The organism is Thiovibrio sp. Mzg5 (assembly GCF_055379285.1).
In genome coordinates this window covers 1,258,054-1,313,927 of sequence record NZ_AP022872.1, presented here as the reverse complement: position 1 = coordinate 1,313,927, position 55,874 = coordinate 1,258,054, and the positions used below count along the sequence as shown (strand labels likewise).

Sequence of the window (55,874 nt, the reverse complement as noted above, 5' to 3'; positions counted from 1 at the left end):
GAACAGGAGAACTTGGGGGCAGATCAGGGCAAGGCCGAGGCGGAAGACGTCTCTGCTCAGTTGGCAAAGGCCCTGGAAAGAAACCTTGAGTTGGAGGACAAGTTGCTACGCATGGCGGCGGAGCAGGACAATTTCAGGAAAAGAATGCAACGCGAGCGGGAAACAGCGCTCAAGTATGCGGAAGAAACCATCCTGCGGGAGATTCTTCCTTCCCTGGACAACCTTGAGCGCGCCGTGGAGCAGTGCAAGTGTTCCCCTGAGGCTGATGCTGGGACTCTCCTGGCCGGGGTGGAAATGACCTGCAAGGGGCTGATCAATACCCTGGAAAAATTCGGGGTAAAACCCCTGGCTGGCGAGGGGCAACCCTTTGATCCGAATTTTCATGAAGCCGTGGCCATGGAAGCCAGCGCGGACGTGCCGGAAAACCAGATTTTGCAGGAATATCAGAAAGGATACATGTTTAAGGATAGACTTATCCGGGCGGCCAAGGTCGTTGTTTCAAAGGGTAATGTTGAAGAATAATTAAGGATGCTTCATCCCGTTAGGTAAGGAGAATATGAGATGGGAAAAATTATTGGTATTGATTTAGGAACGACAAACTCATGTGTCGCGGTGATGGAAGGCGGCGAGCCCAAGGTTATCGCCAATGTGGAAGGCAACCGGACCACCCCTTCGGTGGTAGCTTTTTCAAACAGTGGAGAGCGGCTGGTGGGCCAGGTTGCCAAACGGCAGGCGGTCACCAATCCGACCCGTACCCTGCATGCGATCAAGCGGCTTATCGGGCGCAAGTTCGGTGATGCGGAAGTGAAAAAGAGCATCGAGATCAGCCCGTTTCAGATCGTCAACGGTAAGGATGGTGACGCGGCGGTTGAGGTTGACGGCAAGGTTATGACCCCTGCCGAGATCTCTGCCATGATCCTTACCAAGATGAAGCAGACCGCGGAGGAATATCTGGGCGAGGAAGTTACCGAGGCGGTCATCACCGTGCCTGCGTATTTCAACGATTCCCAGCGCCAGGCCACCAAGGACGCAGGTCGGATTGCGGGGCTTAACGTGCAGCGGATCATTAACGAGCCCACTGCTGCGGCCCTGGCCTACGGCCTGGACAAGAAGGGCGAGGAAAAAATCGCCGTGTTCGACTTGGGCGGCGGCACCTTTGATATCTCGGTGCTGGAGATCGGCGACGGCGTGTTCGAGGTGAAATCCACCAACGGCGACACCTTCCTCGGCGGCGAAGACTTCGACATGCGCATTGTCAACTGGATTGCCGATGAGTTCAAGCGGGATCAGGGCATTGATCTGCGCACCGACAATATGGCCTTGCAGCGTCTGCGGGAAGAGGCGGAAAAAGCGAAGATGGAACTTTCCACCACCATGGAAACCGACATCAACCTGCCCTTTATCACGGCGGACGCCTCCGGGCCCAAGCATCTGCAGATGAAGCTCTCCCGCGCCAAGCTGGAAAGCCTGGTGGAAGATCTGATCGAACGGACGGTTAAGCCCTGTCAGATTGCCTTGAAGGATGCCGGCATCAATGCGGCGGATATCGACGAGGTGATCCTGGTCGGCGGCATGACCCGGATGCCCAAGGTGCAGGAAAAGGTCAAGGAGATCTTCGGCAAGGATCCCCATAAGGGCGTGAACCCGGACGAGGTTGTGGCCATCGGCGCCGCGGTGCAGGGTGGGGTGCTCAAGGGCGATGTCAAGGACGTGCTGCTCCTCGACGTTACCCCGTTGTCTCTCGGTATCGAGACCCTGGGCGGGGTGATGACCAAGCTCATCGAGAAGAACACCACCATCCCTACCAAGAAGAGCCAGGTTTTCTCCACTGCGGCGGACAGCCAGCCCGCGGTTTCCATCCATGTGCTCCAAGGTGAGCGCGAGATGGCGGCAAATAACAAGACCATCGGCCGCTTCGAGCTGACCGATCTTCCCCCGGCCCCGCGCGGGGTGCCGCAGATCGAGGTTACCTTTGATCTTGACGCCAACGGCATTCTTCACGTTTCCGCCAAGGATATGGGCACCGGCAAGGAGCAATCCATCCGGATCACCGCCTCCAGCGGCCTTTCTGAGGAAGAGATCAAGCGGATGCAGAAGGACGCTGAGGCCCATGCCGATGAAGACCGCAAGCGCAAGGAGTTGGTCGAAACCAAGAATCAGGCCGATTCTATGATCTATGCCACGGAAAAGAGCATGAAGGACTTGGGCGATAAGGTTGACAGCGAGACCAAGAACAAGGTCCAGGTCGAGATCGACAGCCTCAAGAAGCTCATGGAGTCCGACGATGTGGAGGCGATCAAGAAGGGGCTTGAGTCTTTGACCCAGGCTTCCCACAAGTTGGCTGAGATGATGTATGCCCAGGCGACCAAGGACAAGGCTGCGGAAGGCACAGAAGGCGCTGGCCAGACCGGTGGGACAAAGAAGGATGATGACGATGTGGTGGACGCGGATTTTGAAGAAGTGAAATAACCACCGCGTGGTGCAGTGATTTTAGGCCAGGGGACACATGTTCCCTGGCTTTTTTTATGTCCGCTGATCAGTCGCCGCCGCAGCGAAGGCGGGAGAGAGCCTCGCTGAAGTTGAATCTGTCGTCATGCTCGCCAATGTGGCAGCGCAGGCAGGTGTCCATGGTCGGCTGGCCAGCCTTGGCAGCTGCCGGCTGCAAGGTATGGGCGCGGGCCGGACCATGGCAGGATTCGCAGCCGACTTGGCGCAGGTCATGGGCAAGGGCGAGCATTTCCTGTCCGGTCTGGGCGGCGGGGCCGGTGATGTGGCAGGGCAGGCACTGCACATTGAACTGCTGCCCCTTGGCCTCCAAGGTGTCATAGGCTGTGGCATGTTGGGTGCCGCGCCATTTTGCAAACTGCGGGGCATGACAGCTGGTGCAGGCGGTGCTGCCGGCGTAATTTCCCGAAGGTTCTCCCTGCTTCTGGCTGGTACTGTCTGCAATTCTCGCCTTTGCCGCAGCCTTGCCGATCCGGTTCACCTCGCTGGTGGTCGCATCGACAATGGCCCGGATTGCCGGGTTATCCGGAAGTTCCTTGCGCATGGCTTCAAAACGGCTGCTGTAGGAGGAAAATCTTTGGCGGTTTGCCTCCCGCGTCTTCTGCTCACCGGTGAGGCGGCCAATCTCCTCATCCAGCAGTCGCTGTCTGGCAAGCAGGTCGTTATAGGCTTCAAGCACTTGGGGTTGGTCCTTGAAGGTCTGCCCTGGGTCGCCATGCTTGCGGTACCGGTTGATCTGCCATCCCAAACGGTCCATTTCGTTTTTCTTGTCTGTCAGCAGATTTTCGGCGCTGGTTTCTTCCCATCTCTTGCTCTGTTTGTTCCAATGCACCTCCAGGATGCCCACTGATTTGCCTTGGGCTTCCACCTGGGTGATCAGGGTGTTGTTTACCCGCTCCGGGGGGATATTGCCCTGGGTGCTCCCTCCCTGTAAAATCAGATGGATCTCTGGATGGGTCTCTGCAATCTTTCTATTTATTGCCGCAGGAAAGCTGGAAAGAAGAATGACCATCTCGGTCCGGCCACGGAGCTGGACGAGTTCTTTCGGTAAAACCTCCTCCCATGGGGCAATGACTGCGTTGTCTTTTTCGTTAAGGGGAGAGTCTGCACCTTGGCCAGTGAGGCCGATGACCGCGATGCGCATGCCTCCTGCCGTGATCAGGGTGTGCGGTTTGAACCAGGGCTTGCGCTCAGTGCGATTGAGCAGATTGGCGCTCAGCCAGGGGAAGCTTGCTTTTTTCTGGAGGGCGAGAAGGAAGGGAAGGCCTGCCGCGAGATCCTGCCTGGCGACGCCGACCGCGGCAAAGGACATCTTGCTGTATGCCGCGACAATTCCCTGTGCCGTAACGGCGAGCTGTTCGCGTTGATCCGGCGGCAATTTTTCATCCTTAAAAAGCAGGGCTCCGCTGTCGAGGGCAAGCACCGCTGTTTTTTTCCCTCTAATTGCCTCAAGCTGCTGTGCTTTCTTGGGCAGACCGCCCAATTGGTTGCTTTTTCAGCCGCAGGGCTCTGTTTCTCCCCGCACATCATTGGAAAAGAAGATGGTCAGATCGTGCTGTTCCCCTGTCTGCTGGCTGGGGGTGTGCGTCCGTTTTGGTGCGGCCGCTGATGCGGGCCCGGTGATGTTGAGCAGGGCAAGAAAGAAAAGCAGCAGAAAGGTGGCCTGTTTGTTCATCGTGATCGTGTGCTCCTGATCTTGGGTAGTTGCCTGAAAGAGGATCAGGCGGGTTGTTTTTTTCGATCCCGCAGCAGCTGCCGCCATTTGCCAAGGCGGTCCCGGATCACTGCTTCATACCCCCGGTTGGCGGGCTGATAATAGGTTTTTCCTTCAAGTTCGGCCGGTAGGTGATGCTGATCCACCAGGGCATGGGGATCGTCGTGGGCATACTGGTAGCCCTGGCCATAGCCGAGATCCTTCATCAGTGAAGTCGGCGCGTTGCGGAGATGGAGCGGCACCGGCAGGCTGCCTGTGCGTCTGATGTCGTGCATTACCGTGTTATAGGCGGCATAGATGGCATTGCTCTTGGGAGCGGTGGCAAGATAGGTTACGGCTTGGGCCAGGGCCAACTCTCCCTCCGGAGTTCCCAAGGTCTGATACGAGTTTCTGGCATTCAGGGCAACCGTAAGGGCCTGCGGGTCCGCGTTGCCGACATCCTCCGAGGCGAAACGGATCAGGCGGCGAACCACGTACAGGGGTTCCTCCCCGGCGGCGAGCATCCGGCACAGCCAGTAGAGGGCGCCGTCCGGATCGCTGTCCCGCAGGCTTTTGTGCAGGGCCGAGATCAGATTGTAATGCTCCTCGCCGTCCGCGTCATAGCGCAGGCTTTTGCGCTGGATGGCCTCTTCCACCGTGGCCAAGGTTATCTGCCGCGTGCCATCGGCATCCGGTTCGGCCAGATTGGCGGCGATTTCCAGACTGTTCAGCAGACTGCGGGCATCGCCGTCCGCAATCCTGGCCAGGTGGGCGGCAGCCGCAGGCTCCAGGGTAATCTGCCAGGCGCCCAGCCCCTGTTCCTTATCCGTGATGGCCCGTTGGAGAATGGTTTGTAGATCATCCGGGGTCAAGGGGGCAAGGACCAGAACCCTGCAGCGGGAGAGAAGGGGGGCGATAACGTGGAAAGAGGGGTTTTCGGTGGTTGCGCCGATGAGGGTCAACAGGCCGCTTTCCACATGGGGGAGAAAGGCGTCCTGCTGGCTTTTGTTGAAGCGATGGATTTCGTCCACGAAAACGATGGTGGCGGTGTTGCGCTCTTCTTTGGCCGCTTGGGCCTGAGCCACTATTTCCCGGATCTCCTTGACCCCGGAGAGTACGGCGGAAAAAAAGGCAAAATCAGCGCCGGTTGTTTGGGCCAGGATTCGGGCCAGGGTGGTTTTGCCGGTGCCGGGCGGACCCCAAAGCACCAGGGAGGGCAGGTATTTCTGCTGGATGAGCCGCCGGAGAAGCTTGTCCTCGCCCAGCAGCTGTTTTTGCCCGACAAAATCATCTATTGTTTGCGGACGCAAACGTTCTGCCAGGGGGGCGGTGTGTGGGGCAGGTTGTCGGGCCATGACTCGTTATCTGGCTGGTGGAGGAGATGAGGGAATCGATTTCAAAAAAATAGTATGCCAGGAATTTGACGGAATGTCATCAGCTGATCACGCAGCAGGGCAGGGAGCAAGCGCTCCGGATTTTTTACGCCAGCAGGAAGGCAAGGCGGTCTGCCAGACGTTCCGCCGAAAAAATCAGGGATTCCAGATCGAGAAAATTCAGAACCTGGCGATCGAAAAGAACCTTGACCTTGGCGGGAAATCCGTCTTCTGGTTCTTCCTCCCAGTAGACAAGATATTGCGGAATCTTGGGCAGGACCGGGATGATGCACCCCAGCGTGGCCGATGGCGTCGGGTGCGCTACACCTCCTAACCGATTGCAGGCCGAGATGATTGCCTCGGCAGCAAGATGGGCGAAAAGCTCTGCCAATCTATTTTCGCAATAGGTGGCAAGGGTTCTTACCTTGGAGATGGAGTTGGGCAGAGTTTCCAGCCCGATCCAGTCCAGGGTGGGATCCGCGCCGCCCTGGGAGTGAATGTAATTGTAGATCAGGATCTGGTCCCTGGGGTCATCCGGGGTGCGCCCGTCGAGGAGGATTCCCTGCCGGCTTAAAAGCACCTCTTGGGCAAGAAACGGAAACGACAGGGTCTGGTTGTTTGCGCCACAGAGGGTGGCGCCCAGCGGGGCGGCAATACGGGTGAAATCCAGGCCGGAAATCTTATCTTTGAGGTGTTCGATAAGGGCGAGATCGCGTTGCCCGGAAAGTTCCTCCAGGGGCCCTCCCTGTTCTGGCACAACATTGAGGCCGGTGGTTTCAAGATAAGGGCACTTGCCAAAGGCCTCACCACTTTTTGCGACCGCTGCGGAAAAGGCGAGGCAGGTCGGGTAGCCGCATTGACCGCAATTGCTCTTTGGGGTTCGCTGGACAATCTCGTAGGGGTTCATGGGAGCGGGCTACTTATGTTTTTTGTGACAAGCCTTGGTGAGGTCGTTCACTTTTTCGGCCTGCTCCAGGGCGGTGCGCATATCCCCCTTGCGGGCGTAGGCCAAAGCCTCTCGCAGGGCCGTAAGGCAGATAAGCCACTCTTCATGCCAGGCCGGTTCAGAGAAAACAGTATAGTTTTCAAAGGCGGCAACAAGGGCTTTTTCTTCGGCAGGGGTGGGATTCTGCCCCTGCTCCAGCTTTTTGGACACGGTTTTCCAGAGGCTGCTAATCTCTTTTTTTATTTTTTTCCCCTCAGGCGGTCGCCCCTTCAAGCGAAACTCCTTGTCCTGCTGTGCCTCGCGGCTTTTTTCATAGGTCTGCATCCGGTCGGTGGTCAGGGTGGGCTCCTTGTCCGAATCCCGGAGGGGCACCTGAAAAGAAAGGGTGCAATACGCAGTGTCACCGGTGATCTTTTGTTTGGTTTTTATGAACAGGGGGTTCCCAATGGCGACCAGCCGGCTGCCAACCCGGAGTCTCCCCTGGGCAAGATCGTTGGCAAGGGCTCTGAGGTCGGCGGCGATATTTTCAAGGGTGTTCGGGTCGTTGTACTGGGCAGCCATCGTCTCTCGCTTTAATAAAAGATTACCAGGGCAGTGATGTTGTCGCGGCCGCCTTGCTCATTGGCGGCGGTGACCAGGGTTTCGCTGGCTTTTTCCGGGGTGGGGGCATTGAGGAGGATTTGCTCAATCCGGGTGTGGTCAACCATGTTCCATAGGCCATCGGAACAGAGGAGTATCCTGCTTCCCGGCCGTAAAATGTTTTTATGGTATTCCGGACCCTCAGGGAAGTGGAAGCCGATGGCTCTTGTTACCACCTGGCGGGGAATCTGAATCTCATTGTTGTTGGTGTCGATTTTGTTGATGTATGCCACGGTGGTATGATCGGTGGTGAGCTGCTGCAGGCTGCCTTTTTCAGAGAGATAGCAGCGAGCATCTCCGACGTGACAGGTGTGGAGGCGGTTTTCGTCAAGAAGACAGGCGACCATGGTGCAGCCCATGCCCTGCATGGTCTCATCGTCGGCGGCTTTGGCCATTACGGTCTCATTGGCGTGCTGGAAAGCGGCCAGCATACTCTGGTGAATCGCATCGTCGTTGCCTCGGATCTCCCCAATTTTTTCTTCCGAGAGGAATTCGAGCAGGGATTCGATGGCCAAGCGGCTGGCGATCTCGCCTGCATTATGGCCGCCCATGCCATCGGCGACCACGAAAAGGCGCCGGTTTCGCAGAGAGCAAAAGCTGTCTTCGTTATGGTCGCGGACCATTCCGGTGTCCGTGCGCCCATAAAAAGAAATACCTCTGGGCTTGCTTTTGCAGATTTTTCTTAAAAAAGCGAACATCATGCACGATCCGTTGTTTTCCCGACCGGGGAAATTACTCAAAATGAAGTTGGTAGATTACCATCCAGAAAACAATAGCCCCATCTTTTCTTCCGGCAAGAAAGGTGTGGGGTTTTGGCCCGTGGGCCAGGCTGTATATGCCATCGCCTCTGCCGTCGAGAATGGAGAGGCATTCCCCGCTGTTACTGTCCCAGAGCTTGATGATGTCATCTTCACAGCCGGAGATCACGGTCTGGTTGTCCTGAAGAAACAAAGCGGAAGAAATGGTTTCGTCATGGGCCTTGATCGATTTGAGGCAGCGCCCGGTCTTGTGTTCCCATACTTTTAAATGACGGTCGGTGCCGGCAGAGACAAAGCGCTGGCCATCGGAGGAATTTGCCAGGGCGATAACCGGCATGGCATGGGCTTCAATGATTCTCGTGCATTCTTTGCCGTTTGTCTCCCAGAAGCGGACAGAGCCGTCTTGGCTCCCGGTTACCAGATTTAAACCGCTCGTTGTATAGGTAATGGCGCGGATAGCGCCGCCTTCCTTGATTGAGGTGGTCATTTCCGGACCGGTGCCAAGCTTGCGTATTTTCATGATGCCGTCTGCTCCGCCAGAAGCAAGGTAGCGGCCGTTTTCGTTGAAGGCTAAGGCATGGACCGGACCGTTGTGGGCAGTTTCCTTTGATTCCAGAGTGCCGGTCTTTGCGGAAAAAAGACAGATAGTGCCATCCTGGGCGCCTACGGCGATAAAATTGCTCTGGGGGCAGACAGCCAGCGCAGAAATAGCACTCCCGTCTTTTTCTAAGATAATGCCTTGCTGTGAGGAGATACCCAGGTCGTGAAGGATTATTTTCCCCCCGGGGCCAGCAGCAACAAATTTCTTTGTATTCGGGATATGGGCAAGATGTGTTGCCGGCCCTTCATCTCCACTCAGGGTCAGAAAACGTTGGACTCCCAGCACTTTCTTTTTTGTCCCTACCAGCAACAGCCTATGATAGACCATGTTGAAAATTTTGTCTTTTTTGAAGCTGCTGTTTTTCCAGGCCGTCATCAGGATGTCATGGCATGGGCCATAGCGTTTATTATCCAGATGGTCGAGGATGTTGCGCTGCACAGAAGAGTGGAGTTGCCCTTCTCGGAAAATTTCCAGGGAGTTTTTGGGGGTGCACAGACGAAATTCCGGGAACTGCTGTTTTTCAAGTTCGACCTTGTCAGCCACCATGCTGCGTTTGACCGCACCCTCCATCTCGGTGAGCCAGGGCGTCGTGGCGCCACGTTTCTTGGCTGTTTCAATCTGCCGGATAATTTTTGTTGCTTTTGTCCCTGAGCGCCAGTTGAGCAAAATCATATTGTACACTGCTTCGGGAAGCATCTCGTTGACTTCAAGGGTCTTGTTCAGGCAGGCGGCAGCTTCTCTGCTTTCCCCCAGCTCAAAGAGGGAGACGGCTCTGTTGTTAAGGCCGTCCGCCCTGAGATCAATATTGCTGAGTTCCGCGTAAGGGCATGAAGTATTAAAGGCCGCGGTATAAGCCCCATTCAAGGCTTCTCGCATTTCAGCAAAATTTTGGTAACGGTCGTCTGGGTTAAAGGCAACGCTTTTGCGGAGAACATTTTTGAGTGCTGCGGAGAATTTGATATCCGGGGCCGCCGGAGTTGGGGTGGGTATTTTATGTTCGAGCGCATTGTTGGTAAATGGTTTCTTGCCGCAAAGCATGACCCAGAGGCACAGGCCAAAGGAGAAAATGTCAGTCCGCAGATCAACCGTGTGGGCGTTGCGCAGTTGTTCCGGGGAGGCGTAGCCGAGGGTTCCCCGAAAACCGATGGTTGCCTCATGATCTGCTGTATCAACATCGGGAACCAGGCCATCGCCTTTTTCCGTGTCCCCATGGGCAAGGAGGATGCCGAAATCGGTTATTTTCAACAAGGAGTTTTTGGTGATCAGGATATTTTGGGGTTTGATATCGCGATGGATAATGCCACGCTGGTGGGTAAATTCCATGCCGTGACAGAATTGAATGGCAAGGGACAGGGCGGTGCGGAGATTTCTGCAACGACCGGCCTTGATCCAGTCGGAAAGATTTCCGCCATCGACGAATTCAATGAAAAGATGGGGGATTTTATTGATGCCAAGCACATAAAAACAGGAGGCAACATTGGGATGCATACCCATCCGAACCCAGCTGTTGGCTTCCTTGAGTATCCGGTGCATGCCTTCACGGTCCGCAAGGACTTCCGGCCGGGGGGCTTTAATCGCCACCTTTATTTTCCAGCCGAGATGTTCAGAGATGTAGACGTTCCCCATGGATCCAGACATAACCTGTTCGATATGATAACGGTTAAGAATGGTATCTCCAGGGGCCCAGACAGGCACCTGAGGGATTTTAGGCGAGGGGGAAGGCTGTGGGGCTTTGGTGGATGCTTCACCTGGGATGCCGGTGGGGGCACCTTTTTTCCACTTGTTTATTTGGGTAAAGAGTCTGGAGAGCATCCGGGTGATTAATTGAACCTGATTTTTACGCTTTTGATTTGAATCATGTCGCCTTTGCGTAAGAGGCGTTCTTCTTTGATGATGACATCGTTGAGTTTGGTGTTGGCCCACGAGCGCTGGGGCACGATGTAATATCTGTCTTTCTTGCTCACCACATAGCACTGGGTTTTGCCGACAAGCCAGCCGGCAATGATTATGTCGCAGGACGGGTCTTTGCCGAGTTTTACACTGCTCTTCCCATCCAGGGAGAGCACGTTTGGCGTGGCAGAACCTTCAATTACCGTGAGCCTGTAAACTTCAGTTGCGGAAGGGGCCTTGGCCTGAATGGGTTGGGCTGCGGCCTGTTGTCGGGGAGAACTGACAAAAACAGTTGCTTCGTCATCCATATCCATGGCTGTGGCGTAGGATGACGAAGCATTTTGTTGGCTTGCCGCCGCCTGGAGCAAGCGAAATTTTCCGATGAAAATAACGTCTTTTTCCGTGACCGGCACCTTTGAGGTGATTTTTTTCCCGTTTACGGTAGTGCCGTTGGTGCTTTTCATGTCTGCCAGGTAATGGCGGCCATCGCGGAGTTCAATAGAGGAATGGTGTCTGGATATGGCGGTGTTGTCGATGACCACATCCGCATCGGGGCTGCGGCCAATAATGAGCTTGTTGCCTTCATGGGTAGTGAAAGTGGTAATAACCCGGTCATTGAGCATAATGGTCCAATCTGATTTGGTGTAATCCTCAAGATTGATCGTTCCGTCCTGCATCATCATTCTTTTCCGGGGGGCTCCATTTTATTGCCAATCGTTTGCCGGAATCTGCAGGTGCAGAAATATGGCAAAAGAGATGTTTCCTGTGTGTAGCGAAATGTTTTTCAGAAAAACTATTTGTTGCACTATATCAGAAAGTTGCATGGAATTAACTTGCCTGTTATGAACGTATCATATATCAGATAAGGGTGTAATAAAAAAACGTTACGCCTTTAGATTTTTTTTATAAATATTGTATAATTATAGTGGTACGTTAGAGGCAAGAGATGCTGGGGGCTGGGTTGTCCGAATTTTGGGTGGTTGCAAAAAAATATGACTGAGACCTCACCGCCGTCAAGCGGTAAACTTGCTGAAATATTTGCAAAAATGAACATGGGCGAGCTCCCGGCTATGTCCCATAATGTTCAGGAGCTGATTTCCCTCACCCACAGCAGTCGTAGCGCCGCGTACGAACTTTCCAAGGTTATTCTCAAAGATTATTCCCTTACCAACAAAGTTCTCCAAGTGGTCAACTCGGCCTATTACTCCCTTGGGCGCCCGGTGAATTCCATCTCCAAGGCGGTGACTATTCTTGGCTTTGACGCTGTTCGCGACCTTGCCACGGCCATTGCCCTGTTTGAGGATTTTCTTAAAACAGGCGTTGAAAAAGAAGGGATCAGTAAAATACTGACCCGATCTTTTTTAAGCGCCATGCAGGCCCGCGATCTGGCTGTTGAGAAAAACATCAATATCGTGCCGGAGGAGGCCTTTATCTGTGCCCTCCTCCATGATCTTGGTAAGATTATTGTCTGTATCTACCTGCCGGAAGTCTATCGCGAAATCGAACAGAAGGTGGCTGGCGGTATGTCCGAAGATTCCGCCACCCGACAGGTGCTTGAGGATCTGACCTTTGACAGGATAGGAGCCGAGGTCGCCACTTTCTGGAATTTGTCCGATAAAGTCAGCGCGTCCATGGATCCGGACCCTTCGGAGCCCAAAAATAGCTATGACACCCTTGGCTATCTGAAAAGCATCTCGAATTTTTCCAATAAACTTGTCAAATATATTTGCGAAGAAAAGGATATAGACGTTCTTGTCGGTCAGTACGGGGAGTTGCTGTCCATTAATAAGGAAGAAGCCCTGGAGATGGTCAATAAGAGTGTAGAGGCCTCCGAGGATATTTCCGAATCCATTCGGTATGGGCTTTCCAAGTTGAAGATCCGTAGCCGGTTGCGGGGCATTGAAGAGGCCATCAAGGATCCTGCCCTGGCAGCAAAAAAGAAGAAAAAAAGGGTTCAGGAGGCGGAAGCAAGAGGCGATTTGGCGGAAAGAAAAAACGAGGCCGAGGAAGCAGGGGAGGGTATCCAGGAGTTAGACGAGCTGCCCATCAGTCAGGATAAATCCATTAATGATTTTATCCATGATATTACCGAAACGCTCATGGGGCCGTTCAACCTTAATGATTTTTATATCAATCTCTTGGAGGGGCTTTACCGGGGCATTGGTTTTGACCGGGTGCTTCTCGCTGTGATCAGCGTGCAACCAACCCGCCGGGTTTTGGTCGGCCGGTTTGGCTTGGGAGATATTGACCCGGCCGGAATCGCTCGATTTGAGCACGATCTCGCCCCGAGTGGTTACATTATTCCCAAGTCTCTCAAGGCCTGCAAGGATATGGCCATCCCTGCCAACACTCCGGACGCCTTTCCCGAGAGCCTTAAGTTTTTTGTGAAAGACCGGACGGTGTATCTCTTCCCAATCTGCCTCGACGATAAACCCATCGGCCTGATCTATCTCGATCGAAAAAAGGGTAGGCCAAAACTTGATGCTAACCGGATCAAGGCAACCCGCTTATTCCGTGATTTTGCGGTGATGGCGATCCGTAAACTCCGCAGTCGCAAGCAGTAGCATCACGAAGTTCGTCTCCTTCCTCCAGCCCAACAGATCATTTTCCCGGTCTCACATCTTGTCGATTCGGTCGATTTTGCTTCTCAGTTCTTTTAGTTTGGGAAAGAGAGGATCCTTCTCGGGGAGATTTTTAAGCGCTTCCGTTATATGGTAGCGGGCCGAGAGACTTGATCCTTCATAATATTGATACAGGGCGAGATTGTAGTGTCCAAGGGCCTTGTTTCCAAGAGAGGCTCTGATTTTTCCGATTTCCTGATAGAGTTTTGCATAGGTTGGCATACGTTCGGTCAGGTTTTCATAAATGAGAACCGCCTGTGCAAGCTCACCTGTCTGCTGCAAGGCTTTGGCCAGATAGTAGGTGTTGTAAGTCTCGGAGGGATTCAGTCTGTTTATTTCCTGAAATATTTCCAGGGCCTTCTTTGTCTCTCCCGCTTCAAGCTTTATTCTGCCGAGGTCTGTTTTGAGAATGGGCCTGTCTGGAAAACGGTTTATGACTTTTTGGAGAGTCTCTTCTGCTTTTTGGAAATCACGGTTTGCCAGATAGGCTTGGGATAGGCCGAAAAAAACCATGGGATCGTTCTGCAGGGCGCCTGGTTCCTCCGCCTTGTTTTTCAGGATCGGTAGGATCGACTGCGTGTCCCGGGTGAGGGCCTGTACCCGGTATTTGAATCTCTGGTAGGCAAACTCATCCTGAACTTGGATTTTTTTCTGCGGATCCTGTAGGATGAGGTCTTCTATGTAGCCGATTCTGTTTTCCGGCTCTGGGTGGGTGAGCAGATAGGTGGGTACCTGTTTGCGGTGATAGCGGCTGACCCGGCGCATTTTTTTGAGCATATTCACCATGTCCGCCGGGTCGCGCTTTTCTTCTTGCATCCATTTGTAGGACAACCGGTCTGCCTCTTCTTCGTCCTCGCGGCTGAATTTGAGGTTTGCAGTAAGGCCGCCCGCCATGGAGCCAGTAACAACGGCTTGGGAAAGGGCACCCCCGCCGAGGAGCAGGCCTGCCAGCATCAGGGCGGTGGAGGTAGCATTGACTTTGCCCGATTTGCTGATTCTGTCCGCAATATGACGGCTGGCGGCATGGCCGATTTCGTGGGCGAGGACGCTGACCAGTTCTCCTTCGGTGTCGCACAGGTCAATGAGGCCTGAATGGAAGAAAATTAGGCCTGACGGGGCGGCGAAGGCATTGAATTCCTTGTTGTCGATGATGAAAAAATGATAATCAAAGAACTGTGGCCCAGCGAGTTGCAGGGTCTGTTGTCCGAGATTTGTTACATATTCCGTAAGGTCCGGGTCATCAAGAAGGGTGAATTCCTTGCGGATGATGGACAGGAGCTTTTCGCCGACTTCCCGTTCTTCCCCAATGCTGAAAGCCTGGGCTGGGGGCGGGGAAAAACCTGCCAAGGGCAGATTGCCGAGCAAGAAAACAGTGCAGATGATGAATGCGGTGAGGCGTCGGAAGGTGGTGTTGTGATTCATGTGAACTATTGAGATACCTACGATAGGAAACTTGTTTGATTCCATCTCTACGTATTTATATAACTATAATGACGAAGATCCGTTTACGCCACCATTTGTTCCGTTCTGCCGCACCGGCAGGTCAACCATTGCAATCTTCGGATAATCCTGTATAGAGAGCCATATGCTGAAGGAACTCATCATCACCAATCTTGCCCTCATCGAGAAACTGCATGTTTCTTTTGCCGAAGGACTCACGGTTCTTACCGGAGAGACCGGGGCCGGGAAATCCATCATCCTGCAGGCCATTCATCTGCTGGGAGGCGGTAAAGCTGCGGCCACCTGGATCAGAAGCGGGGCGGAGACGGCAACGGTGGAGGCCCTTTTTGAACTCAACCCCCAGCATGGAATCATCCAGGAAAAATTAGCGGAGATGGGATGTGAACCCGAGGCCGAACTGGTGGTCAAGCGGGTGATTTCCTTGAAAGGTTCCAGCCGGTATTTCATGAACGGCAGTCTGGCCACGGCCAAGGCGGTGGGCGAGGTGATGGAAAATCTGCTCAGCGTTGCCAGTCAGCATGATCATCAGCAACTGTTGCAACCCCGCAGCCATCTTGATTGTATTGACGCAGTCGGCGGTCTCTGGCCCCAACGGCTCATTGTTTCCCAGTGTTACGATACCTGGCTGGAGGCCAGGAAATCATATCAGGAGCTTGTGGCCAAGGAGAGGGACAAGGAACAACGTCGTGATTTTCTCACCTTTCAGGCCAGGGAGATCGAGGAGGCTGCCGCCAGCCCAGGGGAAGACGCCGCTCTGGTTCTTGAGCGTGACAGGTTGCGGGCCTCCGATGACCTGATCGGCCTTGGGAAAAAAAGCTGGCATCTTCTGGCGGAGGCGGTCAATACCCCCCTTTCCGCGGTGCGCAAAAACCTGACTCACATGGCTGCTTTTGATCAGAGCCTTGCGGGGCTTGCCGAAGAGGTGGCCGGGAATTGTTTTCAGCTGGAAGACCATGTGCAAACAATCCGCAACTATGTGGAGACCCTTGCCAGTGATCCGGCGCGGCTCGATGTGGTTACGGCGCGTCTTGATCTGTTGCAGCGGCTCAAAAGAAAATATGGCGGTGAGCTTGACGCAGTCCTCGCCTTTGGCCGGGAAGCAAAGCAGGAGCTTGCGGAAATCGAGGCGCTGGATGAGCGGCTGGCCTCCCTGGAGAAAGAAGTGCGTCAGAGCGAAACCGCCCTGGTCGAGGCGGCGGCGCTGCTTTCCAAGGGACGGCAGGCTGCGGCTCAGGAACTGGTCGGTAAGATTCGTGCTTCTCTGGCTGCTCTCTGTTTTGAGCAGGCGATTTTTGAGATCTGTTTCAAGGGGGAACAGAACGAGGAACTGGGGGGTATCTCCCGACTTGGTTGGGATCGGCCGGAATTCATGTTTTCCGCCAATCAGGGTGAGGAGCCCAAGCCCTTGGTCAAGGTTGCCTCGGGCGGTGAACTGTCGCGGTTGATGTTGGCCTTGAAGACCATCCTGGCCCAAAAGGATCAGGTCGATACGGTTATTTTCGATGAGATCGATGCCGGGATCAGCGGCAAGGCGGCAGAGGCGGTGGCCAGGAAGATTCGGGAGTTGGCTGGGCATCACCAGGTATTTTGCATTACCCATCTCCCGCAGATTGCCTCCCTGGCTGACGAGCATTTTCTGGTGCAAAAATCCGTGGTCGATGCCCGCACCAAAACCACGATTATCCCCTTGTCCCTTGAAAAAAGAGAGCATGAACTTGCTCGGATGCTGGATGGAGATTCGGTCAGCGAACAGACCCTGGCCTATGTGCGGACGCTCATGGAGCGGAAGGCGGTTTTATGACCCGTGCTTTGGCCCTTTTTTCCGGGGGCTTGGACAGCATCCTCGCCTGCCGGGTGGTGGCGGCGCAGGGGATTGCGGTACAGGCGGTCAAGTTTGTCACTCCCTTTTTCGGCTATGAACTCCTGGCCAAGGAGCAGGAATATGCCCAGATGGTCAGGGATAGCTACGGCATTGAGGTTGTCCTCCGTGATGTGAGCGATGCCTATTTTACGATGCTGCGCAACCCTCCCCATGGGTACGGCAAGAATTTTAACCCCTGCATCGATTGCAAGATTCTCTTGCTCCGGGCGGCGAAAATGTTGCTGCCGGAATTCTCCGCCTCTTTTCTGATTACCGGCGAGGTGATCGGCCAACGGCCGATGTCCCAGCGTCGCGATACCCTGCGGGTGATTGAACGGGACAGCGGTTGTACTGGCATTCTCTTGCGGCCATTGTGCGCCAAAACACAGGAACCGACTCTTGCGGAGCGTGAAGGTTTGGTGGATCGCGATCTTCTCCTTGATTTTAACGGCAGGGGGCGGCAGCCGCAAATACAGCTGGCCGAACAATTTGGCATTAAAGACTATCCCCGTCCTGCCGGGGGGTGTGTCCTTACCGAAAAGGATCAGGCAAAACGGATTGCTTGGTATTATTCCCGTTATCCCCAGGTTAGGCTTAATGATATCCGGTTGCTCCTCTTTGGCCGTCATTTTCAGCTGCCCCATGGCGGTTGGCTTGTCTTGGGGCGTGATGAAGCTGAGAATGTTCGGCTTGAGGCGCTTCATGATCCGGGTGATTTTCTGGTGCATATGCCCGAGCGGTCTGGGCCAATGGGGGTGTTGCATTCGGGGCACCCGGATGATTTTGTGGCGGCAGCCGGGCTTGTGGTTCGCTTCGGGAAAAAAATGATCGGGGAGTCAGCAGCGGCAACGGTGTTGTTTGCTTCTGGGGGAGAAGAGCGGTGTCTGATAGCGGAGCCTCTTGCCGATCAACTCTTCCAGGAATGGGCTCTGTAAGCGAAAGGTTTTCAGGTCAGGCCATACTTGTGCATTTTGCTGAGCAGGGTTTTGCGGGTGATGTTCAGGCGCCGGGATGCTTCACTTTTGTTGCCCCCCGTTTCCGCCAGGATGTTTTTGATGACGATCTGTTCCGCCTCTTCCAGCGATCCTGGGGGGGCAGCGGCAGAGGGAAGTAGCGTCTCGGTTTTTATGGCGAAACGTCGCACCGGGATGGGCAGGCTCTCTTCATCGAGATAATCGCCGCGCATGAGGATAATGCCCCGTTCGATGGCGTTTTCAAGCTCCCGCACGTTTCCGGGCCAGGGGTAGTTGAGAAGCAGGGCCATGCAACGGGGTGTAATACCTGCAACCTGGCGGTTGTTTTTCTTGGCAAATTTTTCCACAAAGTATTCGGCCAGGGCGGGGATATCTTCTCTGCGGTCCTTGAGTGGGGGAACGTGCAGGGTCACCACGTTGAGTCTGTAGTACAGATCCTCCCGGAAGGTGCCCTGGGCTACCTCTTCTTCCAGTCTACGGTTACTGGCTGCCAGGACGCGCGCGTCAACGGCAAGGGTTTCCTGCCCCCCAACCCGTTGGACCTCGTGTTCCTGCAAGACTCGAAGGAGTTTTGCCTGCATGCCCGGTGAGGTTTCACTTATTTCATCAAGAAAGATGGTGCCGCCATTGGCCTGGACGAATCTTCCCTCCCGCCGCCGGTCGGCTCCGGTAAAAGCGCCCTTTTCATGACCGAACAGTTCCGATTCCAGGAGATTTTCCACCAGGGCCGCACAGTTGACCTTGATGAAAGGACCATTTTTCCGGGCGCTATTGTGGTGCAGGGCCGCAGCGATCAATTCCTTGCCCGTGCCCGATTCTCCGGAAATAAGAACGGTAGCCTCGGTTGGTGCGACGTAGGATACCATTTCCATGAGTTCGCGCATCGGTTCTGAGCTGCCAATGATTCCCCCGGCGTCTATGACCGGTCCTTTATTTTTGCCGGAAGATTTTTTGTTTTCCTGGACTTGCCGGTGATCCAAAGCATGGGCCATGGTGAGTTTGAGCCGGTCAAAATCAAGGGGTTTAGTCAGATAGTCGTGGGCTCCGATCTTGATGGCCTCTACGGCGGCATCCACAGAAGAGTAGGCAGTCATGATGACTACGGGAATGGCTGGATTGTACGCATGAATTTGCCGCAGTGCTTCGATGCCGTCCAGTTTGGTCATGCGGACATCCATAAGAATGGCATCAAAAGGTGTGTTGTGGACAGCCTCGATGGCGGTTGTTCCGTCATCCGCTTCTTCTATCTGCCAGCCCCATTGCTTCAGCATGGTTTTCAGCATGATGCGATGGGTTTTGTCGTCATCGACGACGAGAATGGAAACCGGGCGGTTTTTTTTCATTGCTGCCAGCAAGCCTGAGGTGAAATTTTAGGTATTTTGCCGCGTGGGATACGGGAAGGGCTTGACACTTTTGGGTAAAGTTGATAGATGCAGAGCATCGTTTAAAATACGAAAAATATCGTTATCCTGCAAGGTATAACGCCAACGTAGCTCAGTTGGTAGAGCAACTGATTCGTAATCAGTAGGTCAGCGGTTCGATTCCGCTCGTTGGCTCCAGAAAAATGAATGGCTTATGGATTTATCCGTAAGCCATTTTTTTATTTCGGTAAAAAATACACAAAAAAAAAGCCCCGCCGAAGCGAGGCCTTAAAATATCATTCAACAGGTTTTAGCGTTGAACGACATTGGCTGCAGAGGGTCCCTTGGGGCCGTCGACAACGTCGAAGGTTACCCGGGCGCCTTCCTGCAAGGACTTGAAGCCCTGCGCCTGAATTGCGGAATGATGTACGAATACATCCTTGCCGCCGTCCTGCTCAATAAAACCAAAACCCTTTGAATCATTAAACCATTTAACTGTGCCTTCTGCCATCTTGTACTACTCCTTTGTGCTCGGTTCCACGTAGGAACCACGTTGTTATAAAGCCGAGATATCGTTTGATATCCCGACTGGAGGTTTGGTTGCCCAAACCGGTGTTTTAGAGTTGAACCACATTGGCTGCAGAGGGTCCCTTGGGGCCGTCGACAACGTCGAAGGTTACCCGGGCGCCTTCCTGCAAGGACTTGAAGCCCTGCGCCTGAATTGCGGAATGATGTACGAATACATCCTTGCCGCCGTCCTGCTCAATAAAACCAAAACCCTTTGAATCATTAAACCATTTAACTGTGCCTTCTGCCATCTTGTACTACTCCTTTGTGCTCGGTTCCACGGAGGAACCACGTTGTTATAAAGCCGAAATATCGTTTGATATCCCGACTGGAGGTTTGGTTGCCCAAACCGGGGGTTTTAGAGTTGAACCACATTGGCTGCAGAGGGTCCCTTAGGGCCGTCGACAACGTCGAAGGTTACCCGGGCGCCTTCCTGCAATGATTTGAATCCTTGGGCCTGAATTGCGGAATGATGTACGAATACATCCTTGCCGCCGTCCTGCTCAATAAAACCAAAACCCTTTGAATCATTAAACCATTTAACTGTGCCTTCTGCCATCTTGTACTACTCCTTTGTGCTCGGTTCCACGGAGGAACCACTTTGTTATAAAGCCGAAATATCGTTTGATATCCCGACTGGAGGTTTGGTTGCCCAAACCGATTTACCGTCGTTGTGCGGGAACCGGGATGCCAAAATCAAAGGACGAGGCCCTGGTGCGCTTGCTTCTCCCCGATCCGGCAGGGGCAGGTTTTTTTCTTATCGGCCTTTCGCCGCGAGCCTTGAGTGGTTCTTCAAGGTCGCAAGCCTCAGCGACAAAACCGATGACGTCTCTGCGGATCATTTTTTTGCCCAGGGTGCGCTCGATGGATAGGATCATACTGCCATCTTCGCGGGACGCCAGGGTAAGGGCTTCGCCTGTTTTGGTGGCCCGGCCGGTGCGGCCAGTCCGGTGTGTATAGGCTTCAACCGTGTCCGGTACATCATAATTGATAACATGTGAAATCCCGGAGACATCAATACCGCGCGCGGCAATGTCCGTGGCAACCAGAACCTTGAAGGTCCCATTTTTAAAGCCGTCCAGGGCCTGCTGGCGTTTCTGCTGGGACAGGTTGCCCTGAAGGGAGGTTGCGCTGTGCCCGGATTTTTCCAGGTGCAGGGCCAGGCTTTTTGCCTTGTGTTTTGTCTTGGTGAAGATCAGGGTTGTTTTCGTCTCTTCCTGGGCCATGATGCTTTTCAGCATGGCGGTCTTGTTCTCTTTTGTGACTTGGAAGAGCACATGGGAGATGGCCGTAACGGGCTCGGTGTGATTGATCTGGACGACTGCCGGGTTGTTCAGGATCTCTTCCGCCAGGTGACGGATTTCCGCCGGCATGGTGGCGGAAAAAACGAGGTTCTGACGCTGGGTCGGCAGGTGCTTCATGATCCGCCGGATATCCGGCAAGAAGCCTTTGTCAAACATATGGTCGGCTTCATCGAGAACCAGCACCTCAACGTCCCGGAGGTTTATGGCTTTGTCATTCAGGTGGTCAAGCAGACGTCCAGGGCAGGCAACGATGATTTCCGCCCCCTCTCTGACTTTTTTGATCTGGCCGGGCTTGCCGACTCCGCCATAGATAACAACACTGCGGAGTCTGGTCTGTCCGGCCATGGTGCCGATATTCTCATGGATCTGTTCAGCAAGCTCTCTGGTGGGAGCAACGATAAGCGCACGTACTTTTTTGCGGGGTCCGGCTTGCAGACGTTGCAGGAGCGGGAGCACAAAGGCTGCGGTCTTGCCGGTGCCTGTCTGGGCGAGGCCAAGGATATCGCGGCCAGCGAGAATGGGAGGCATGGCCTCGCGCTGGATGGGGGTTGGCGAAGTATAACCGCAGGCTTCAATGCCGGCAATTATCTGGGGATGAAACTGAAACTCTTCAAAACTCATTAGAACTCCTTTGTTCAATTGGCGATGCGGCGTAATGGGGCAACTGGAGCTGCATCGCGTAAAGCAGCGTCTTTCTCAAGACCACTGAGTATATTTTGTTATTTGTATGCATGCCGGAAGGTGCCAGGGATGACGAGGGAGTGTGCCAAGGGTAAAATCAACAATGTGTCAGTCCTGGATGTTCCACTTTAGCGAATATGTTTTCTGTGTATGTGGTCGGCAGAAACTTTACGAGAGACTGACGAAGCAGGGGGGAAATAACACGGCTGGATGGATATCATGAAGAGGTATTACTTCTATTTAAATTTATTTTCGTTTCAACAACATACTCTGCCTTTTCTTTTTGTGCAATAGGAAAAGTGGTGCGAGTGGAAATATTTTAAAAGCACAAGCCGCGGCGATAAGGGAGGGATAAGGTCGAAATTTTCTTTAAGAGGATATCTGCCATCGTGATGAGGATAAATCGTGGCGGGAGTAGCGGCTAGAGCCTTGTTGCGGCGTTGGGATCAAGGTGGAAATTTTTTGGGGCAGAGGGGTGGCTTGGTAAATCTAGAGAAATAAAGGGGTGGGTGTGGGGGGTGTCTTTGGGTATAATCAGAATCGTTGGATAAAAGGCGATAGCAAAAAAAGAAGAAGGGGATTGGGTGGTCTATGAAAATACGGACTTTTTTTGTCAGAGTGCTCTGCTGCGGCTATATAATGACGAGTTTGGGCTGTGCCGCCGCCGTAGTGGGCGGAGGAGCGGCCGGTGGGTACGCGGTGGGCACGGATGAGCGGTCTGCCGGGACGATGCTTGATGATGCCGCGATTACAGCCAAGGTCAAAACCGAGCTTATCAACGAAAAAAACGTCAAGGCCCGCAATATTGATGTTGATACTGTGGCGGGAGTGGTGGTTCTTTCCGGGTATGTTGATTCGCAGCAGGAGGCGGACAGGGCTGGGTTCCTCGCCAAATCGGTGCCTGGAGTTGTGCGGGTAAAAAATGAGCTCCGGGTTGGCTCCCGCACCATGGGCCAGGGTTTTGATGATAAGGTGCTTGGTGGTAAGATCAAGACGAGACTCATGGAAGAGCCCGGTATCAGATCGCTCAACATCGATGTGGATGTTTACTCAGGCACCGCCAATGTTACCGGTGCTGTTGCAAGTCAGGAACAAAAGAAAAAAGTGCTCAATTTGATTCGTTCCATGGAGGGAGTTAAGGGCGTCGTCGATAATCTGCAGATTCGCTGAATTCCGGGCCGTCCTTGTCCTGCCGTAAGTAATGATAACTTAAGCGTGTGTCGAAGAGGCTCCATTCAATGGCTCTGTCTTGTGGTAATCTTTGTGTTGTTCTGGTCGAGCCAAAAGGGTCGGGAAATATAGGCTCCGTGGCTCGGGTCATGAAAAATTTCGGCTTCGGCGAGCTGCGTCTGGTGCAGCCGCGGGCAAGCCATCTCGGAGCGGAAGCCCGCAATATGGCGGTATCCGCCATCGACCTTCTTGAGCGGGCCAAGGTGTATGAAAACCTGGCTCTTGCTCTGGCCGACAGGAACCTCGCTCTGGGCACGACCCGTCGCTTCGGCAAATATCGGGAGGAACTGCTGCATCCTGCCGAGGCGGCCACAACCATCGCGGCTCTGGCAAAAACCGCCAAGGCGGCAATTGTTTTCGGCCCTGAGGACACAGGGCTTAAGACCGAAGATCTGGATCTTTGTCAATACTGCCTCACCATCCCCACCCATCCCGACCTGCCTTCCATGAATCTGGCCCAGGCCGTGGCGGTCTGCCTGTATGAGGCTTCCTTGAAGTTTTCTGCTCCTGGTGAGGACAAGACGCGGGGGAAGCGTCCGGCCTTGGGGAAGAATCTGGAAGCCATGTTCGTGCAGATGCGGCAGGTGCTTCTCGAGGTGGGTTTTCTTAATCCGCAAAATCCGGAGCACCTAGTCCGCGCTTTTCGGCGGATGCTTGCCCGCCAGGGCTTGACCGAACATGAGGTGCAGATTCTCCGCGGCCTGTGGGATAAAATTTCCTGGCTGCATCGGGGGAAAGGCCCGTCCTGAAAGAGAAGAGCGACACCTGTCCGAACCCTTGCAGTCAGTCCGTTTCGGAAGGGGGGGTGGTGGGACAATAAAAAAAGGGTTTCGCAATGATGCGAAACCCTTATCTTTTTTCGTGGGGTGAGCGATGGGACTTGAACCCACGACCTCCGAGGCCACAACCCGGTGCTACCACCAGCTGAGCTACGCTCACCATATGGGGGATATCCTCCCCGGAACCAACGCCCCCTATATAATCAATCGGTTTCTGTTTCGCAAGGGCAAAGTCGGGGAGGCAAGGGCTTATAGCTCTTTACTGCAGTGCTTGCACATCTTGGCCTGGGATTTGATGATCTCCATACAGTAGGGGCATTCCTTCCGGTGGTTGTTTTCCAGAAGCTGTTTTATGGACAGGTTGGCCTGCATCTCGATATCGCCATGGATGAACTTGTGGTTGCGGATCGGATCGATGCAGTCGAGGTTGTTCAGGTCTATCAGGAGTTCGCAGGCCCGTTTGCGCGCCGCGAGGTCAGCTGAGTTGTCAAGGACGAGACAGAGGGCTGGGGCGAGATTGTTTTCAGCCACGCAGCTATCCAGATCCCCGGTATTTGTTTTTTCCTTCCGGAAGCGCTCGCTTTGTTGCTGGAGGGCCGCAACATCAATTATCGACCCGGTAAAAGCATCGGCGCCGCCCACCATGATGGTCATGCCGGTGTCCTCTCCCGGAAGCAGCATGTAGCGGCAGGAAGCCTTGTGCCCATAGCGTTCCTCGAATTGCTCCCAGCTTTTGGCGAAGATGGAACAGTCATTGTTGAGGCAGATGAACAGAATATCCGATCCCCATCCCAGGCCATCGCCGATGTGGAATGGCGGAGCCTCGCAGCAGGAAAGTCGCTCCTTGCAATAGGGGCAGAAGTGTTCTTCGCTGGCAAGCCTGATGCATCGTTCGATGTCCATGGTGATATCCTCCGTAGGCGCATGGCCTCTGGTGTCAGTGAGGTGTGTTTACCGATTTACTGGCGCTCCTACCTGGGGCGCGATTGCTTTGCTGGTTCAGGAAGCAGGGGACGTGTCGTTGAGGGTGAAGACAAAAAAATACACGCCAAGGAGCAACAGGAACACAGCGAGGGAAACTCGGTATTTCATTAAAAACTTCATCACCGCAGAATAATGCACAATGAGAGGGAGGTCAACCGCGCAAGTGATTTTTCGCGATAACCGAGGATTGGCTGGGGTAGTGCAGGGCAATTCGTGGGTTGCGGTTGAAATGCGCTTGAGTTTATCCGGCTGAACAGAGTACACTTTGAGTCAAGGTGACGGGAACGCAGGAGAAACTCTTTATGTTCGTTCTTTGCGCAACCCTTGTGTTCTCAGGGGGTTACAGGAAAACTGGTTGACTTTTACGGGTATGGCAATTAAAGATGGTCTCGTAAAAAAAAGAAGAGTCAGGTGCCCACTGTTCCACAGGCTGATATTTTCTTGATGAGAAACATGAACGCACAGTACGGATTTTTCATTCGCTGCGTCTTTATTATAAGATTGAGAATTTGGGGTTATTGAAGAAGATTATGGCTAAGAAAGAGATTTCTCGTTATGCGGAGGCCGGGGTTGATATCGATAAGGGTAACGCCTTTATCGATGCCATTAAGCCAATCGTGGCCTCTACCTTTCGCCCCGGCGTACTTACCGGCATTGGCGGGTTTGGCGGGCTATTTGCCCTGGGTGGCGGCAAGTTCCAGGATCCGGTTCTGGTGTCGTCAACCGATGGAGTCGGCACCAAGCTGAAGATCGCCGAGATGTGCAACAAGCATGATACCATTGGCATCGATTTGGTGGCCATGTGCGTGAACGACATCATCGTCTGTGGTGCGCATCCGCTTTTCTTTCTGGATTATTTCGCCACCGGTGGACTTGATCTTGGGGTTGCCACCGACGTGGTCAAGGGGATCGCCAAGGGCTGCGAGATTTCCAAATGCTCCCTGATCGGCGGGGAAACGGCGGAGATGCCTGGCCTGTATCAGGCCGGAGACTATGACATCGCCGGGTTCGTGGTTGGGATCTGTGAGCGCGACAAGTTGATTGACGGCTCTGAGATCAGTGTTGGCGACAAATTGATCGGCCTTGCCTCAAGCGGGGTGCACAGCAACGGCTTTTCCCTGGTGCGTAAGGTCTGTTTCGAGGAGATGGGCCTCAGCGTCAATGACCGGATCGAGGAGTTCGGCTGTACCCTTGGCGAGGAATTGTTGCGCCCGACCAGAATCTACAGTGAAACCCTGCTGAATTTGGTGAAAAACTTCAAGGTGAAAGGGCTGGTTCACATAACCGGCGGCGGCATTATTGATAATATCCCGCGGGTCTTGCCCAATGGCTGCAAGGCGGTAATCAACAAGAAGGGCTGGCAGGTTCTTCCGGTTTTTGATTTTCTCCAGAAAAACGGCAAGATCTCAGCCCATGAGATGTGCCGCACCTTCAACTGCGGGATCGGCATGGTTGTGGTGGTTGATGCAAAACAGGTGGATGACTGTATGCAGCAACTGATTGCCTTGGGTGAGACCCCGTATCTGATCGGGGAGATTGACGCCATGAAGAAAAAGGATACCATGGCCGTTGAGGTTGATTGCGGCTGAGTTATTGTTTGTAAGGTTTTCTGTTCAAGGCTCACGGGTTTTCCGTGGGCCTTTTTTGTTGCCGCTTCAGCTCCCGCAGTCTTTGGTGCCACCTTGGATCTTATAGATGGCATGCTGTAAGGCGGGGAGCACGGCTTCCAGATTTTCCGTGGCCGCTTTTTTGCTGCCCGGAAGGTTGATGATCAGGCTGTTTTTCCTGATGCCGGCGATTCCTCGGGACAGGATGGCATTGGGAGTTTTTTGCAGGCTGGCCTGACGCATGGCCTCGCCGATGCCCGGGATTTCCCGGTCAAGAATTGCCCTGGTCGCCTCGGGGGTCAGATCGCTGGGGGAAACGCCGGTGCCGCCGGTACTCAGGATCAGGTCGATTTTTTTTTCATCCACCCAGGACCGGAGGGTTTCTTGGATTATGGCGAGCTCGTCCGGGACGATTTTATAGGCCACCACGGAAAATCCCTGTTCGCTGAGGATTGCTTGCAGCTGCGGGCCGCTGGTGTCTTCCCGCTCTCCGCGTGAGCCTTTGTCGCTGATGGTCAGTATGCCGCCGGTGTATGATGTCATGCGCTGTCTCCTTCAAACAGATGAGGTCCGTCTGCATATTAGTAGGAAAAATCCAATGAAGTCAAGCAGCTAATCGGAATGTCTGTTGTCTTCTCCCGGGCAACCTGCTATTTTGGTAACTGTCCAGCAGCACCACATCTGCTTTGTCATCGGCCTGCTCATGTGCACTAGCACACTTCGCAGACCTCTTTCGCGCATCTGTGGCACTGCTGAACATTTACCGATGGGGGATGGTCTGCTTTTTGGGGCTCGACCTGAGTAGTTCCCTGTTTGGATCGATAAAAATAGAGCCGTATTCGTTTTTGGGTGACTTTTAATGAAAAAACCCTCGCAGGACACAGGGAAAATAGCCAGATCGGCCGGAACAGTCGGGGTGGCCGTGATGTGCAGCCGTGTCCTGGGGCTGGTCCGAGAGCAGGTTTTTGCCACGTTTTTCGGGGCTGGCTTTGCCTTCGACGCATTTGTGGTGGCTTTTCGTATCCCCAACCTGCTGCGTGATCTCTTTGGCGAAGGGGCCTTGAGCGCCGCCTTTGTCACGGTTTTTTCCGACTATGAAACCAACAAGGGCGAAAAAGCGACTTGGGCCTTGGCGAGCAATGTCCTGGCTTTTGTCGCTATCCTGCTCAGCTGTCTCACTCTGTTGGGTGTGTTGTTTTCCGAGCAGATCGTTGGCTTCATGGTCGAAGCGGAGTTTGAGTCGATTCCCGGAAAAGTCGCGCTCACCACGCTTCTTTCGACGATCATGTTTCCCTTTCTCATCTTTATTTCCCTCTCCTCGGTGGTGATGGGGATTCTGAACACCAGGGGGCGTTTTTTCGTCCCGGCCCTGGCTGCGGGTTTTTTCAACCTGGGTTCGATCATTGGCGGCGTTGGCTTTGCCCTGCTCATGCCCCGGTTTGGCCAGCCGCCCATTGTTGGCATGGCCATCGGCACCCTGATTGGCGGTCTGCTCCAGCTCGCCTGCCAATTGCCTGCCTTGTTTCGGGCTGGATTCGTCTTTGTGCCGCAGCTTGACCTCCGCCATCCCGGCCTACGCCGCATCATGAAACTCATGGCCCCGGCGGTGATCGGCCTTGCGCCGTTACAGATCAATGTGCTGATCAACACCTATTTCGCCTCTTCCCTGGTCGAGGGAAGTCTTTCCTGGCTCAGTTACGCTTTTCGTCTGTTTTGGCTGCCGGTTGGTCTTTTCGGGGTTGCTCTCTCCACCGCGACCCTGCCGGTGATCGCCCGGTATGCAGCGCTCCGGGATATGGACCGGTTGCGGGAAACCTATGCCTCCTCGCTTACCTTGGCCTTTTCCCTGACCATTCCCGCCTCGGTGGGGTTGATCCTGCTGGGGGAACCCATAATCAGAGTTATCTTTCAGCACGGCAGCTTTGACAGCCTGGCCACCGCGAGAACCGCCGAGGCGCTGTCCTGTTATGCCGTGGGGCTTTTTGCCTATTCGTCGGTCAAGATCATGGTCCCGGTATTTTATGCCCTGGACGAGACCCGGTATCCGGTGCTGGGCAGCTTTCTGACCATGGCGGTTAATGTATTCCTGGTCTGGCTTACCATCGGTTTCTTGCAGCACAAGGCCCTTGCCCTGTCCATCTCCTGCGCCATGATCCTGAATTTTCTTTTCCTGAGCACGGTACTGTACAAAAAGCTTGCCGGGTATTCCCTGCGCTATCTTTTTTCCGGGCTGGGCAGGGTTCTCTGCGCTTCGCTGGCCATGGCCCTCTGTTTGTTCGGGGTGCAATATCTTCTCGCCCCTCTTGCTCTGTCCGGTTTTCTGGGCAGCGTGGTTGCGCTTGCCGTGGCTATTGCTACGGGGGGGGTGGTCTACGGAGTGACGCTCTATGCCTTGGGGTTCAAGGAGTTGACCGTGCTGGTGGAGAGGGTTCGCCAGCGTTTTGGCTGGTGAGGATGATTTCTGGCTCTAGGCAAGCTGGCGCAGCAGGCTGAGCTGAGCCAGCAGGGCCGGGACCGCGGTATCGACCCGGAGGATGCGGGGGCCGAGGCTAAAGGGGATAAAGCCTTGCTCCTTGAAGCGTTGCACCTCAAAATCAACCCAGCCCCCCTCCGGGCCGATGGCAAGGACCACCCGTTGGGCCAACAGACCCCCGGCCGCCTGAGCCATGGTTTGCTCTCCTTCCGGATGGGCGAGAAGCCGGATCGGGCAATCGCTGAGCAGTTCGGGCAGGAAGTCTTCCACGAATGGCCGGAAGCGGGTATGGACGGAGATCTCCGGCATCTTGGTGTCAATGGCCTGCTCAAGCCCAAGGCACAGCGGTTCGGTAAAGGCGTTGCTCTGGATGAGGGTGGAGCTGAAAAAACTTTTTTCAACCCGGTTGGCGTTTATCAGGAAGATTCGGTTCACCCCCATGGAAACCGCCTGGGCCAAGACCCGTTTCAGCATGATCGGGCGAGGCACGGCCAAGATCAGATCGGTGGGGGGGAAGGTCGGCGGTTCGGTGGTGAGATGCACCTCAAGTACAATGCTGTTATTGTCCATCTCTTGGATGCAGCCGGTGCCGAGCAGGCCGCCCAGCATGCCGACCCGGACGCTGTCCCCGATGGTGGCGCGAAGGATTTTGCGGATGTGGTCGGCGCGGCGTCCGGTCAGGGTGACGTGGTGATCGGTCAGTTCCTGCGGATGGAGTAAAATCAGGTTCATAATGGATATGGTTCCAGCTTTTTTTTACAATCTGTTTTTGACGGTGGGGGTGATTGTATTCGCTCCGATTCTTTTCGTCAAAGTTATACTGACGCCCAAGTACCGCAGCCGTTCCGCTCAGCGGCTGGGGTTCGCCCTTGGGGAAAGCTCCGGTGGTTTCAGTGCGGATAGGCCCCGCATCTGGGTGCATGCCCTGTCCGTGGGCGAGGTGGCTTCCGCCCGGAATCTGGTGCAGGAGTTGCGGCGGAACTATCCCCAGGGGATCATTATTTTTTCTTCGGCCACCAGGGCCGGGGAGTCTTTTGCCCGTTCTGTCCTGGGGGAAGATGTCGATTACTTCGTCCCCTTTCCCTTTGATCTGCTCTGGAGCGTAAAACGGCTGGTTTCCTGGGCACGGCCCGATCTTTTTGTTCTGGTGGAGACCGATTTCTGGCCGAACTTCTTAAGGGAACTCAATCGGCTGGGCATCCCTTCTCTTTTGGTCAATGGCCGGGTCTCGGAAAGCTCGCTGACCAGGTACCGCAGGTTCCGCTGGTTTTTCAGGCCGCTTTTCAATTCTTTCCAAGTCCTAGCCATGCAGACGGAGCAGGATGCTGTCAGTATGCGGCAATTGGGGGTTGACCCCGTGCGTCTGGCGGTTCTGGGGAACCTGAAATACGACGCGGCCCTGTCTGGAGGCGCCGTCAAGGCAGGACTTGACCGGACCGCCTTGCACATTCCGGAGCAGGCCCTGGTTTGGGTGGCGGGCAGCACCCACCGCGGCGAGGAAGAGATTATCTTCGATGTGTTCCAAAAGCTTACCCGAACCTGTGCCAATCTTTTTTTAGTGTTGGCCCCCCGGAATGTGGAGCGGGGTGCCGAGCTTGCAGCCATGGCGCTCAGGCACGGTCTTTCGGCCTTTCGCCGTTCGCTCGGGGGAGTGGGGGAGGGCTCGGTGTTGATTCTCGATACCCTGGGGGAATTGGCCTCGGTATACGCTTTGTGTGATGTGGCTTTTATCGGAGGCAGTCTGGTGCCTCAGCGGGGCCATAACCCGCTTGAACCCGCCGTGTATGGGAAACCGGTGTTGTTCGGGCCGTGCATGGAGGATTTTGCCGAAATCAGCCACGATCTTTTGGCTGTGGGCGGGGCGAGGCAGGTTCACGATGCAGAGGAGCTTCGCGCTGACCTTTCCCTGCTGTTGGCCGAGCCTGCAAATCGGGAGCGGGCAGGGCGCCAGGCGCAGGAGTTGATTACCGCCAGGCGTGGAGTCACCGAGGCGCATATCGCCCTGATCCGCAGTGCGCTGGCGCGGGAGGAGAAAGGATGAAGCAACTGCTTGCCGTCCTGTTTTTGATCGGGCGCCTTTTTTCACCGATGTACAGCCTGGTCATGGTGCTGCGCGCCTTTCTCTACCGAAAAAATATCTTTTTAAAATCCCAGCGGCTGTCGGTGCCGGTCATCAGCATCGGCAATCTCACCCTGGGAGGCACCGGAAAAACGCCCATGGTGCGCTATGTGACCCGCTTGCTCCTGGACAGGGGGCTTCGGCCGGCCATTGTCAGTCGCGGCTACGGTGGCAAGGCCACCGGCAAGGTGAATATCGTTTCCGATGGCGCAAAGATCCTGCTTACGCCGGATATGGCCGGGGATGAGCCTTTCATGTTGGCCGAGGCGTTGCCTGGGGTTCCGGTCCTGACCGGTCCTGAAAGAGCGCCGGTTGCAAGCCATGCCATCCTGAAATTTGGCGTGAACCTGGTCGTCATGGATGATGGCTTTCAGCATCTTGCCGTGCAGCGTGATCTTGACCTGGTGCTCTTCAGTGCCAGGACGCTTCTTGGCAATGGCCGGGTTTTTCCAGGAGGGCCATTGCGGGAGCCGGTCTCCGCCCTGAGGCGGGCCCACGGCTTTGTCATTACCGGGGTTGATAGCGGCAATCGGGCCAAGGTGGAGGATTTTCAACGGTGGCTGCAGGGATCTTTTCCGGAACAGCCTGTGTTTGCGGGAGAATATTTGCCTGCCGGAATCTGGCACAGCAGGCAGGGCAAGGTGTGTACCCTTGCCGAGGCGCGGGAAATACCCGTGTTCGCCTTTGCCGGGATCGCCAACCCGGACTCCTTCCGTCAGACCCTGCGGCAGGAGGAGTTTTCTCTTGCCGGATTTAAGGAGTTCAAAGACCATCATTGTTATACGGCGCAGGATGTCGCGGCCCTTGTCGCCGTAGCCCGAGCAAACGGGGCCCAGGCGCTAATCACCACGGAAAAGGATTTTGTCAAGCTCCGCCCCTTTTTCGGGGAATTTCCCATCTTGGCCTTGACCATCGAACTTCGTATGGACCAGGGTTTTGATCTGTTCATGGCTGGTCGGCTCGGTGAGCCGCCCCTGTAATTGCCGCGAAAAAAATACAATCCCGGAGAAGCCAGGTATTCCGGGGTGTGGTTTTTTTGCAACAGTCTGTTTGCCCTCTGCATTTCTCCGTTTGTGGTCAACCTGTGTAACATCCCGAAAACAAATGATTTTATCATTTTTTCATCCAATGTGGCTGTGGTGGTCTGTTTTTTGCATTTGAACCATATGGTTTCGTTATCGTTGTGAAATACACACAGACAGAAAAAGAGTGTTCACTATATGGATTCATTACAGCACACCATAAAAAGGCCGGTAAGCTTCGCTGGAATTGGTCTTCATTCCGGCAAGGTTGCCACCCTCTCCATTCTGCCCGGCGAGGAGAACAGCGGAATTCGTTTTGTCCGCAGTGATCTGCCGCAGGCTGCACCGACCCCGGCTTTCATGGATCGGATCGTCGACACTCGGCTTGCCACCACCATCGCCACCGAGGATGAGGCGATGATCTCCACCACGGAACATCTGCTCGCCGCGCTTTTCGGCATGGGCATCGATAACGCGGTGGTCGAGTTGGATGGGCCTGAGGTGCCCATCATGGATGGCAGTGCCGGCCCCTTTGTTCATGTGCTGAAAAGGGTGGGTCGCCGTCGGCAGAACGCCTGCAAGTGGATGCTCAAGGTCAACAAGGAAATTTCCTATTCCGAGGGTGATTCCTTTGTGAAGATTTTGCCCTATGATGGGTTCAAGGTCACCTGCGAGATTGAGTTCAACCACCACCTGATCAGAAAGCAGATTTTCTCCAGTGAGCTGACCCCGCAGAAATTCGCCCAGGAGGTTGCCGGGGCCAGAACCTTCGGTTTTCTGGATCAGGTCGAGAAACTCAGGCAGAATGGTCTTGCCCTGGGCGGTTCCCTGGAAAACGCTGTGGTCATCGACGATGATTGCATAGTCAATGCCGAGGGGTTGCGTTTTGCCGATGAGTTCGCCAGGCACAAGGCCCTGGACGTGATCGGCGATTTGGCGCTGCTGGGCTTCCCTCTGCTTGGTCATGTCGTGACCAGGAAATCAGGGCATGGGCATCATTTTTCCTTGATGAAGCAGCTTGCCGCTCAGCCTGAGCGGTGGGACCTGATCGCCTATGAGGAAGAAGGGGGCAACCGGGTCCTGGAAAAGGTGGTCTTGAGCACCAAGGAGGCTGGCGACAAGCTGTTGTCCTATCTGCTGCCGCCCAGCATCGCCCTTGCCGGACAGCCCTGTTTTGCCTGAACGACCTCGCCTCTCCTGAGAGGAACGACCCGCAGATGTTGCAAAACTCTGCGGGTTTTTTTACGCCCAGCAGTTGTCGGGTGTTTCCTCGAATCCTGCTTGCAATGGCAGGGGAAATTGGTACGATGCAGCATTCTCAGTATTGTTGATCCAATTGGTCGGGTTTTTTCACCTCCGACCTGACTAACCATGAGGAGCAGGGTATGGGTTTTTCAGGAAAACTTGGCTTTATCGGCGGGGGGTTGATGGCCGAAGCCCTGATCAAGGGCATAACCGGGGCCGGGCTTGTCGAAGCCGGACAGATTCTGGTCGCCGATCCCAGCAGTGACCGGCAGGCCTTGTTGCAGAAAGAGTATAAGGTTGCCGCTGTTTCAGAGGCCACTGCTGTCTGGGCGGAATGCAAGGTTGTTATTCTCGCGGTCAAGCCGCAGGTGATAGGCGCAGTCCTCAGCGATTCTCGGGAGAAGATCCAGGCCGATCATCTGATTGTCTCCATCGCCGCAGGTATTCCCTTGGCCGTGTTGGAAGGCGCGGTTTCCGGGCGTGGCTGCCGGGTTATCCGGGTGATGCCCAATACCCCGGCTATCGTGCTCAAGGGCGCCTCTGCCCTGAGCCCTGGTCAAGGGGTGACTCCCGAGGATCTGGCCGTGGCCACCAGCATCTTCGATGCGGTCGGCGTCAGCTTTGTTCTGGATGAGACCTATCTCGACGCGGTTACCGGTTTGAGCGGCAGCGGCCCGGCTTATGTGTTCACCTTTATCGAAGCCTTGGTCGACGCCGGGGTAAAAGTGGGTTTGGCTCGGCCCGTGGCCCAGAGCCTTGCTCTGCAAACGGTGCTGGGCTCCGTTCTGCTGGCACTGGACGGGAACAAACATCCCGCCGAGTTGCGGGCCATGGTGACTTCACCGGGTGGCACAACCATTGCCGGGCTGCATGAGCTTGAAAAGGGGGCTTTCCGGGCGTTGGTAACCAACGCGGTGGAGGCCGCCACCAACCGCTCCTGCGAACTTGGTCGGCTCGTGCTCTCCAGCACCAGTAAGCCTTCGTAACAAAAATAACCTTGCCGTCTGGCTGGAAAGAACGGCATAAGAAGCCGTAATGGAACAGTGCTGATAAGCTATTCCGTAACGGCTCCTCAATAAATTGGGATTGTAATGGAAATCCGTAAGGTTGGGATCATCTGCAAAAAGGATTCGTCCGCCGCTCTGGGCATGAGCAGAGAACTGCTCCCCTGGCTGGCTGAGCGGGGTATTGCTGCCGCAGTGGATACCATTGCCGATGATATGGACCTGCTTATCATTTTGGGCGGGGACGGCACCCTGCTCCATGTCGCGGACCAGGCAAGCCGATTGCAAGTGCCGGTGGTCGGGGTGAACCTCGGCGATCTCGGGTTTCTGACTGAAGTGGCGGTCAGCGAGCGCTATGAGGTTTTGGAAAGGATTCTGGCCGGGCAGGTCGTTGTTGAGGAAAGATTGATGCTCAAAGCCAGGCTTCATCACGGCAACGAGACGGCTGACTGGCGCTATGGTCTGAACGATGTCGTGGTCAGCAAGGGCAGCGCTGACCGGCTTGCCCAGCTGAGCACCTGGGCCGATCAGGAGTACATCACAACCTACCGGGCGGATGGCCTGATCTTTTCCACGCCCACTGGTTCCACCGCCTACAACCTTTCCGCAGGCGGACCCATCGTCAATCCGGCCTTGCAAGCCATCCTGGTAACGCCGATCTGCCCGTTCATGCTGGAAAGCCGTCCGGTGCTGCTGCCTGCCACGGTTTGTCTTACCACCCGGCTTGCCGAGCAGGCCAACGGGGTGAAGATCATTGTCGACGGCCAGCCTGCCTGGGAAATGTCGGCCGGCGACACCCTGGAGGTGATGGCCTCGGAAAGGCCCCTGCGGCTTATCTGTTCTCCCCAGAAGGATTATTTCGAAATTCTGCGCAACAAGTTGAATTGGGGCGGGCGGGCAGGCGAGGTGGGAAAAAACAAGCGGTGATGGGTGTATCTTGCGATGCCAAAAAAAGGAGGCCCCCAACAAGGAGGCCTCCTTTTTTAGTTGTAAAGCTCTTGGTTGAAGCTAATCCTTTTCTTCCAGCTTGTGGGCCAGGGCTTCCCGTTCTTCCTGCATGGCGATCTTTCCGGCCTCAATGGCTTCGCTGAGGGTTCTTTTTTTCTCGTCGAGAAATTCCTTCCCTTGTGCGGCCAGGTCCGTGCCTCTGCTGATGAGTTCTTTCCCCTTGGCGATCATCTCCTTGCTCCGCTCAATGGCGGTTTCTTTGTATTCCTGGAAATCATCGGGCAAGGTCTTGGCTCTTTCCCTCAGCTCGGCCCCATAGTCGGCCAGCATCTCCCGGGTTTCCTGGCCGCTCTTCGGAGCGGTCAATAGGGCAATGGCTGCGCCGACAACGGTACCGGCCAGGAAGGCCAACACTGCCGTGCTGGAATTGTCGCAATTGTCTCTGCTCATATCAGTTCTCCTTTTTTTGGTGTCTGCCACGATCGTTTGAGGAAATGTGAGAAGGCCATAATCCCGGCGCTGAAACCGCCTAATTGGGTGATGAAGGGGCTTATTGTTTCCTTGAGCATGGTGGTGGTGGTGAGCAGGATGTCTGCCGATTTCTGGGCGGTGTAGATGACTGCATCCGTCTTCTCCAGTTTGTCGCTTAAGGAAATGGAGAGAATTTGGATTTCGTTGGCTGCCTCGGTCAGGGACCGGCACAGCGGGTCCACGTGCGTGTTCAAGGTCTCGATAAAGACCTCGGTTTTCTGCAAGGTGCGCCGGAACTGCAGAAAGGTTGGGACCAGGGCGAGAGCAATGGCAAAAAGGCTTACGGCGCTGAGCAGGGAGAAAAAATCTAATAAAGTCAATTCCGTTACTCCTGTGTGAGCCAAGGATATAGGTAAAACATCATATTATTATAATAGAGGGGTTTCCTCAGGGCTGCAAGGGAAAAGCCATTGGTTTGGCCAAGACCGGTCAGGCGCCTCCCTGTTTATCTTGACAGAGAAAAAGTCGCCCGCAGTTTCCCTCCGTGCACCTGCACCTCTTGCAGGGTATAGGCGGCGGTGATTTCCTTGAGATTCCTGCCCTTGAGCTCATAGATAGGACGTTTGGCAAGTTCCTGTCGAGCGATGGATTCGATGGCTGTTCGGGCTTTGTCTTGCAGCTCGGGCGTGAGTTCCGGCAGGTCCAACCGTTCCACCGTGGCCTGATCGAGATAGAATGATTTCGCTTCCGCATCGTAACGCGGCGTCGCCGCGACTGCCAGATATCCGGAGATAGGCTTGAGAAAGGGAATGTTCAGCTCGACCCGTGTATTGATTCCGATCTGATTTGCGCCCTCGGACAGAAAAATCTCGGGCTCACTGAGAGCGACATTGAGAACCAACCAGTTTTTGGTGATGGGAAACCGGGGGGCAACGCGAGCCTGAATCTCATCGCGGGTAAGGGTCACCACCATGTCGTCGGATTTGCACCCAACAATCGTGGTAAGAAAGGCGAGTGCCATGATCAACCAGATTTTCGAATTACGCATGTATAAAGGCTCACCGGTCAGATGCTTTGTGGGAGGGGAGGCCAGAGTTCGGAGTCTACAGCACCCGAAGGAATGCAAGCAGATCGGCATTGATCTGGTCTTTATGGGTAGAGCACATGCCGTGCGGCAAGCCAGGATAGACTTTCAGCGTGGCCCCTTTGACGATCTTGGCCGAGAGCATGGCCGAGGCGCCGATCGGCACGATTTGGTCGTCGTCGCCGTGCATGATGAGCGTCGGGACGTCGAATTTTTTGAGGTCTTCCGTGAAATCCGTTTCGGAAAAGGCCTTGATGCAATCGATGACGCCTTTGAACCCGGCCTGCATCCCTTGCAGCCAGAACGAGTCCCGCAGTCCTTGCGAGACCTTGGCGTTCGGTCTGTTGGTGCCGTAGAACGGCACGGTGAGATCTTTAAAGAACTGCGAGCGATCGGCGAGCACGCCAGCGCGGATTTGCTCGAAGGCGTCGAGCGGCAAGCCCTTGGGATTGGCGGCCGTCTTGAGCATCAGCGGCGTTACCGAGCCGATCAGCACGGCCTTGGCCACCCGGTTGGTGCTGTGGCGACCGATATAACGGGCCACTTCGCCGCCGCCCGTGGAGTGCCCGACATGGATCGCATTCTTCAGGTCGAGCTTTTTCACCAGCGTAGCGAGATCGTCGGCGTAGGTGTCCATTTCGTTGCCATCCCAAGGTTGGCCCGATCGCCCATGGCCGCGGCGGTCATGGGCGATGCAGCGATACCCATGGGTGCCCAAAAACAGCATTTGATCTTCCCAGGCGTCCGCGCTCAGCGGCCAGCCATGGCTGAAGACCACGGGCTGTCCACTGCCCCAGTCCTTGTAATAGATCTGCGTGCCGTCTTGCGTCGTGATCGTGTTCATCGCTTGCCTCCTTCAGTCGCAGCGGTGGTCGGCCTGCCCGCCAACTCGACCGCAATGTTAGGCCGTGCCGTACTTGCGATTGAAATCCTGTTCGCTCATGACCAGTAAAAGAATGCCTTCGATAACTCCAAGGATGGAGGGAATAACGGTCCAGCAGAACAACAAATAGAAGATGCCCCAGCCAATGCGGCCAAGATAGAATTTATGGATGCCGAAACCGCCCAGAAACAAGGCAAAGAGGGCGGCGGCCAATTTGCTTTTGCCATTTGGCGCCACCGCGGCAAAGTTGTTCGGTGGTGCAAACTGCCGCACCCCACACTTGGGACATATTTCCGCCTTTGCTTTGATGATCGCGCCGCACTCGGAGCAGAATTTCTCATCGGCAGCTTTGTGCATGGCTTTAGTCATCTCCTGCTCCCTGGAAAATGGATAACAAGCGGTTAGGAGCAGCAACCCTGAATGGGTGTGCCAGCTCGAAGAAAGGAAAGTGGAAATTTTCAGTATTCAAACAACGAGCACTCAGTAATGCAAGCTGATCGTCATATCCAGGTTTTGTCCGTCGTACTGGAGACAGGAGGCCGAGAACGAAGGCGCGCCGACCAAGGCTGTTGCGTCGTTTGAAAAACCGTAGCCTTCCGTTGGGCTCCCCAGAAGGTTGGTGTCAAGTTTGCCGTTCATATTTTCATCATGGATGACGGCAAGCGCATACGTTCCCGGGGCGATGTCTTCAAAGTCGCAACGCGCCTGCGTATTCCGAACTTTTATTATCATGATATTGGTTGCGGAGTGCAGAAATTCAGTCGGAAAACCAACGGGCGATTCAAAAAGCGCGCACGCCACGGCTCCGGTGCTGTTTCTAATGTTCAGAATCTTTACGTGAATTCCGGGGCATGCTGTTTGGGCATAGGCAATGGCGGGAAGATGCGCAACCATCAGGACTGCACACAAGGCGAGGTAGCGAACTCCCCTGGGGATGGGCCCCTTCACTTTTTTGACTATGGTAGGCTCATGCATGATCTTTTTCACACACCCAATTAATTTCCCGACAAATAATCAGGTGTCCCCGTAATAGTGGATTTTTTTTACTGCTTAACTTAACCATTAACGCAGGCTGGGTTCATGGTTAAGCTGGCAAGCTTCTCTCTTCTAATCTCATTTCCTGAATTATCCCTGTATACCAGCTCGTCCGATTCAAAATCGTATTCCGGAATAGTCGAATCGCGCCATCTCGAAAGAAAAAATTGATAGAGGGGATGGAACATGCTGCCGTGGTTGGAAGAATGTTTAAATATATATTCCGGCATCTCCTGGACGTTCAACCCAGCGTGGTAATACTTCATAAAGACATAATCTCCGAGGACGGTAAGCTTGAACAACGGTGTTTCCTCGTACAGCTTCAATTTTATGTCTTTTTGGAGAATTTTAAGCCCCTTTAAGAAATCGACGCTTTTTGTTATCTGCTCCCGGAAATGTTCAAGCGTGATCTCAGGATCAGGAATGCTCTTGGCCCGGAGACATGCCCCTTCGCCGAAGGGGTTCAGCAGCATGATCTTTGCCCCACGACAATTCTGGATGATATGGTGCAGGTCGCTCTCCGGGTTTACAAAGGTATTGAAACCCGTTGAGCCGATCAGCATCACATCTTTTCCCAGGCCTTGCTGTTCCTTGAATTTTTTGAGCCGTTTTTTCACCCGAAAACTTTTTGGATGCGCCGCAAGAACAAGGCCCATGTCATTGCGCGCCATTTTAGAGAATTTTCTGTTTTTCCAATTACTCACCAAATAGTTGAAAAGCATGATGAGCAGTACCGCCACCGCGATTTCCACGGAGATGAGGAAGGCTTTTTCGCTTTCGATGAGTGTCCAGTAGGTCAGATAATTGTCGGCAATGAGCTTGCCTGTGTATGGCAGCGAGAGAGCAATGGTTGCGCTCAAGACAAGGATGGAAATGTGGTAAATAAGGTTTGTTATACTCTTAAACATATCTACCTTTTGGATCTTGGTTTTTGATCGGTATGGATCAATGGCTGGAGAAAAACAAGGGTGGCGAGGAAGGGGAGCGGTGAGTTGTTCGGGGATGAGCCCCCTTTTTTATGCGAGGTGTGCTTTAGCCGTTTGAATGGCGAGATTTTTATCCTTGGTAAACAATCTCCACTTCATTTCTGTTGAGTGAATACCGGCTTTTTTGTCTTGCCCTCTGCTGTAATACCAGTGGCCAAAGCGCTCGACCGTGGAAAAGGGATGATTCTCCGTGCAGAGAAACCCGCACGGTTTAAACTCTTCGAAAAAAATAGTTTCATCCGGGTCTTCATCGTAAGACTGGTCTTCAGGCAAGGCGATTTGGGAGACATCCACATTCTCCGCTTCCTTTTCATCCAGCCAATCTGAAATTTTCAAATCATTTGGATTTTTGTTTTCCATGGCCTTTGCTCCTTGAGAAAACTAACGGGCTGAGAGGGACGCTGTTGCTTTGCCGACTAACTTACCATGAAACTTGGGTTTCCGGTTATAATTTCACGGATCTTGTCCGAGACAGGCAACGAATCGACCACGTCTCCGGGGTGTTTTTTGGCTGAGGCACTATGCAAAATCATGCATGAGTCAGAGGTGTTGCGATATTGTGATTACTTTTCGCACGCCACACCCAGGAAATCGGGAACCGTCCCCCTTTTTCTATCTTTTGTTGTCCGTTTGTCAGCCTTTCTTGAACAGCTTATAGATGGCGGAAAAATCTTCCTGCTCTATGCCCTCTTCAAAGGTTCTCCCGTATAGCTCTTTTACCACCGCGCCGGTGAAGAGGGATTTTTTTTCTTCATAGGCCAGGTCTTGGAGGCAATGGAGATCCTTGTAGATGAGGGCGCTGGAAAAATGGGTGGAGAAATCTTCTTGGAGCAATTTGTTCTTCTTGGCACTCAGGACAAGGGAGTTGCCGCCACCCACGGAGAGGATATCCAGGATTTCTTCCTTGGCAAGGCCGATGGCCTCTCCCAGCGACAGCGCCTCGGCAATGGTGGCCATGAAGCTTCCCAGGGTCAGGTTGTTGATGAGCTTCATCTTGGTGGCAAGACCCGGTTCTTTGAGGTAGAAAAGATTTTTGCCGATGTTTTCCAGCACCGGTTTGGCCTTTTCATACCCTGCTTCCTTGCCGCTGATCAAAACGGTGAGGGCCCCCTGCGATGCAGGAACAACGCTGCCCAGCACTGGGGCTTCAAGATACACCCCGCCACCTTGTGCGCAAAGCGCATGAAAGAGCGGTACTTCCCTGAAATGGTTGGTGGAGAAATCCACGATGATTTTGCCGGAGATATCGCCGGACAACAGCCCGTCTTCCTGGCTGAGGATGGCATGGACCGCCGTACTGTCAAACATACAGACAAAAATAATCTCTGCTTTGTCTGCTACCTTTCTGGGAGAGGAGACTACTTCGGCCTTCATCCCCTCAGCTTTTGAGGGGGTGCGGTTCCAAACCGTGAGGGTGTGGCCGCAGTCCAAGAGCCGTCCCGCAATGGCTTTGCCAAGGTGTCCAAGTCCGATAAATCCTACATGCATTGTCGTTCCCCCGGAAATTATGTGTGTGGGAATTCGCCCTTCATTCTGCGGCTATCCGAGATAGTCAACCAATCGACAACGTTTGCGTCCCCGATGACAGCTGCCTTCCCATGTTTTTGTCGTAGGTCGGGTAGAGCAAAGCGAAACCCGACAATTTTCAGTCGAGTTGTGGATGATGTTGTCGTTTAAACGTCGGGTTTCGTTCCTCTACCCGACCTACGAAACTATCATTTCTTCAAGTTTTCCCACTTAATGACCTTTTGATGTTCAAATCGATCCTCGCCTAGATACTTATAGGAATCGCCAACCACGAACTCCGAGCCGTCGACGGTGGTGTATTTGGTTTGTGTTGTTTCACCGCCTTTGCAACCAGCGAGTGTGATGAGCGCAATCACTGCGACAATCAGAAATCTCTTTTTCATGTTTTCCCCAATGCTATTTGCCGGTTTTCAGAAGCTGAATGTCCCTCAGGTGTTTGTCCTTTCCACTTTCGCCTGAAAAAACGGCGCGTTCCTTTTGCCGAATCAGCGATGCAACTGATGCAACGCAGACCGGAATATTGAAAAGCTTTGCCTCCACAGCATCTGCCGCAACCTCCGAATAGCTCGGGTCACCTTCCCTCGGAGTGAGAAGTTCAGCGTAGTGAATTTGCTTCAGGGGCACCTGAATGCCGGCCTTTGCGAATGAAGTGCTGCTGTAACCGCGCAGATTGAGTTTGCCTAGTGCGCAGCAAATGCGGTCTGAGTTATCGAGAGTCGGATTGACAAGGAGGTCCATGTCGTCCGCCTGACGATTTGGGCAATGCCAGGCAACGGCCAAGCCTCCAATTATGATGAACTCGGCCGCATTGCTGGTGAGGGTCTTAATCGGGGACAGACCACGTTTTTAATCGATTCTTTTTCTGTGTTCTTTTCGTTATCGGCTGTTTGCTTGCACGGCCTTCCTGCTTTTCCTGGAATTACCCGGCGACCAAGCACTGCGGCTATTTCTTCTGTAAATCTTGGGTTACCAAGGGAAAAATTTCCATTGGTGGCCCGACGAATCTGGTCAACGATACCAGGTTCCATCTCATGACGGAAAAGTTCTCGGTAGGAGGCCTGCCTTTCTTCACCGGTCCGGCCAGAACTCAGATAGACGGGATGGTGGCTCAATAGGGCCGATGTTTCGCCTTGTCCATTGCAACCATAGCTTGACCAGCGATACTCGCCTGGGTGTTCAACGATACCGGCACGGACCGGATTCATTTCTATGTACCGCTGGCATAACAACAGATATTCTTCCTGTTGAGTGATGCATGAGCGAAAACGTCCTTCCCAAAGTGTCCCGCTACGACGATACGTGCGGTTGATGTACTGGACATAACGCTGCCCCAATCGTTTCATGAGCATTCCGGCGCTGTCCGCATCTGCCGGTGTCAAAAGAAGGTGAACATGGTTGGTCATCAACACATAGGCATGTATGGAACAACCTGTATCGCGGCTATACTCCTGCAACCAGTCAAGATAAAACCCGTAATCCTCGTCAGCATAAAAACAAGGCTGCCGATTATTTCCACGTTGGATCAAGTGAAGGGGAACACCTGGTATGATGAGGCGGGGTCGTCTTGGCATGAGCACACTTGTACTCATTTTTCACCTTCTCCGCAACATAAAACGTGGTCTGTCCCCGATTTACCGTCCCCGATTTACCCCTGCAGCGATTTACCCCTGCAGGGAATTCTGGTGACACCTTACTTAATTCGTTCTCATGCCAGACATGTCGACACTCTGACGCCAGGCGAGACTGCGCAGCAGGCGCGCGATCCCCTGACCGCGCTTATCTCAGCGCAACTCCTCCAACCGCTCCATACCGGCCTTGATTTTCTCCAACTTGGCCTGCATCTCCCCGATCTTCTCCCGCTCCTTGGTCTTCACTTCTTCCGGGGCATTGGCCATGAACTTCTCATTGGCCAGTTTTCCCAGGCAGCGGGCCAGCTCACCCTCGGTCTTGTCCTGATCCTTCTTGAGTTTCGCTTGCTCCTTGTCCACATCCACCAATCCGGCCAGGGGCACGAAGATCTCGATGTCGGTATAGAGATAGGAGGCCGCGCCCTTGGGCCGGGTGCCTTCCTTCTGCACGGCCATGGTGGAGGTCCGGGTCAGGGTCTTGAGGGAACCGGCCAGGGAGGTCAAGCCTGCGTGTTTGGTTTCGTCGTGGCAGACGATCAGCACCTCGATCTCGGCTGAAGGATGGATCATGGCCTCGCTGCGGATGTTGCGGATGCCCCCGACAATCCCCATGAACAGCGCGGCCAGTTCGGCAGCTTCGGCATCGTCCCAGGCCGGGTTCGGGGTGGGGAAGGCTTCGACCATGATGCTGGTCCGCTCTCCGGGCAGAACATGCCAGATCTCTTCGGTAACAAACGGGGTGATGGGGTGTAGGAGCTTGAGCGTGTTTTCCAGCACCGCCAGGAGCACCGCCTGGGATTGACCCTTGGCCGTGGCGTTGTCGCCGTAGAGATCGCTCTTGATCCATTCCAGGTACCAGTCGCAGAACTCGTTCCAGACGAACTGGTAGATGGTCGAGGCCGCGTCGTTGAAGCGGTAGTCGTCCAGGGCCTGGCGTACCTCGGTGATCGCCTGGTTGAGCCGGTGGAGAATCCAGCGGTGGGCCAGGGGGAAATCTCTGGGGTCGATATCCTTGCTGATCGCGGGATCGCAGGCATTGATGTGCATGAGGGCGAAGCGGGCCGCGTTCCAGATCTTGTTGATGAAATGGCGGTAGCCCTCGATGCGCTCCTCGGCGAGCTTGATCTCGCGGCCTTGGGCGGCAAAGGCGGTGAGGGTGAAGCGCAGGGCGTCGGTGCCGTACTCGGCCATGACCACCAGGGGGTCGATGACGTTGCCCGTGGATTTGCTCATCTTCTTACCGTGCTTGTCGCGGACCAGGGCGTGGAGATAGACGTCTTTGAAGGGCACCTCGCCCATGATGTGGATGCCCATCATCATCATCCGGGCCACCCAGAAGAAGAGGATGTCGAAGCTGGTGATCAGCACCGAGGTGGGGTAAAAGAATTTCAGCTCCTTGGTCTCGTCGGGCCAGCCCAGGGTGGAGAAGGGCCAGAGGGCCGAGGAGAACCAGGTGTCCAGCACGTCGGTTTCCTGGGTGAGCTTGGCTGAGCCGCATTTTTCGCAAACGGCAGGCGCATGCTCCTCCACCATGAAATGACCGCAATCGTCGCAGGTCCAGGCCGGGATTTGGTGGCCCCACCAGATCTGGCGGGAGATGCACCAGTCGCGGATGTTGTCCATCCAGGCGTAGAAGGTGTTGTACCAGGTCTTGGGGTGGATGGCGGTCCGCCCGTCGCGCACCGCGGCCACGGCTTGCGCGGCCAGCGGTTTTACGGAAACGAACCATTGCAGCGAGGTGGTGGGCTCGACCACGGTTTTGCAGCGGTAGCACTGGCCCACCGCATGGGAGTAGTTCTCGATTTTTTCCAGGAATCCCTGGGCTTCCAGATCGGCGACGATCTGTTTGCGGCAGGCAAAGCGCTCCAGCCCCGCGTAGGGGCCGGCTGCCTCGTTCATGAAGCCGGAGTCGTCCATGACCTTGATCCGCTCCAGGTTGTGGCGTAACCCGATTTCGTAGTCGTTGCGGTCGTGGGACGGGGTGACCTTGAGCGCGCCGGTGCCGAACTCCCGCTCCACGTGGTGGTCGTAGACCACCGGGATGGTGCGGTCGGTGAGGGGCAGCTTGATGCCGATTTCCTTCAAGTGGCTGTAGCGCTCGTCGTCCGGATGCACGGCCACGGCGGTGTCGCCCAGCATGGTCTCGGGCCGGGTGGTGGCGACCACCACATGGCCGGAGCCGTCGGCGTAGGGGTAGCGGATGTGGTAGAGCTTGCCCGCCGTGTCCTCGTGTTCTACCTCGTCGTCGGAGAGCGCGGTTTTGCAACGGGGGCACCAGTTGACGATGTAATCGCCCTTGTAGATCAGCCCTTCTTTGTAAAGGCGGACAAAAACGGTGCGTACCGCCTTGGACAACCCCTCGTCCATGGTGAACCGTTCCCGGTCCCAGTCGCAGGAGCAGCCCAGGTGCTTGAGCTGGTTGATGATGGTGCCGCCTTTTTCCTCGCGCCATTGCCAGACGCGCTCGATAAACTGTTCGCGGCCGAGGTCGTGGCGGCTCTTGCCCTCGGTGGCAAGCTGGCGTTCCACCACGTTCTGGGTGGCGATGCCCGCATGGTCGGTGCCCGGCACCCAGAGGGTGTTGTAGCCGCACATCCGCTTGTAGCGGACCAGGACATCCTGCATGGTGTTGTTCAGGGCATGGCCTACATGGAGCACCCCGGTGACGTTGGGCGGCGGGATGACGATGGAAAAGGAGGGCTTGGACTCGTCCATGGTGGCCTGGAAGTTTTTCTGCTCAAGCCATTTCTGATACCACCTGGCCTCAACCTCTTTGAATTCGTAGCCCTTGGCCAGCTCATGGTCGCCGGTCGCGGCGGAGGGGTTTTCGCTCATCGGTTACATTACACTCCAGGGTTTGGGAAGAAAGATATTGGTATAGAGATCCAGGGCATAGCGGTCGGTCATGCCGGCGATGAAATCGCAGACCATCTGTTCCCGCGGGGTCGCCTCGTCATAATCGATGACCCTTTCCCAGTGGTCGTCCTTGTTGATGAAATACTCGTACAGCTCCCGCAGCACCTTTTTGGCTTTGATGAAGTCGTCGTGCACCCGGTTGGTTTCGTAGACGTTTTCATAGAGAAAGGAGCGCAGTTCGGCAATACCCTCCAGCAGCTGCGGGGTCATGGTCAGGGTTTTTCCGCCGTTTTTCAGGGTCTGGACCACAAGATCGTGGACCATGGTGCCGATCCGTGCGGAATGATTGGAGCCGAACAGCTTCTGGAGATGGCTGGGGATCTGCGATTCGCTGAGAATCCCGGCCCGCACCGCATCGTCCAGATCGTGGTTCACATAGGCGATGATGTCGGCGATGCGCACCACTCGGCCTTCCATGGTGGCAGGCAGCTCGGAGATGTCTTGCGGCAGAATCTCGCGCCTCCCCTTGGAATGTTTGGCAATGCCGTCCAGCACCTCCACGGTGAGGTTAAGTCCCTCGCCTTTTTTTTCCAGGATGTTCACCACCCGCAGGCTCTGTTCGTAATGGCGGAAACCCTGGGGGTACAGCTCGTCCAACACCGCTTCCCCGGCGTGGCCAAAGGGGGTGTGGCCGAGATCATGGCCCAGGGCGATGGCCTCGGTGAGATGGCCGTTGAGGCGCAGGGCCACGGAGATGGTCCGGGCGATCTGGCTGACCTCGAGCACATGGGTGAGCCGGGTCCGGTAATGGTCGCCGGTGGGGGCCAGGAAGACCTGGGTCTTGTGCTTGAGGCGGCGGAATGACTTGCAGTGGATGATCCGATCCCGGTCGCGCTGGTAGGCGCCTCGGATGGGGCATTCTTCCTCCTGCCTGAGTCGGCCTTTGCTCTCCCGGCTTAGGGCGGCATAGGGCGCGAGGCTTGCGGCCTCGCGCTCCTCGATCTGCTTGCGGATGGAATGGTCCATGGCCTTAGAGTGCCGGGGCTAGGCTGCCGACATGGTTGACGATCTCACCCCGGTTCAAGTCTTTCAGCACCGGGTGGAGCATGATCTTGTTGGGGGTGGTCTCGCCGTTGATGTTGGTGATCACCAGTTTGCCGCGGCCCTTGCCGTAGAGATCGTTAAAATCATAGACCGCGCCGACCACGGTCAGTTCCTTGGCCTCCACCTTTTCCTTGTACAGCTCCAGGGCGGCCTTGACCTGGTAATCCACGTTGCGCTCCACGTTTTTGTTCCAGCGGGCGTTTGCGTCGCCGCTGTTGTCGTCCGCGGCGATCACCGGTTTGAGGTTGTCCAGCTCGGCCTTGATGCCCTTGGTCTCGCCGGAGTAATCGCCCATGGCGGCCTTGATCGCGCCGCAGCTGGAGTGGCCCATGATCAGGAGGATCTTGGTGGGCAGATGGCGCACCCCGTAATCAACCGAGCCTTCGGCGTTTTTAACCTGGTTGCCGATGTTGCGGACCACGAAGATGTTGTTGTCCGGGTCCATGCCGAATAACTGGGTGTGTACCCGGGAGTCGGAGCAGGTAACCACGGTGAGGGTCGGGGTTTGGCCGGTCTGGAAGGTGTCGAAGTGGTGGCTGTCGTTGTGGCCGGTGAACTGGTCGTTGCCGCTGACCGCCGCTTTGACCGTGGCCTCCGCGCTCTTAACCGGCACGGTTGGCCCCTCGTGGCCGTGTTCTGCGGCAAAGGCAGCCGGGGCGCAGGCCAGGAGGGCGGCGCAGGCGAGGGTGCAGGCAACTTGGGTAATCGGGTAGATTTTTTTCATTGTGGGCCTCCGGAAGGGTGAAAGGGATAAAAAAGGGGGAATATGTGTATCTATACGTTATTACGTTGGTCTGGCCTGGTGAGGGGCGCGGGAAAACAAGCGTTGAAGATACCGGCAAATGCGACGCCGGTCAAGTGCGATGCGCCTTTTTGCCGCAGGGAAAATTAATCTCCGCACTCTCCGGCGAAGCGGGTCTCGATTTCTTCCATCCCGGCCTGGGCTTGTTCCCAGTCTGCGTAAGTTCTTTTTAGTTTCCGGCCCAGGGAAGTGTATTCGTTGTTGAGCTCGGCAAAGCGGTCCTGATCCTTGTAAAGCTCCGGGTCGGCCATGGCCTGTTCCAGCTGAGTCTTTCTGCCTTCGAGCTGTTCGATCTCCTGCTCGCAGCGGTCGACCATCTTTTTGAGCGGCGCGATTTCGCGGTTTTTTTGCTGGCGCAGGTCCGCCTGAAGCTTGCGGGAGTCCTTGCCCTTTTTTCCCTGCTTTTCAGGGGGCGAGCTACCGGCTTCAATTTTGGGCGTGGGACTCTTTTTTTGCGGGGAGCTGGCCGCGTCGGCATGGGTCTTGTGCAGGTAGTAGTCGATATTGCCGTCAAAGATGGTGCCGTGGCCGCCCTTGATCTCCAGCACCTTGCCGACAAATGAGTTGGCAAAATAGCGGTTGTGGGAAACCACGATGATGGAGCCGTCGTATTGGCGCATCGCCTCCTGGAGCACTTCCTGGGACTGGATGTCCAGATGGTTGGTGGGCTCGTCCAAAATGAGGAGGTTGGCCGGGGTGGCGATCATCTTGGCCAGGGCCACCCGGCTTTTCTCGCCGCCGGAGAGCACCCCCACCTTCTTGTCCACGTCATCGCCGCGAAAGAGGAAGGCGCCCAGCAGGGAACGGGTCTGGGTGACGCTCAGCTCGTTGTTCACATGGCTCAGGGTTTCCAGCACCGTGTAGCGGGAGTCAAGCTCCTGGGCCTGGTGCTGGCCGAAGTAGGAGATGGTCACGTTGTGGCCGAAGCGGATGGCGCCGCTGTCCGGGGTGATGAGGCCGGCCAGGATCTTGACCAGGGTGGATTTGCCCGCGCCGTTGACCCCGAGTACGGCCAGCTTCTCGCCGCGCTGCAGGGTAAAGGAGAGATCGCGGAAAACCGGCTGCCCGCCGAACTGTTTGCTCATCTTCTCGACCTCCAGCACGGTTCTGCCGGAAGCCGGGGAGGGGGGGAAGCGGAAGGCGATGGTGTTTTCCGTCTCGTCCAGCTCGATCATCTCGATCTTGTCCAGCTGCTTGAGGCGGCTCTGCACCTGGGTGGCCTTGGTGGCTTTGGAGCGGAACCGGTCCACGAATTTCATGGTTTGCTCGATCATGGCCTGCTGATTCTCGTAGGCCGCCCGCTTGATGATCATCCGGTTTGCCTTGTCCACCAGGTATTTTGAGTAATTGCCCTTGTAGACCGTGAGATCGCCCAGGGAGATCTCCCAGGTGGTGGTGGTGAGGTTGTCGAGAAAGGAGCGGTCATGGGAGATCATCACCATGGCGCCCCGGTGATTTTGCAGAAACTCTTCCAGCCAGGTCAGCGACTCGATGTCCAGATGGTTGGTGGGTTCGTCTAGCAGCAGCAGATCCGGTTTGGCAAGGAGAATCTTGGCCAGCATCAACCGCATGAGCCAGCCGCCGGAAAATGAAATGCTGTCCTTGCTAAAATCGCTTTGGGAAAAACCAAGGCCCAGAAGAATCCTTTCAATCTGGGACTCCATGGTAAAGATGTCGGATTGGTCCAGCCGGTGCTGCAAATCCCCCTGGCGGTGGAGCAGATCACCGAAGCCGGGGTCTTCCGGCGGTACCGTGCCAAGGGCCTGGTTAACCTGATCCAGCTCTTCTTGCAGGGCCAGGGCCTCGGCAAAAGCGGTTTTCGCCTCATCAAACAGGGTGCGGCCCGGGGCAAAGGAGGCGATTTCCTGGGGCAGGTAGCCGATGCTGATGTTTTTGGACCGGGTCAGGACACCGTCATCCACATGCTTGACCCCCGCCATGATCTTGAGCAGGGTGGATTTGCCCGCGCCGTTAACGCCGACCAGGCCGATTTTTTCGCCGGGATGGACGCGGACCGAGACGTTCTTGAACAGGTGTTTGGAGCTGAACTGGATGGAAAGCTGATTGATGGCAAGCATGGGTGTGCATTATCCGCTGAGATTGTCTGTTGAGGAAAAGAACAATCGCACACCATAGCACATTGTGTTGGGTATTTCTAATAGATGTTGAAAAAAGCCATCCGCGGTTTTTTTTGGCGCTGGAATTGCACAGAGGAAAAGAATCCTCAGATGGCGTAGTTGCCACCGGCAACACCGGTGAGTTCGCCAAGGTGGGTCGGCAGGATGATGAGCACGGTGGTGCCTTTGCCCTGCTCGCTGGTGATGGTGACAGTGCCCATGTGCTCGTTGATGATCTGTTTGACATAGGGCAACCCCAGGCCGGTGCTCAGCCGGTTGATATGCAGATAGGGATCGAAGATAACCTCGAGCATTTCCTTGGAGATTCCAGGCCCATCATCGGTAATTTTTACCTGGCAGCCGGCCGAAGTCATTTCCGTGGCGATGATGATCTGGTTATTCTTGCCGCAGGCATTCACCGCGTTCCGGAGCATGTGGGCAAGGGCGATCTTGATGAGCGAGCTGTTGCCATGGAAAAAAAGCGGGGTCTGGCTGAGGGTGGGTATGAGGCTGACCTTTTTGAGGCGGGCCTCTTCCTTCACTGATTCCACCGCCTCCGCGACAATGGGATTGAGATTCAGCGGCGCGAAGATTTTTTTTGCTTCCGGTCGGACCGATTCGAATTTGCTTACCAGATTTTCAAGCCTGCGGGCCTGGTCAAGAATATGGACCAGTTTTAACCTCCCCTCTTCTTCTGCCGGATAGGCGTTGAGGAGTCGGCGAACCATGCCGCCGATGATGGTGACCGGGTTGCGTACTTCATGGGCGATGCGCAGGGCCATGGCCGCCCTGGTCCGTTCTGCGATGACCGCCTCGATGTCCTTGTTTAGGCGGAAGAGATCCTGGCTGTTTTTTTCGATCTTTTCGCGGTCCCGCACCATCCGTTCCATGATGGTTTCGATCCGGTTGAAAAAAAGAGTCACCGAGGCAATGACAATAAAGGCCATGCTGTTGATTGACCCGCTGAACGGGGCCAATAACAACCAGATGTCTTCCCTGCCGTAAAAAGCGAGGAGGTGTTTGAGGATGTGTCCGCTGGAGCGCGACAGGGCAAGGGCAAAGATCGCCCCGCAGAACCAGAGGAGAAAGATGGCCAGGGGGCTTTCCCGGTCGGCGCGGGCCAGGGCATAAGCATGGTTGAGGCATAGCCCTGAAAGAATGATGAGGGCTATGGCTCCGCCGAAGTCGAGGAGCCAGACCGGGAGCATGGAGATAGTGATCATGGGCGGTCCTGCCCAGGGGAAGATGGCGTTGCTTGTTTCTCCCGGAGCAACTTAAGGCCCCGATAAAAAAGAAACATGGCCGGCACGGCGAGGAGATGATCCAGCTTCAGGACATAGTACAGTCCCTCTTGCCAGCCGGTGAGGCGGAGCAGGGGGATGTCTGCTCCGGGTGGCAGGAACAGGGCGTCTTCGCTGATGTCCAGGTCTAGGAAATGTCCCACCATGGTGGTGGCGCTCCAGAGCATGAGGAGCCAGGTTCCGGCAATGATGTGTTGCCAGCCCTTGAGGGAAGCGAGCCGGGTCTGGCGGGCTTTCACGGCAAAAAAGAAAAGGGAGACAATCAGGAAAAAGTGGGCGAGTTGATGGATGTACAACCCGGAATAGGCATGGGGCTGAAAGGCCATGGCGTTATCCGGCAGGAGAGCGCCCAACAGCAGCAGAAATACGGTGAAAAAAAATGGCGCCAAGAAAAAAACCTCGGATGGTTGCTGGGATAGGGAGCCATTGGGGCCGCAACATTGAACAGCCCTATTGTTGAGTGCACCATACCATGATGCCTGGTCGGGCGGCATATGAAAAAAACGGCTCATAGGAAAAAATGCCCAAGGGCAGGGCTGCCGCTGAAAAAATATCAGGAGCGTTCGTTCAACGAGGCCGGTTTTCTTGAAAGGCCCAACTCCTGGGAAACCTGGGTGGCAACCTCCTCTATGGATTTTCCCGCCGTGGAAACAATGGGAATCTGGTGGTTGTGAAAAATGGTTTCGGCGGTCTGAATCTCTTCGCTACAGGTGGAGCGTTTGGCATAGTTGCTGTCCGCGTAGCGTTTTTCCCGGACATTGTGGAGCACTTCAGGGGTGGTGGTCAGGCCGATGGCTCGTTTTCTGTTTCTGATTATTTCCTCCGGCAGGGTGTATTCCCGGAGATATTCGGCGGTGAGAGGGAAGTTTGCCGATTTTAACCCCATCTGCGTTGCCAGGTACACGCTGACCGGGGTCTTGCCGGAGCGGGAAACCCCCAGCAGAATGACCTCGGCCTCGTCCAGCTCATGCATGTTGACCCCGTCATCATGTTCCAGGCAGTAGTGAATGGCCTCGACCCGCTTGGCCATGGTCAGGTTGTCGATATGCCGGGAAAAACCGGGAACGCCCAAGGCTTTTGCTTCCAGGCAGCCTTCCAGTCGGGTCATGAAAAATTCAAAGGCATCAAAAAGCTCGACCTCGGGAGAATCGAAAACAGCGCGGATCTCTGTGGTCATGATGGTGCTGAAAATCAGCGGCCGACGGCCGGCGGATTTTTTCAGGATATAGTCCAGAATCTTTTTCGCTTCTTCCTTGTTGAGGACAAAGGGGAATTTTTCTTCATGAAAATTGATTTCGGGAAACTGGCAGATCAGGGCCTGGCCCAGGTTTGTCGCGAGTATTCCGGTGCTGTCCGAGATATAATAGACGTCTTTCGATGACCACATGTTGCGTTGCTCCTTGGTACCTGGGGGAGAAGGGAAGCGGCTGTCTCAGGCCGATCTTCCTCCCAAAAATAGGATGAAATCCTCAAACCTTTTTTGCTCGAAGTGGCCGACCATCTCTTCCTTCATCAGGGTCAGGGCACTGAGAGGGCGTCGTGCCCCGCCGTATGGGCGATGGGTGGTCAGGGCATCGTACACGTCCGCGATCGTGGCGATTTTGGCGTTGTCGGAAATTTGGTCCCCTTTGAGCCCGTGGGGGTAGCCTTGGCCGTTGATTTTCTCGTGGTGGTGGATGATCACATCCAGGGTGATTTCGGAGGCGTGTTTGTCCATGAGCCAGTGTCCCTGGCCGGGATGTTTTTTGATGATTTCGAATTCCTCGAAGTCGAGTTTCCCCGGTTTGTTGAGAATGCTGTCCACGATCTGGCTTTTTCCCACATCGTGCAGGATGCACCCCAGAGCAAAATCGTGGAGGTCCGGGGCATCATTTTTGCGGATCATCAGCCAAAGGCCAATGCCGAAAACCGCAACATTCACGCAGTGGGAAAAGGTGTAGTAGTCGTGGGAGCCCAGGCGAAGCAAGTGGCGGATGGATTGGGTGTCCGCCAGGGTAAGCTCGATGAGCTTGCTGGTGACGTCCTTGGCGCGGGAGATGTTTTTGCCGCTCCGGGGGTCATCAAACACGTCCCGGATGATGTTTTTGGCGCAGGCGTGCACAACCGATGATTTTTGTTCAAGGGGAATGGCGGTATTTCTGATGATGGAATCCAGGGAGTCTTCCAGGAAATTTTCAAATTTTTTACTGGAGTCCTGGGTGATGAAGAGCGGTCCGTGGCTTTTTCTGGTGAGTGTCTCCTTGATGTCGGCGATATTGGTATTGGCCGCGATCAGCAGGATCGGTTTGTTGCTGTTGGGGGGCTTAGTGTAGATATTGAAATTGATTATCCGGTCTTCAGCAAGAAGATAGTCGGTGACTATCCGGATAAATTTCCTGGATTCGGGGATCATGTTTTTTTTAGATTCTCCAGAATTTTATGGCGGCGCGGCGTTGCTTACAAGGCGCCGGACAGTCCGGCATTTTTCCCGAGATAGGTGGAAAGCTGGGAGAAACTGCAGCCATAGGCCTCAACCGCCTCCTGTTTTCCCTTCACCCGGAACGAGTATTTTTTGAAAAAAGTTTCGGGCTCAAAGAGGTGTACGGCGGCGTCGCAGCCCATCACCAGATCAAGATCATCCTGGCGGCTGGTCATGTTTTCCAGACGAAACGCCACGTTGACCACGTCCCCGACCACGGTATAGTTGTTCTGTCCGTCCTGGGTAAGGTTTCCCAGCATGGCTTCGCCGGTGTTGAGGGCAGCCCCGATCTGCAAAATCCAGGGAAGGTCCGGGACCTTCTTGCTGAGATCGCTGGTGAAGGCATTGATGGCAATGGCGGTTTTTAGCGCTTGGTGGATGTTGTCCTGAAGATTTGGCCCTGCCCACAGAGCCATGACCGCGTCACCGATGAATTTATCGACAATCCCGTTATGTTTGTGCACCAGCTTGCTTACTCCCCCGGTCCAGTGCTGGAGGAGCTGGGAAACCCACTGGTCCCCCATGGTTTCGGACAGTTTGGTAAAGTCGTGGATATCGCAGATCAGGATGGTGATGATCTGTTTCTGGACAAAGGCCACGGTCATTTCATCGAGGTCCGGCCCGGTTGCTGCCGCCGGTCTGGTTGGGGTCGTATCCTGATGGAACAGGAGACGGGTGCTGCCGATGCCGATGCAGTCCCCGTTTTGTAGGGTGATGGGCGTATGGATTTTTCGGCCATTGAGAAAGGTGCCGTTGGAGCTTCCCAGGTCAAGGAGATTGAAGCGGCCATTCTCTTCCCTCTGGATCATGGCGTGCTTCCGCGATACCCAGGAGTAGGGCAGCATGATATCGGTGTTGGCCACCCGGCCCAGGGTATAGGTGGTGTTATCGGTGAGCAGCCAGCGGTGGCCGCTCCCTTCCTGGGTATCAAGTGCATCCAGGAGGGTAAGGGTAGCTGGCGTTTTCGGTGGCACGGTCATGGTTGTCAGAAGGGTTTCCTGTTAGCCCTGGCTCTGGATGAGGCTGATGATTTCCTCGGGCTCGGCGAAACGGCCGGCAGTCTGTTTTGAAAAGATCAGGCGGTCGTCGGCCACGATCTCATAGATGCCGCCTGAGCCGGGAATAAGCTCAACCTCGGCGGCAAATTGTTTTTTTAATTCAGCTTCCAGCCTGGAAGCTCGTGGCAGATAATTTCATTGTGAGCAGTAGGTGATGGTGATTTTCATGGCGAATTTCCGTGTGAAAAAGATTGTTTAATGGCCGGCAGAATATGCGCACCCCGGTGTTTCCTTATACCACAACGGCAGCTGATTATAACAGGATGGATTGTCCGATAAATTCATTGTGATTGCAAGCGGAGAAATAATCCGACAGGGGTCTTTTTTAGAGAACCAGGGGGAGAAAGCCACCGGCGACAAAAGCCGGGCAGGTTAGTTGTTCTAGAGGGGACAACCCGACGGTTGTGGGCAGGGTGTGTGGTCCAGCCATTTCAGGAGGCCTTGCGCGGCACGGTAGCCGGTGCTGAAGGCGCCCTGCAGCAGGTAGCCTCCGGTTGGCGCTTCCCAGTCCAGCATTTCTCCGGCCACGAATACCCCCGGCAGTTTACGGAGCATGAGGTCCTCGTTCACCTCCGGAAAGGGAACGCCCCCGGCGGAGGAAATTGCCTCGGCAAGAGGCCTGGTGTTGCGGATGGGTACGGGAAGATTCTTGATCTGTTCGGCAAGGGCCGCCGGGTTGCTCAGCTCTTCCGGAGAGCAAATTTCGCGGAGCAGCGAATAGGCAGGGCCGGTGAGGTGGATGGTCTTGCGCAGGAAATTGGCGAGACTTTCCTTGCCGCGTGGCTGCGCAAGCTTTTCTCGAATCCGTTCCAGCGGGAGATCGCGCTTGAGATCGAGAAAAAGTGGGATAGGGCTGCCTTTTTCCAGCAGGTCGCGGATCATACCGCTCACGGCATAGACCGGTCCTCCTCCCAGGCCATGGGCAGTCACCATTACATCGCCGGTGGCCTGCTGATCGCCGCAGCGGAGGAGGATATTCTTGAGGGGTTTGCCGCTGAAGCGGGTACGGAAATGCTCGGACCACGCCACTTCAACCCCGCAATTTGCCGGGCGGAATGGCTCGAGGTGGACACCTCGAGCGGCGATTGGCGTGGTCCAGCTTCCATCGGAGCCGGTTTGGGGCCAGCTGGCCCCGCCCAGGGCAAGGAGTAAGGCTTTGGCCGGGAATTCGAGGAGTTCGCCGGCCTCGGTAAGAAAGAGCGGGGCGCCCGTTTGGGAAAACCCCTGCCAGCGGTGGCGGTAGTGGAAGACAACCCCGCGTCTGCCCAGGGCCTCAACCCAGATCTTCAGAATATCGTGGGCAGTGGCATCCTTGGGGAAAACCCGGCCGCTGGTGCCGACAAAGGTTTCCACCCCGAGTCCGCGCAACCAAGCGCGCAGGTCGTCCGGCGAAAAACCGGCCAGGAATTTCCTGAAGATTTCGGCGTTGTCCCCATAGCGGGCGGCAAAAGATTCGGCTTGTTCCGAATGGGTGAGATTCAGCCCGCCGCGACCGGCAACCAAGAATTTGCAGCCGGCCGAACCCTTGGTGTCGAACATCTCCACCGGCAGGCCTGCATCGCTTAAGATGGTGGCGGCCATGAGTCCGGCCGGGCCACAACCGACAACCGCCACCCTGGTTTCGTCTTTCATGGGCTGGTTATTTTTTGTCTGTCTTGCCGGGGGATTTTTTTTGTTCCAGTTCCTTGATTCGGTCAATGAGGGCTTCGCTCAAGGCCACCCTCCCTTCAAGCACGCACCCCGGTCGGCCGGGAATACAGTCTTGCTTGAGCATCAGGCACTTATCGTCATTGTAGTCGTAGTTTTTGCAGGAAAAGCTCATCGTCGGGGAACCTGAGGTGGTTTGCGGCGCAATCGGGAGGATTTTAGCGTTTAAGGATACCGTGTTTCTTCATCTTGTACTGGAGCAGGCTCTTGG

Annotated in this window: 55 protein-coding genes and 2 tRNA genes (2 of these 57 only partly in view); 15 read left to right on the top strand and 42 right to left on the bottom strand. The window is 55.0% G+C overall.

The window, feature by feature from the left end; translation table 11 throughout:
• Together grpE and dnaK are read left to right on the top strand one after the other, a co-directional pair.
• Positions 1-522, top strand: partial view of a nucleotide exchange factor GrpE gene (gene grpE, locus ACZ46D_RS05905; RefSeq protein ID WP_464929109.1) — the 3' portion only. It extends 33 nt beyond the left edge of the window; only the last 522 of its 555 coding nucleotides appear in the window; the start codon falls outside the window, past its left edge; the stop codon is at positions 520-522.
• A gap of 39 nt (positions 523-561) precedes the next feature.
• The gene (gene dnaK / locus ACZ46D_RS05900) at positions 562-2,469 is read left to right on the top strand and encodes a molecular chaperone DnaK (RefSeq protein ID WP_464929108.1); all 1,908 of its coding nucleotides are present in this window, start codon (positions 562-564) and stop codon (positions 2,467-2,469) included.
• A 67-nt stretch (positions 2,470-2,536) separates the two neighbouring features.
• Here the strand turns inward: dnaK and ACZ46D_RS05895 are convergent, their stop codons facing one another.
• The 7 genes from ACZ46D_RS05895 to ACZ46D_RS05865 all read right to left on the bottom strand — a co-directional run bounded on the left by ACZ46D_RS05895 (position 2,537) and on the right by ACZ46D_RS05865 (position 11,088).
• The gene (locus tag ACZ46D_RS05895) at positions 2,537-4,180 is read right to left on the bottom strand and encodes a UshA-like (seleno)protein (protein WP_464929107.1); all 1,644 of its coding nucleotides are present in this window, start codon (positions 4,178-4,180) and stop codon (positions 2,537-2,539) included.
• A 44-nt stretch (positions 4,181-4,224) separates the two neighbouring features.
• Positions 4,225-5,553 (bottom strand): replication-associated recombination protein A, encoded by a 1,329-nt coding sequence (locus ACZ46D_RS05890; protein WP_464929106.1) that lies wholly within the window; start codon positions 5,551-5,553, stop codon positions 4,225-4,227.
• Between the two features lie 124 nt (positions 5,554-5,677).
• A complete protein-coding gene (locus ACZ46D_RS05885) occupies positions 5,678-6,478 on the bottom strand; it encodes a DUF3786 domain-containing protein (protein ID WP_464929105.1) in 801 nt (266 codons plus the stop codon).
• Between the two features lie 9 nt (positions 6,479-6,487).
• Positions 6,488-7,078 carry a hypothetical protein gene (locus ACZ46D_RS05880; protein ID WP_464929104.1) on the bottom strand — a complete coding sequence of 197 codons (591 nt, stop codon included), beginning with the start codon at positions 7,076-7,078 and terminating at the stop codon, positions 6,488-6,490.
• Between the two features lie 11 nt (positions 7,079-7,089).
• On the bottom strand, positions 7,090-7,779 hold the full coding sequence (locus tag ACZ46D_RS05875; protein WP_464929103.1) for a PP2C family protein-serine/threonine phosphatase: 690 nt from the start codon (positions 7,777-7,779) through the stop codon (positions 7,090-7,092).
• 109 nt (positions 7,780-7,888) lie between these two features.
• Entirely contained in the window at positions 7,889-10,141 is a 2,253-nt protein-coding gene (locus ACZ46D_RS05870) for a protein kinase domain-containing protein (protein ID WP_464929102.1), read from the bottom strand.
• Positions 10,142-10,335: 194 nt separating this feature from the next.
• Positions 10,336-11,088 carry an FHA domain-containing protein gene (locus ACZ46D_RS05865; RefSeq protein ID WP_464929101.1) on the bottom strand — a complete coding sequence of 251 codons (753 nt, stop codon included), beginning with the start codon at positions 11,086-11,088 and terminating at the stop codon, positions 10,336-10,338.
• A gap of 387 nt (positions 11,089-11,475) precedes the next feature.
• Between ACZ46D_RS05865 and ACZ46D_RS05860 the strand changes: the two genes are divergently transcribed.
• Entirely contained in the window at positions 11,476-12,969 is a 1,494-nt protein-coding gene (locus tag ACZ46D_RS05860) for an HDOD domain-containing protein (protein WP_464929100.1), read from the top strand.
• A gap of 51 nt (positions 12,970-13,020) precedes the next feature.
• Here ACZ46D_RS05860 and ACZ46D_RS05855 read toward each other — a convergent pair whose 3' ends face one another.
• Positions 13,021-14,448: a beta-barrel assembly-enhancing protease gene (locus tag ACZ46D_RS05855; RefSeq protein WP_464929099.1), complete on the bottom strand. Its 1,428-nt coding sequence runs from the start codon at positions 14,446-14,448 to the stop codon at positions 13,021-13,023.
• A gap of 163 nt (positions 14,449-14,611) precedes the next feature.
• On the opposite strand from ACZ46D_RS05855, the gene recN reads away from it, so the two are divergent.
• Both recN and ACZ46D_RS05845 read left to right on the top strand, forming a co-directional pair.
• Positions 14,612-16,288: a DNA repair protein RecN gene (gene recN, locus ACZ46D_RS05850; protein ID WP_464929098.1), complete on the top strand. Its 1,677-nt coding sequence runs from the start codon at positions 14,612-14,614 to the stop codon at positions 16,286-16,288.
• Positions 16,285-17,283 (top strand): thiamine biosynthesis protein, encoded by a 999-nt coding sequence (locus tag ACZ46D_RS05845; RefSeq protein WP_464929097.1) that lies wholly within the window; start codon positions 16,285-16,287, stop codon positions 17,281-17,283. The genes recN and ACZ46D_RS05845 overlap by 4 nt, the downstream gene beginning before the upstream one ends.
• 11 nt (positions 17,284-17,294) lie before the next feature.
• Here the strand turns inward: ACZ46D_RS05845 and ACZ46D_RS05840 are convergent, their stop codons facing one another.
• Positions 17,295-18,665 (bottom strand): sigma-54-dependent transcriptional regulator, encoded by a 1,371-nt coding sequence (locus ACZ46D_RS05840; RefSeq protein WP_464929096.1) that lies wholly within the window; start codon positions 18,663-18,665, stop codon positions 17,295-17,297.
• A 140-nt stretch (positions 18,666-18,805) separates the two neighbouring features.
• Between ACZ46D_RS05840 and ACZ46D_RS05835 the strand changes: the two genes are divergently transcribed.
• A tRNA-Thr gene (locus ACZ46D_RS05835) sits at positions 18,806-18,881 on the top strand.
• Between the two features lie 112 nt (positions 18,882-18,993).
• On the opposite strand, the gene ACZ46D_RS05830 is transcribed toward ACZ46D_RS05835, so the two are convergent.
• From ACZ46D_RS05830 to ACZ46D_RS05815, 4 genes are all read right to left on the bottom strand, one after another.
• On the bottom strand, positions 18,994-19,194 hold the full coding sequence (locus ACZ46D_RS05830) for a cold-shock protein (protein WP_464929095.1): 201 nt from the start codon (positions 19,192-19,194) through the stop codon (positions 18,994-18,996).
• Between the two features lie 106 nt (positions 19,195-19,300).
• Entirely contained in the window at positions 19,301-19,501 is a 201-nt protein-coding gene (locus ACZ46D_RS05825) for a cold-shock protein (RefSeq protein ID WP_307633456.1), read from the bottom strand.
• 107 nt (positions 19,502-19,608) lie between these two features.
• Complete coding sequence (locus ACZ46D_RS05820; protein WP_307633456.1) at positions 19,609-19,809, bottom strand: cold-shock protein; 201 nt, start codon at positions 19,807-19,809, stop codon at positions 19,609-19,611.
• A 103-nt stretch (positions 19,810-19,912) separates the two neighbouring features.
• Positions 19,913-21,175 carry a DEAD/DEAH box helicase gene (locus tag ACZ46D_RS05815; RefSeq protein ID WP_464929094.1) on the bottom strand — a complete coding sequence of 421 codons (1,263 nt, stop codon included), beginning with the start codon at positions 21,173-21,175 and terminating at the stop codon, positions 19,913-19,915.
• Between the two features lie 651 nt (positions 21,176-21,826).
• Here ACZ46D_RS05815 and ACZ46D_RS05810 point away from each other — a divergent pair.
• Together ACZ46D_RS05810 and ACZ46D_RS05805 are read left to right on the top strand one after the other, a co-directional pair.
• The gene (locus ACZ46D_RS05810; RefSeq protein WP_464929093.1) at positions 21,827-22,405 is read left to right on the top strand and encodes a BON domain-containing protein; all 579 of its coding nucleotides are present in this window, start codon (positions 21,827-21,829) and stop codon (positions 22,403-22,405) included.
• Positions 22,406-22,473: 68 nt separating this feature from the next.
• Positions 22,474-23,214 carry an RNA methyltransferase gene (locus ACZ46D_RS05805; protein WP_464929092.1) on the top strand — a complete coding sequence of 247 codons (741 nt, stop codon included), beginning with the start codon at positions 22,474-22,476 and terminating at the stop codon, positions 23,212-23,214.
• Between the two features lie 113 nt (positions 23,215-23,327).
• Here ACZ46D_RS05805 and ACZ46D_RS05800 read toward each other — a convergent pair.
• Together ACZ46D_RS05800 and ACZ46D_RS05795 are read right to left on the bottom strand one after the other, a co-directional pair.
• Positions 23,328-23,404, bottom strand: a tRNA-His gene (locus tag ACZ46D_RS05800).
• Positions 23,405-23,493: 89 nt separating this feature from the next.
• Positions 23,494-24,147, bottom strand: coding sequence for a zinc ribbon domain-containing protein (locus tag ACZ46D_RS05795; protein ID WP_464929091.1), 654 nt, complete (start codon positions 24,145-24,147; stop codon positions 23,494-23,496).
• A 611-nt stretch (positions 24,148-24,758) separates the two neighbouring features.
• Here ACZ46D_RS05795 and purM point away from each other — a divergent pair.
• The gene (gene purM, locus ACZ46D_RS05790; RefSeq protein WP_464929090.1) at positions 24,759-25,817 is read left to right on the top strand and encodes a phosphoribosylformylglycinamidine cyclo-ligase; all 1,059 of its coding nucleotides are present in this window, start codon (positions 24,759-24,761) and stop codon (positions 25,815-25,817) included.
• Between the two features lie 66 nt (positions 25,818-25,883).
• Here purM and ACZ46D_RS05785 read toward each other — a convergent pair whose 3' ends face one another.
• Positions 25,884-26,378, bottom strand: a complete 495-nt coding sequence (locus tag ACZ46D_RS05785) for a MogA/MoaB family molybdenum cofactor biosynthesis protein (protein WP_464929089.1) — start codon at positions 26,376-26,378, stop codon at positions 25,884-25,886.
• Between the two features lie 316 nt (positions 26,379-26,694).
• Here ACZ46D_RS05785 and murJ point away from each other — a divergent pair, with 316 nt between their 5' ends.
• Complete coding sequence (gene murJ / locus ACZ46D_RS05780; RefSeq protein ID WP_464929088.1) at positions 26,695-28,287, top strand: murein biosynthesis integral membrane protein MurJ; 1,593 nt, start codon at positions 26,695-26,697, stop codon at positions 28,285-28,287.
• A gap of 15 nt (positions 28,288-28,302) precedes the next feature.
• On the opposite strand, the gene ACZ46D_RS05775 is transcribed toward murJ, so the two are convergent.
• Positions 28,303-29,040 (bottom strand): 16S rRNA (uracil(1498)-N(3))-methyltransferase, encoded by a 738-nt coding sequence (locus ACZ46D_RS05775; RefSeq protein WP_464929087.1) that lies wholly within the window; start codon positions 29,038-29,040, stop codon positions 28,303-28,305.
• Position 29,041: 1 nt separating this feature from the next.
• On the opposite strand from ACZ46D_RS05775, the gene ACZ46D_RS05770 reads away from it, so the two are divergent.
• From ACZ46D_RS05770 to ACZ46D_RS05750, 5 genes are all read left to right on the top strand, one after another.
• Positions 29,042-30,349, top strand: a complete 1,308-nt coding sequence (locus ACZ46D_RS05770; RefSeq protein WP_464929086.1) for a 3-deoxy-D-manno-octulosonic acid transferase — start codon at positions 29,042-29,044, stop codon at positions 30,347-30,349.
• Complete coding sequence (gene lpxK / locus ACZ46D_RS05765; protein ID WP_464929085.1) at positions 30,346-31,407, top strand: tetraacyldisaccharide 4'-kinase; 1,062 nt, start codon at positions 30,346-30,348, stop codon at positions 31,405-31,407. Before ACZ46D_RS05770 ends, lpxK begins: the two co-directional genes overlap by 4 nt.
• A gap of 240 nt (positions 31,408-31,647) precedes the next feature.
• Positions 31,648-32,631 (top strand): UDP-3-O-acyl-N-acetylglucosamine deacetylase, encoded by a 984-nt coding sequence (gene lpxC, locus ACZ46D_RS05760; RefSeq protein ID WP_464929084.1) that lies wholly within the window; start codon positions 31,648-31,650, stop codon positions 32,629-32,631.
• A 203-nt stretch (positions 32,632-32,834) separates the two neighbouring features.
• On the top strand, positions 32,835-33,680 hold the full coding sequence (gene proC, locus ACZ46D_RS05755; protein WP_464929083.1) for a pyrroline-5-carboxylate reductase: 846 nt from the start codon (positions 32,835-32,837) through the stop codon (positions 33,678-33,680).
• A gap of 105 nt (positions 33,681-33,785) precedes the next feature.
• Entirely contained in the window at positions 33,786-34,625 is an 840-nt protein-coding gene (locus ACZ46D_RS05750; protein ID WP_464929082.1) for an NAD(+)/NADH kinase, read from the top strand.
• An 81-nt stretch (positions 34,626-34,706) separates the two neighbouring features.
• On the opposite strand, the gene ACZ46D_RS05745 is transcribed toward ACZ46D_RS05750, so the two are convergent.
• The 25 genes from ACZ46D_RS05745 to ACZ46D_RS05625 all read right to left on the bottom strand — a co-directional run.
• Complete coding sequence (locus ACZ46D_RS05745) at positions 34,707-35,096, bottom strand: YtxH domain-containing protein (RefSeq protein WP_464929081.1); 390 nt, start codon at positions 35,094-35,096, stop codon at positions 34,707-34,709.
• Positions 35,093-35,497 (bottom strand): DUF948 domain-containing protein, encoded by a 405-nt coding sequence (locus ACZ46D_RS05740; RefSeq protein ID WP_464929080.1) that lies wholly within the window; start codon positions 35,495-35,497, stop codon positions 35,093-35,095. The genes ACZ46D_RS05745 and ACZ46D_RS05740 overlap by 4 nt, the downstream gene beginning before the upstream one ends.
• Before the next feature lie 125 nt (positions 35,498-35,622).
• A complete protein-coding gene (locus ACZ46D_RS05735) occupies positions 35,623-36,165 on the bottom strand; it encodes a DUF1439 domain-containing protein (protein ID WP_464929079.1) in 543 nt (180 codons plus the stop codon).
• 55 nt (positions 36,166-36,220) lie between these two features.
• Positions 36,221-37,045, bottom strand: a complete 825-nt coding sequence (locus ACZ46D_RS05730) for an alpha/beta fold hydrolase (RefSeq protein WP_464929078.1) — start codon at positions 37,043-37,045, stop codon at positions 36,221-36,223.
• Between the two features lie 57 nt (positions 37,046-37,102).
• Entirely contained in the window at positions 37,103-37,453 is a 351-nt protein-coding gene (locus tag ACZ46D_RS05725; RefSeq protein ID WP_464929077.1) for an NINE protein, read from the bottom strand.
• Between the two features lie 111 nt (positions 37,454-37,564).
• The gene (locus ACZ46D_RS05720; protein ID WP_464929076.1) at positions 37,565-38,071 is read right to left on the bottom strand and encodes a DUF2141 domain-containing protein; all 507 of its coding nucleotides are present in this window, start codon (positions 38,069-38,071) and stop codon (positions 37,565-37,567) included.
• 68 nt (positions 38,072-38,139) lie between these two features.
• Positions 38,140-39,027, bottom strand: coding sequence for a hypothetical protein (locus ACZ46D_RS05715; protein WP_464929075.1), 888 nt, complete (start codon positions 39,025-39,027; stop codon positions 38,140-38,142).
• A gap of 108 nt (positions 39,028-39,135) precedes the next feature.
• Complete coding sequence (locus ACZ46D_RS05710; RefSeq protein WP_464929074.1) at positions 39,136-39,465, bottom strand: hypothetical protein; 330 nt, start codon at positions 39,463-39,465, stop codon at positions 39,136-39,138.
• 273 nt (positions 39,466-39,738) lie between these two features.
• Positions 39,739-40,593, bottom strand: coding sequence for an NAD(P)-dependent oxidoreductase (locus ACZ46D_RS05705; RefSeq protein WP_464929073.1), 855 nt, complete (start codon positions 40,591-40,593; stop codon positions 39,739-39,741).
• Between the two features lie 227 nt (positions 40,594-40,820).
• Positions 40,821-41,015, bottom strand: a complete 195-nt coding sequence (locus ACZ46D_RS05700; RefSeq protein WP_464929072.1) for a hypothetical protein — start codon at positions 41,013-41,015, stop codon at positions 40,821-40,823.
• Between the two features lie 13 nt (positions 41,016-41,028).
• Positions 41,029-41,370, bottom strand: a complete 342-nt coding sequence (locus ACZ46D_RS05695; protein ID WP_464929071.1) for a hypothetical protein — start codon at positions 41,368-41,370, stop codon at positions 41,029-41,031.
• Between the two features lie 50 nt (positions 41,371-41,420).
• Positions 41,421-42,203 (bottom strand): transposase, encoded by a 783-nt coding sequence (locus ACZ46D_RS05690; protein WP_464929257.1) that lies wholly within the window; start codon positions 42,201-42,203, stop codon positions 41,421-41,423.
• Positions 42,204-42,413: 210 nt separating this feature from the next.
• A complete protein-coding gene (locus ACZ46D_RS05685) occupies positions 42,414-45,095 on the bottom strand; it encodes a valine--tRNA ligase (RefSeq protein ID WP_464929070.1) in 2,682 nt (893 codons plus the stop codon).
• Positions 45,096-45,098: 3 nt separating this feature from the next.
• Positions 45,099-46,142, bottom strand: coding sequence for a deoxyguanosinetriphosphate triphosphohydrolase (locus ACZ46D_RS05680; RefSeq protein WP_464929069.1), 1,044 nt, complete (start codon positions 46,140-46,142; stop codon positions 45,099-45,101).
• A 4-nt stretch (positions 46,143-46,146) separates the two neighbouring features.
• A complete protein-coding gene (locus ACZ46D_RS05675) occupies positions 46,147-46,944 on the bottom strand; it encodes a carbonic anhydrase (RefSeq protein ID WP_464929068.1) in 798 nt (265 codons plus the stop codon).
• Between the two features lie 164 nt (positions 46,945-47,108).
• Complete coding sequence (locus ACZ46D_RS05670; RefSeq protein ID WP_464929067.1) at positions 47,109-49,100, bottom strand: ABC-F family ATP-binding cassette domain-containing protein; 1,992 nt, start codon at positions 49,098-49,100, stop codon at positions 47,109-47,111.
• 146 nt (positions 49,101-49,246) lie between these two features.
• On the bottom strand, positions 49,247-50,362 hold the full coding sequence (locus ACZ46D_RS05665; protein WP_464929066.1) for a sensor histidine kinase: 1,116 nt from the start codon (positions 50,360-50,362) through the stop codon (positions 49,247-49,249).
• The gene (locus ACZ46D_RS05660) at positions 50,359-50,829 is read right to left on the bottom strand and encodes a hypothetical protein (protein WP_464929065.1); all 471 of its coding nucleotides are present in this window, start codon (positions 50,827-50,829) and stop codon (positions 50,359-50,361) included. Before ACZ46D_RS05660 ends, ACZ46D_RS05665 begins: the two co-directional genes overlap by 4 nt.
• A 164-nt stretch (positions 50,830-50,993) precedes the next feature.
• The gene (locus ACZ46D_RS05655; protein WP_464929064.1) at positions 50,994-51,827 is read right to left on the bottom strand and encodes a pyruvate, water dikinase regulatory protein; all 834 of its coding nucleotides are present in this window, start codon (positions 51,825-51,827) and stop codon (positions 50,994-50,996) included.
• Between the two features lie 45 nt (positions 51,828-51,872).
• Complete coding sequence (locus tag ACZ46D_RS05650; protein ID WP_464929063.1) at positions 51,873-52,832, bottom strand: HD-GYP domain-containing protein; 960 nt, start codon at positions 52,830-52,832, stop codon at positions 51,873-51,875.
• A 44-nt stretch (positions 52,833-52,876) separates the two neighbouring features.
• Positions 52,877-53,878, bottom strand: a complete 1,002-nt coding sequence (locus tag ACZ46D_RS05645; RefSeq protein WP_464929062.1) for an FHA domain-containing protein — start codon at positions 53,876-53,878, stop codon at positions 52,877-52,879.
• A 21-nt stretch (positions 53,879-53,899) separates the two neighbouring features.
• Complete coding sequence (locus tag ACZ46D_RS05640) at positions 53,900-54,085, bottom strand: SelT/SelW/SelH family protein (RefSeq protein ID WP_464929256.1); 186 nt, start codon at positions 54,083-54,085, stop codon at positions 53,900-53,902.
• A gap of 252 nt (positions 54,086-54,337) precedes the next feature.
• Positions 54,338-55,588 carry a BaiN/RdsA family NAD(P)/FAD-dependent oxidoreductase gene (locus tag ACZ46D_RS05635; RefSeq protein WP_464929061.1) on the bottom strand — a complete coding sequence of 417 codons (1,251 nt, stop codon included), beginning with the start codon at positions 55,586-55,588 and terminating at the stop codon, positions 54,338-54,340.
• Positions 55,589-55,595: 7 nt separating this feature from the next.
• Positions 55,596-55,778 carry a hypothetical protein gene (locus ACZ46D_RS05630; RefSeq protein ID WP_464929060.1) on the bottom strand — a complete coding sequence of 61 codons (183 nt, stop codon included), beginning with the start codon at positions 55,776-55,778 and terminating at the stop codon, positions 55,596-55,598.
• 43 nt (positions 55,779-55,821) lie between these two features.
• Positions 55,822-55,874, bottom strand: partial view of a sigma-54-dependent transcriptional regulator gene (locus ACZ46D_RS05625; protein ID WP_464929059.1) — the 3' portion only. Its footprint extends 1,333 nt past the window's final position; only the last 53 of its 1,386 coding nucleotides appear in the window; the start codon falls outside the window, past its right edge; its stop codon occupies positions 55,822-55,824.

Excerpts from the sequence above, each read along its gene's own strand:
- dnaK (WP_464929108.1), top strand. The coding sequence starts at position 562 with ATGGGAAAAATTATTGGTATTGATTTAGGAACGACAAACTCATGTGTC.
- ACZ46D_RS05890 (WP_464929106.1), bottom strand. The coding sequence starts at position 5,553 with ATGGCCCGACAACCTGCCCCACACACCGCCCCCCTGGCAGAACGTTTG.
- ACZ46D_RS05885 (WP_464929105.1), bottom strand. The coding sequence starts at position 6,478 with ATGAACCCCTACGAGATTGTCCAGCGAACCCCAAAGAGCAATTGCGGT.
- ACZ46D_RS05880 (WP_464929104.1), bottom strand. The coding sequence starts at position 7,078 with ATGGCTGCCCAGTACAACGACCCGAACACCCTTGAAAATATCGCCGCC.
- ACZ46D_RS05875 (WP_464929103.1), bottom strand. The coding sequence starts at position 7,779 with ATGGTCCGCGACCATAACGAAGACAGCTTTTGCTCTCTGCGAAACCGG.
- ACZ46D_RS05870 (WP_464929102.1), bottom strand. The coding sequence starts at position 10,141 with ATGGGGAACGTCTACATCTCTGAACATCTCGGCTGGAAAATAAAGGTG.
- ACZ46D_RS05865 (WP_464929101.1), bottom strand. The coding sequence starts at position 11,088 with ATGATGATGCAGGACGGAACGATCAATCTTGAGGATTACACCAAATCA.
- ACZ46D_RS05860 (WP_464929100.1), top strand. The coding sequence starts at position 11,476 with ATGTCCCATAATGTTCAGGAGCTGATTTCCCTCACCCACAGCAGTCGT.
- ACZ46D_RS05855 (WP_464929099.1), bottom strand. The coding sequence starts at position 14,448 with ATGAATCACAACACCACCTTCCGACGCCTCACCGCATTCATCATCTGC.
- recN (WP_464929098.1), top strand. The coding sequence starts at position 14,612 with ATGCTGAAGGAACTCATCATCACCAATCTTGCCCTCATCGAGAAACTG.
- ACZ46D_RS05845 (WP_464929097.1), top strand. The coding sequence starts at position 16,285 with ATGACCCGTGCTTTGGCCCTTTTTTCCGGGGGCTTGGACAGCATCCTC.
- ACZ46D_RS05840 (WP_464929096.1), bottom strand. The coding sequence starts at position 18,665 with ATGAAAAAAAACCGCCCGGTTTCCATTCTCGTCGTCGATGACGACAAA.
- ACZ46D_RS05830 (WP_464929095.1), bottom strand. The coding sequence starts at position 19,194 with ATGGCAGAAGGCACAGTTAAATGGTTTAATGATTCAAAGGGTTTTGGT.
- ACZ46D_RS05825 (WP_307633456.1), bottom strand. The coding sequence starts at position 19,501 with ATGGCAGAAGGCACAGTTAAATGGTTTAATGATTCAAAGGGTTTTGGT.
- ACZ46D_RS05820 (WP_307633456.1), bottom strand. The coding sequence starts at position 19,809 with ATGGCAGAAGGCACAGTTAAATGGTTTAATGATTCAAAGGGTTTTGGT.
- ACZ46D_RS05815 (WP_464929094.1), bottom strand. The coding sequence starts at position 21,175 with ATGAGTTTTGAAGAGTTTCAGTTTCATCCCCAGATAATTGCCGGCATT.
- ACZ46D_RS05810 (WP_464929093.1), top strand. The coding sequence starts at position 21,827 with ATGAAAATACGGACTTTTTTTGTCAGAGTGCTCTGCTGCGGCTATATA.
- ACZ46D_RS05805 (WP_464929092.1), top strand. The coding sequence starts at position 22,474 with ATGGCTCTGTCTTGTGGTAATCTTTGTGTTGTTCTGGTCGAGCCAAAA.
- ACZ46D_RS05795 (WP_464929091.1), bottom strand. The coding sequence starts at position 24,147 with ATGGACATCGAACGATGCATCAGGCTTGCCAGCGAAGAACACTTCTGC.
- purM (WP_464929090.1), top strand. The coding sequence starts at position 24,759 with ATGGCTAAGAAAGAGATTTCTCGTTATGCGGAGGCCGGGGTTGATATC.
- ACZ46D_RS05785 (WP_464929089.1), bottom strand. The coding sequence starts at position 26,378 with ATGACATCATACACCGGCGGCATACTGACCATCAGCGACAAAGGCTCA.
- murJ (WP_464929088.1), top strand. The coding sequence starts at position 26,695 with ATGAAAAAACCCTCGCAGGACACAGGGAAAATAGCCAGATCGGCCGGA.
- ACZ46D_RS05775 (WP_464929087.1), bottom strand. The coding sequence starts at position 29,040 with ATGAACCTGATTTTACTCCATCCGCAGGAACTGACCGATCACCACGTC.
- ACZ46D_RS05770 (WP_464929086.1), top strand. The coding sequence starts at position 29,042 with ATGGATATGGTTCCAGCTTTTTTTTACAATCTGTTTTTGACGGTGGGG.
- lpxK (WP_464929085.1), top strand. The coding sequence starts at position 30,346 with ATGAAGCAACTGCTTGCCGTCCTGTTTTTGATCGGGCGCCTTTTTTCA.
- lpxC (WP_464929084.1), top strand. The coding sequence starts at position 31,648 with ATGGATTCATTACAGCACACCATAAAAAGGCCGGTAAGCTTCGCTGGA.
- proC (WP_464929083.1), top strand. The coding sequence starts at position 32,835 with ATGGGTTTTTCAGGAAAACTTGGCTTTATCGGCGGGGGGTTGATGGCC.
- ACZ46D_RS05750 (WP_464929082.1), top strand. The coding sequence starts at position 33,786 with ATGGAAATCCGTAAGGTTGGGATCATCTGCAAAAAGGATTCGTCCGCC.
- ACZ46D_RS05745 (WP_464929081.1), bottom strand. The coding sequence starts at position 35,096 with ATGAGCAGAGACAATTGCGACAATTCCAGCACGGCAGTGTTGGCCTTC.
- ACZ46D_RS05735 (WP_464929079.1), bottom strand. The coding sequence starts at position 36,165 with ATGCGTAATTCGAAAATCTGGTTGATCATGGCACTCGCCTTTCTTACC.
- ACZ46D_RS05730 (WP_464929078.1), bottom strand. The coding sequence starts at position 37,045 with ATGAACACGATCACGACGCAAGACGGCACGCAGATCTATTACAAGGAC.
- ACZ46D_RS05725 (WP_464929077.1), bottom strand. The coding sequence starts at position 37,453 with ATGACTAAAGCCATGCACAAAGCTGCCGATGAGAAATTCTGCTCCGAG.
- ACZ46D_RS05715 (WP_464929075.1), bottom strand. The coding sequence starts at position 39,027 with ATGTTTAAGAGTATAACAAACCTTATTTACCACATTTCCATCCTTGTC.
- ACZ46D_RS05710 (WP_464929074.1), bottom strand. The coding sequence starts at position 39,465 with ATGGAAAACAAAAATCCAAATGATTTGAAAATTTCAGATTGGCTGGAT.
- ACZ46D_RS05705 (WP_464929073.1), bottom strand. The coding sequence starts at position 40,593 with ATGCATGTAGGATTTATCGGACTTGGACACCTTGGCAAAGCCATTGCG.
- ACZ46D_RS05700 (WP_464929072.1), bottom strand. The coding sequence starts at position 41,015 with ATGAAAAAGAGATTTCTGATTGTCGCAGTGATTGCGCTCATCACACTC.
- ACZ46D_RS05695 (WP_464929071.1), bottom strand. The coding sequence starts at position 41,370 with ATGGACCTCCTTGTCAATCCGACTCTCGATAACTCAGACCGCATTTGC.
- ACZ46D_RS05690 (WP_464929257.1), bottom strand. The coding sequence starts at position 42,203 with ATGCCAAGACGACCCCGCCTCATCATACCAGGTGTTCCCCTTCACTTG.
- ACZ46D_RS05685 (WP_464929070.1), bottom strand. The coding sequence starts at position 45,095 with ATGAGCGAAAACCCCTCCGCCGCGACCGGCGACCATGAGCTGGCCAAG.
- ACZ46D_RS05680 (WP_464929069.1), bottom strand. The coding sequence starts at position 46,142 with ATGGACCATTCCATCCGCAAGCAGATCGAGGAGCGCGAGGCCGCAAGC.
- ACZ46D_RS05675 (WP_464929068.1), bottom strand. The coding sequence starts at position 46,944 with ATGAAAAAAATCTACCCGATTACCCAAGTTGCCTGCACCCTCGCCTGC.
- ACZ46D_RS05670 (WP_464929067.1), bottom strand. The coding sequence starts at position 49,100 with ATGCTTGCCATCAATCAGCTTTCCATCCAGTTCAGCTCCAAACACCTG.
- ACZ46D_RS05665 (WP_464929066.1), bottom strand. The coding sequence starts at position 50,362 with ATGATCACTATCTCCATGCTCCCGGTCTGGCTCCTCGACTTCGGCGGA.
- ACZ46D_RS05655 (WP_464929064.1), bottom strand. The coding sequence starts at position 51,827 with ATGTGGTCATCGAAAGACGTCTATTATATCTCGGACAGCACCGGAATA.
- ACZ46D_RS05650 (WP_464929063.1), bottom strand. The coding sequence starts at position 52,832 with ATGATCCCCGAATCCAGGAAATTTATCCGGATAGTCACCGACTATCTT.
- ACZ46D_RS05645 (WP_464929062.1), bottom strand. The coding sequence starts at position 53,878 with ATGACCGTGCCACCGAAAACGCCAGCTACCCTTACCCTCCTGGATGCA.
- ACZ46D_RS05635 (WP_464929061.1), bottom strand. The coding sequence starts at position 55,588 with ATGAAAGACGAAACCAGGGTGGCGGTTGTCGGTTGTGGCCCGGCCGGA.
- ACZ46D_RS05630 (WP_464929060.1), bottom strand. The coding sequence starts at position 55,778 with ATGAGCTTTTCCTGCAAAAACTACGACTACAATGACGATAAGTGCCTG.